Genomic DNA, 57671 nt, shown 5'->3' with positions numbered 1-57671 from the left:
CGGGCCGACAAAAGGCAGATCGGTCAGCCAGGGCAGCTCATAACTGCTGCGCGGGCTCAGCTTCTCTTGGGTGTAGCGCAGGCCGACAAAGGCCGAGAAGCCCGCGCCAAACAGGCTCAGCGCCAGACCGGCCGCATATTGATTGGTGTTGAGCCAGATCACCAACAGGCCGAACAAGGCCGACAAAAGCGCGCCAGCCGCCATGCCGGCCATAAAAGCCAAGGTGTCGCTGCCGGTGTGCACGGCGGTGGCAAAGCCGGCGACGGCCGCCACCAGCATCAGGCCTTCCGCACCCAGGTTGACAATGCCAGCGCGCTCATTGATCAAGAGCCCCAAGGCCGCCAGCGCCAGCAAGGTGCCGGCATTCATCGAGGCCGCAATCAGCGGTGCAATGCTGTCCATGCTCAGACCTCTCTGGCTGCAGCCGCGGGCGTGGCAATGCGCCGCAAGCGGTAGTGAATCAAGGTGTCGCAGGCCAGGAGCGAGAACAGCAGCAAGCCCTGGAACACCCCGGTGATGGACTTGGGAAGCCCTAAGCGCGACTGCGCCAACTCACCGCCGATGTAGAACATGCTCATCAGAATCGAAGACAAGACGATGCCCAGCGGATGCAAGCGCCCGACAAAGGCCACGATGATGGCCGCAAAGCCGTAGCCGGCCGGCACATATGGCGTCAGCTGCCCAAGCGGCCCGGCCACTTCCAACGCGCCCGCCAAGCCGGCCATGGCGCCCGAGAGCAAGAGCGCCGTCCACAAAGCCCGCTCCGACGAAAACCCGGCATAGCGCGCCGCCGCCGGCGCGAGCCCGCCGACTTGCAGCGAAAAGCCCAGGTAGGAGCGAAACAGCAAGACCCAGCAAGCCAGGGCCGAGCCCAGCGCGATCAAAACGCCGATGTTCAGCCGCGAACCGTCAAACAGCCGAGGGATTTTGGTCACCGGCAAAAAGCTGATGCTTTGCGGAAAGTTAAAACCAGCCGGGTCCTTCCAGGGGCCGTAGACCAGATAGGCCAAGAGCAGATCGGCCACATAGACCAGCATCAGGCTGACCAAAATCTCATTGGCATTGAAGCGCGCCCGCAGCAGCGCGGTGATGCCGGCCCAGGCCATGCCACCCAGCACACCGGCGGCCAAAATGGCAGGCACCATCACGGCCGCCGAGCTGCCCGCATCGGCCTGCATGGCCACCCAGCCTGCGGCCAGCGCGCCGACGATGAACTGCCCTTCGGCCCCGATATTCCAGACATTGGCGCGGAAGCAAACAGCCAAACCGAGCGCAATCAAGAGCAGCGGCGTGGCCTTCAGGCCCAACTCGCTCCAGGCCTGCGGGCTGCGAATCGGCTCCCAGAAAAACATCTGCAAGCCGCGCAGCGGGTCTTTGTCCAGCAACAGGAACAAGCCCAGTCCCAGCGCCACCGTCACCACCAGCGCCAGCAGCGGCGACGCCAGACCCATCAGACGCGAGGGTTGCGGACGCGGCTCAAGCTTGAACATCGGCCATTCCTTCTGCACTGTGGGTCGGTGCGGCGCTCGACGAGGTCTGCCACAGGCCACTCATCCACTCGCCAATCAAAGACCGGCTGGCCTCGCTTACCGAGACCGAGGGTGACAAGCGGCCTTGCGCCATCACCACCAGGCGATCACTGATCTCAAACAATTCGTCCAACTCCTCACTCAGCACCAGCACCGCGCAACCGGCCGCGCTGAGTTGCAACAACTCGGCGCGGATCTGCGCCGCCGCGCCCACATCCACACCCCAAGTCGGCTGGGCAATGATCAGCACCTTGGGGCCGGCATCGATCTCGCGGCCGACGATGAATTTCTGCAAATTGCCGCCCGAGAGGCTGCGCGCTGCCGCACCGGCGCCCCCGGCGCGCACCTGAAAGCGCGCGATCAAACGCTCGGCCAGATGCTGAACCCGGCGCTGATGCATCCAGCCGAAAGGCCCGAGCGAGCCTTGCGGGCCGCGCTCGGTGCGGGTCAGCAAGGTGTTTTGCGCCAGCGACAAGCTGGGCACCGCGCCGCGCCCGAGACGCTCTTCCGGCACAAAGTGCAGGCCCAGCTTGCGCCGCCGGCTCGGGCCGCTGCGCGCGATGTCTTGCCCAAACAGCTGCACCACGCCGGCCTGGGCGCGCCGGTCCTCGCCGCTGAGCGCGGCCAGCAACTCTTGCTGACCATTGCCCGAGACACCGGCCACGCCGACGATCTCGCCGCCATGCAGGTCCAGATCGATATCGACCAAGGTCGTGCCAAAGGGCTGGGCCTTGGCCAGGCTGAGGCGGCGCAGGCTCAGCGCCAGCGGGCCGGGCCGGCGCGGCTGGCGTTGCACCGCCGGCGGCTCGGCGCCAATCATCAGGCGCGAGAGTTCGCTGCTGCTTTGGGTGCGCGGGTCCACCTCGCCGCTGACCCGCCCGCTGCGCAAGACGGTGCAGTGATCGCAGAGCGCACGGATCTCATCGAGCTTGTGGCTGATATACAAAATCGAGCAGCCCTGCGCCGCCAACTGGCGCAGGGTGACAAAAAGCTTGTCCACCGCGCGCGGCGTTAGCACCGAGGTGGGTTCGTCCAAGATCAGCAGCTTGGGCTCGGTCATCAAGGCGCGCAGGATCTCGACGCGCTGGCGCTCACCCACCGAGAGGCTGTGCACCGGCCGCTGCGGGTCGACCTCCAGACCATAGGTTTGGGCCAACTCCTCAATGCGACGACTCACCTCGGCCAAGGCCATGCTTTTGTCCAGACCCAGCCAGACGTTCTCGGCCGCGGTCAGCGTGTCAAACAGCGAGAAATGCTGATAGACCATGCTGATGCCCAAGGCGCGAGCCTGAGCCGGCGATCTAATCGTGACCGGCTGGCCCATCCACTGCATGCGGCCGGCATCGGGCTGCACTGCGCCGTAAATGATCTTCATCAACGTGGACTTGCCGGCGCCGTTCTCGCCCAGCACCGCATGGATCTGGCCCGGGGTGACCGTCAGATCGATGGCGTCATTGGCCCGCACCGCGGGGTATTGCTTGCTGATGCCGAAAAGTTGCAGGCGGGCTGGGCTCATGAAGAAGGAAAGAAGGCAGGCGACAAGTTCAAACGCAAGTATCCGGGCAAATCCGCCTGGGCCCTAGCGCTGCGGATCGATGCAGAGGCAGGGCAAACCCGGCAAGCTAGGCAAAAAGCAGGGCAAAACCCAGGGCAAACTCAGGCTGAGTGCTTGCACACCCCAGCCACATAGGCGGCGCGCAGATTGCGGTCATCGGCCAAGCTCATCCAGGCAAACACCCGTTCATGCAGGCCGCGTACCACCGCGTCGCGCGCCTCGGCGACCGGGCCGCGTGCCCAATCCCAAACGCAAACATCAGCCAGGGTGCCCACGCCGAAATGGCCGATCTCAGCGCCCAGGCCCAAGGCCTCGGCGGCACCGCGGGTGGCGGCATGCAAGCCGGCCCAGGCCGTCAGGCGCTGGCCGGCCATGGCCTGCACCTTGTAGGCATCCAGCAGCGTGCGCTGCATGGACAAGCTGGTGCCGCCGCCCACATCGCTGGCCACCGACACCTGCACCTGCCCGGCCCGCGCCGCCGGCCAATCAAACAAGCCGCTGCCCAGGAAGAGGTTGGACGAAGGGCTGAAGGCGACCTGCGCGCCGCTGCCGGCCAGCACACGCCGGTCTTCATCATCCAGCCAGATGCCATGGGCCAGTACCGAGCGCGGGTGCAAGAGGCCCTCCCGGGCATACACATCCAGATAGCTGCGCGCCTGCGGGAACAGCTCGCTGACCCAGCGCACCTCCTCGCGGTTCTCGGCCACATGGGTTTGCATATAGAGCGTGGTGTCGGCCCGGCAAAGCGCGCCGGCCATGGCCAGTTGCTCCGGCGTGCTGGTGGGCGCAAAGCGCGGCGTGACCGCATAACTGAGGCGGCCTACACCATGCCAGCGCGAGATCAGGTCCACGCAGTCGCGCTCGGCCTGGGCCACGCTGAGGTCCAACAAGGCGGCCGGGGCGTGGCGATCCATCAGCACCTTGCCGGTGATCAGGCGCATGCCGCGCTGCTGCGCGGCCTCGAACAAGGCCTCGACCGAAACCTTGTGGACGGTGGGGAAGACCACCGCCGCCGTCGTGCCATGGGCCAGCAAGGCGTCCAAGAAGCGCGCCGCGCCGGCCTGCGCCACGGCGGGGTCGGCATAGCGGCATTCGGCCGGAAAGGTGTAGGTGTTGAGCCAGTCCAGCAGCTCGGCGCCGTAAGAGGCGATCACATCGAGCTGCGGGCAATGCACATGGGTGTCGATGAAGCCGGGCAGGATCAGGCGACCTTGGTGATCGATCTTGTTCCACTGCTGATCCGGCTCTTGCGCCTGCGTGCCCTGGATGCGCCCCTGCTCATCGATCAGCAACCAATGGTCAGGCTGGAAGCGCACCGCGCCACCGCCCTCCAAGTCGCCCCAGACAGGGCTGGCGGTGAAGTCGAGCAAGTCGCCGCGCAGGGCGATTTTCTGTGGCGTTGAAGTGGACAAGGCAGCGTTTTCAAAAGAGGCGGGACAGGATCGTATATCGTCAAGGGCCCAGCAGCTTGGTGAGTTTGGTTTCGATGAGCATGCAGCAGCGTCCGATCCGTTTTTTCCAGCAGGGCCAGATTCGGTCCGTCCAAGGTCTGCCGACCACGACCACGCTACTCAGCTATCTGCGTGAACACCAGGCCGAGCAGGCCTGCACCGGCACCAAAGAAGGCTGCGCCGAAGGCGACTGTGGCGCTTGCACCGTCTTGCTGGGCGAGTTGGATCAGCAAGGCCAACTGCGCCTGCGCAATGTCAACGCCTGCACCCAGCTGCTGCCCACGCTGGACGGCCAGGTCCTGTGGACGGTCGAAGACCTGGGCTCGGCCGCCGAGCCCAGCCCGGTGCAGCAGGCCATGATCGACTGCCACGGCTCGCAGTGCGGCTTTTGCACCCCCGGCTTTGTGATGACGCTGCAAGCTTGTTATGAGCGCCATCAGGAGGCGGGCAGCCAGCCCACACGCCAAGAACTGGCCGATGACTTGGCCGGCAATCTGTGCCGCTGCACCGGCTACCGCCCGATTCTGGACGCCGGCGAGCGCATGTTCGCCCTGCCAGCCCAGACCATTGATCGCGCGCCCATCGTCGCGGCTTTGCGCCAATTGCAGGCCGATGCAGCCCTGCATTACGCAGCCGCGAACCCAGCCTATGCAGGCCGCGTGGACGCCTTTGATGCGCCGCGCACCGTGGCCGATTTGGCGTCGCTTTGCGAGGCCAAATCGCAAGCCCGGCTGCTGGCCGGGGCCACCGACATTGGCCTGTGGCTGAACAAGCAGTTCCGCGATGTAGGCGACCTGATTTTTGTGGGCGCTGTAGCTGAGTTGCGGCAGATTCGCGCGCAAGACTTCCAGGGCCAGCCGGGCCTGTGGATAGGCGCCGCCGCTTCGCTGGAAGAGGCTTGGTCGGCGCTGGCCGCGGCGGTGCCGGCCCTGCGCGAACTGTGGCTGCGCTTTGCCTCACCGCCGGTTCGCCTGGCCGGCACCCTGGGCGGCAATATCGCCAATGGCTCACCGATTGGCGACGGCGCGCCCGCGCTGATCGCCCTGGGCGCCGAGATCGTCTTGCGTCGCGGTGCCCAGCAGCGCCGCATGAAGCTGGAAGACTTCTACCTCGGCTATATGCAAAACGCCCGCCAGCCGGGCGAGTTTGTCGAGGCCTTGCACCTGCCGCTGCCTGGCCCGGACTGGCGCCTCGGCGCCTACAAGGTGGCCAAACGCTACGACAGCGATATCTCCGCCGTCTGCGCCGTGTTGGCGCTACAACTGGAGCCCGGCAGCCAGCGCGTGCTGCAAGCGCGCCTGGCTTATGGCGGCATGGCGGCGGTGGTGAAACGCGCAGCACTTGCCGAAGCGGCCTTGCTGGGCCAGGCCTGGGATGAGACGGCGCTGCAAGCGGCGCAGTCCGCCTTGAGCCAGGACTTCACGCCCCTGAGCGACGCTCGCGCCAGCAGCGGCTACCGATTGCAGGTGGCGCAAAACCTGCTGCGCCGGCTCTGGCTGGAAACACGCGCCGAGCAGCCACTGGCGGCGAGTGAGTTGAGCGTCTGGCAGGCCATCAGCTTTGATAGCCGCAGGGGGAGCGCAGCATGAAGGCGCCCCAACTCCAAAGCGCGGGCGGCAGCGTCGGCCACAGCCACTCGCATGAATCCGCCGCGCTGCACGTCAGCGGCGAAGCGACTTACACCGACGACATCCCCGAGTTGCAAGGCACGCTGCATGCGGCCCTGGGCTTGTCGCCGGTGGCGCATGGGCGCTTGCTGTCCATCGACCTGGCGCTCTTGCGCGCCCAGCCGGGCGTAGTGGCGGTGCTGACTGCGGCCGACATCCCCGGCGAAAACAACTGTGGGCCGCTGGTCCATGATGACCCGATTCTTGCCGGCGAGACTTTGAGTTATCTGGGCCAGCCGGTTTTTGCTGTCATTGCCAGCAGCCGCGAGCTGGCGCGTCGTGCCGCTGCCCTGGCCAAGACGGCTTTGCAAATTGAAGCCCTGCCCGCCGTGCTGACGGCCAAAGACGCCCATGCCCAAGGCCACTATGTGCTGCCGCCCATGCATCTGAGCCGGGGCGATGCGGCGGCCGCCCTGGCAGCGGCGCCCTTGCGGCTCAACGGCGAGTGGTCGGTAGGCGGGCAAGAGCAGTTCTATCTGGAAGGGCAGATCAGCTACGCCGTTCCGCAGGAGAGCCAAGGCCTCTTGGTGCATTGCTCTACCCAACACCCCAGTGAGATGCAGCAACTGCTGGCCCATGCCTTGGGTTGGGCCTCGCATCAGGTGCAGGTGCAATGCCGGCGCATGGGCGGCGGCTTTGGCGGCAAGGAGTCGCAGTCGGCCCTGTTCGCCTGCGTGGCCGCCCTCGCTGCCACAAAGCTGCGCCGCCCGGTCAAGCTGCGCCTGGACCGCGATGACGACTTCATGATCACCGGCCGGCGCCACGGTTTTGACTACCGCTGGGATGTGGGCTTTGACGAGCAAGGCCGCATCCTCGGCGCCGAGGTGGATCTGATCTCCAACTGCGGTCATTCAGCCGATTTGTCGGCGCCGGTGATGGCGCGGGCGCTCTGCCATTTTGACAATGCCTACTTCCTGCCGCATGTGGCACTGCACGGCTTTTGCGCCCGCACCCACACGCAGAGCAACACCGCGTTTCGCGGCTTTGGCGGGCCGCAAGGAGCGCTGGCCATCGAGATGATTCTGGACGCGGTGGCGCGCCGCTTGCAGCGTGACCCGCTGCAGGTGCGGCTGAGCAATCTCTACACCGATGAAGACGGCCGCAATATCACGCCCTACGGCCAACAAGTTGAAGACAACATCCTGGCTCCGCTGATCGATCGCCTGCAGGCCAGCAGCGACTACGCTCAGCGCCGCCAAGCGGTGAGCAACTTCAACGCTCGCAGCCCGGTCTTGAAAAAAGGCCTGGCGCTGACGCCGTTGAAATTCGGCATCAGCTTCAATGTGGTGCACCTGAACCAGGCCGGCGCGCTGGTGCACGTTTACACCGACGGTTCGGTGTTGGTGAACCACGGCGGCACCGAGATGGGCCAGGGCCTGAACACCAAGGTGGCGCAAGTGGTGGCGCATGAGCTGGGACTCAGCCTGGCCCGCGTGCGCTGCAGCGCCACCGACACCCAAAAGGTCGCCAACACCTCGGCCACGGCCGCTTCCACCGGCAGCGACCTGAATGGCAAGGCTGCGCAAGACGCTGCCGCGCGCATCAAGGCCCGGCTGGCCGCGCTGGCGGCGCAGCTGTGGCAGTGCTCGGCAGCTGAGGTGGTTTTTGCGGACGAGAGGGTCAGCGCCGGCGCTCAATCGATGAGTTTTGCCGAGCTGGTGCACAAAGCCTATATGCAGCGGGTGCAGCTCTGGAGCGAGGGCTTTTACGCCACGCCTGGCCTGCACTGGGATCGCAGCAAGCTGCAGGGCAAGCCGTTTTATTACTTCGCTTGCGGCGCCGCCGTTTCCGAAGTCTTGGTCGACACGCTCACCGGCGAAAGCCGCGTCATCCGCGCCGACGTTTTGCACGACGTGGGCCGCTCGCTGAACCCGGCGCTGGACATCGGCCAGATCGAGGGCGCTTTTGTGCAGGGCATGGGCTGGCTGACGATGGAAGAACTGGTCTGGCACCCCAGCAGCGGCGCCCTGCTCACCCACGCGCCCAGCACCTACAAAATCCCTACGGCGAACGACAGCCCGCCAGACTTCCGCGTGGCCTTGTACGACCAGCCGAATGCAGCCGACAGCATCCATCGCTCCAAAGCGGTGGGCGAGCCGCCGCTGCTCTTGCCGATCTCGGTGCTGCTGGCCATCAAGGACGCTGTCGCCGCGACCGGCCCAGCCGCTTGCGACCCCGATCTGCGCGCCCCGGCCACGGCCGAATCGGTCTTGCGGGCGCTGCATTCGGTGCAAGGCTTGGCTGCGCTTTGACCTCAAGGGGTCCGGGGCTGATGGGTCTTGCATAAACGCTGAGCGCGGGCCTGAGGGCCTGACGCGTGGGACACGGCAGCCCGGGTGGTTGCTGGGCTGATCGCGTGGCGTTCGCCCCTGAAGGGACGACGGCCTTGCCCTGATGACAGTTTGGGGCCGGCGCCGAACTCGCGGGCGGCTCAATGAACCCGCTGCACCTCAAACTGCTGTCGGTTTTGAGCTAGCTGAATCGACACCTCATCGCCCTCGCATTTGCCCAGCATGGCCCTGCCCAAGGGGGCTTCGCAGCTGATGACTTGAACGGACTGCTCGCCGCTGAGCAACTTCATGCTGCCCCCAGCCGGACCGAGAAAGAGCTGATGCTGCTGCTCGTCGGCGTCCACCAGGCAGACCAGCGCGCCGAGCTGAATGCCTTTGCTGGCGTCGTAAGGGAGGGGTCGGAACTGGCGCCAATGGGCTATCGCCTGACGGATGGCTTCGGCGCGGCGGGCTTGGCCGGTCGCCAAGTAGGCAGCTTCGAGGCCCAAGGTGTCGTATTTGTTTTCGGCGATGTTTTCTTCGTGCGTCGCCGTCTCATGGGCCGCCCGCGCTGCCTGCTCAACTTGCTGCAAGTCGTCGGCGAGCCGTTCCAGCACCTGCTGCTGCAGCAAGAATTTATCCATGATCAAAAGCAAGCATCTCAAGAAGCGACGGGGAGAGGCGGGGAGAGGCGGCATTATGAAGGTGCGCCCGCCCCACCCCAAGCTCGGTCAGAGACTGCGCTCCCACAGGAGGCGCGCGTTCACACCGCTTTGCAGCCGCTCTTCCAGGCGATGGTCCAGTCCCTCGGCCAGCACGCGGCGAGTGCTGACTCGGTCGGGATGCAATAGATTGCTGAAGGAAAGCCGCCATGCGCTTTGCTTGTCTTGCTTCCACAAGGCATAGACATCCAAAACCCGGGTGGAGGACAAGCTCGCCCAGCGACCTTCGGCCAAGCGCTGGGTGGCGCCGCGGCTCAAGCTCAGATTGCCGCCCCAGCTGAAGCTGCCGCTCAGGGCCTCCAGCGGGGGCGCCGCCAGACGGTGGTCAAAGCCCAGATTCAGGCTCATCGGAATCTGCTGAGCCAGGCGGTTGTCTGTCCCCGGCACCGCCAGCACCCGTGAGCGATGCATCGCCCAGTTGCCACGCAGCTCCAAGGCAGGCGTGCCCGCTTTGAGCAGCTCTGGCAAGCTCAGGCGGGCTTCCAACTCCAGGCCCTCGACCCAGGCCGCGCCCTGGTTGCTGCGGCGCTCCACCCAATGCTTGTTCTGAAAAATCAGCTCGCTGACGATGACTTGCTCGATGCGCTTCAGATAAGCGCTGGCGCTCAGCAGGCTGGACTTGCTCAGCGGGTGCGTCCAGCTGGCATCCATGCCCCAGGCCAGCTCCGGCAGCAAGTCCGGATTGCCTTGCAGGTCAGGCGTGGTCGGGCTGTTGTTGTTGGCGACAAAGCGGCGCGGCGTCAGCTCGCGCGGCGTGGGCGCTTTGTAGCTGCGCGCCAGCCCTAAGCGCAGCTGATCCTTGCTGTCCGGCAGGCGCCAAAGCAACTGCATCACCGGGCTGAACACACCAGAGCGCTTGGCCACGCTGTCAAACACATTGCCTGAGCTGACCGTGTGCAAGCCCTCCCAGCGCAGACCCAGCGTGGTTTGCCAGGCTTGGCTGAGATCGATCTCGTCTTGCACAAAGAAAGCCAGGCGGCGAATCCGCGCGTCATAGACCTCGTCGAGATTCTCCACCGGCAAGCCGCCGGGCAAAGGCTGTTCGCGCTGCAGGCGGTCTTCGCTGCGGCGGTTTTCTTCCAGGTCAAAGCCGGTGCTCAGGCTGTGCGCTTCACCCAAGCCGCGGCGATGCCGGCCGGACATGCTCCAACCCTGATCGATGGCCAGCGAGTCCACATGCGCATCGCGAATCCACCGCCCGCTGAAGTCATAACCCTCGAATTGCGCGTCTGAATCACGCTGCAAGCGGGTGTAGCCGAGCTTGAGCTCCGACTTGGCTCCGTCCGCCTCATTGAGCGTCCAGTTCAGGCGGCTGCGCAGCTGCAGGCCGCGGATATTGATGTCCAGGTCGTTGTGCGCTTGCTCGGGTTTTTCTCCCACCAGGCTCTGGCGATCATCCACCGCCCCACCCCTGGAGCGCGAAACGCGCAGCAAATGGTCAGTACTGATGGTTTGCTGAGGCGAGAGCAGCCAAGTTGCGCGCGGGCTCAAAGTCATGCGCTGGCTGCGGTCGTACTCCAGTTTTTCGGTGCGATAGGCTTGCTGCACTTGGCCCTGGGAATCCAGCGCCTGCTGATCCAGCTTCATCGGCCAGCGCTGTTGCTCATGAGCCAGCCCCAGACCTAGGCCCCAAGAGAGGGCACCGTCCCGGTCGCCCAGATTCAAATCCAATGTGGCACTGGGCCGTTGCAGCTGCGAACTCAGGCCCAATTTCAGGTCGCGCTGTGCTTGTCCAACACTTGCTTTGCTGCTGCGCCGCGTGACGATATTGATGCTGCCCGCAATCGCCTGGCTGCTTTGCTCCACGCTGGCGCTGCGCGAGACCTCGATGCGCTCGATCAATTCAGGCGACAGGCTCTCCAGCGAGAAGCCCGGCGGCACCGGTTCGCCATTGAGCAAGATTTGCGTGTAGCCCCCACCCAAGCCCGACATGCGGATCTCCACACCCCGCGGCCCTTGCTCATGCACGCTGACGCCCGGCACGCGCCGCAAGGCATCGCTCAGCCGGGTGTCGCCCTGACGCAGCAACTCTTCGCGGCTGAGCACCTGCAGAGCGCCCACCGAGGCTCGCCGGGCGTTCAGCGCCTGAGCCGCGCCTTCCGCTTGCACCTCCACGCGCTGCAGCTTGGCCGGTGGCTCGGCCCCTTGCGCCACGACTTGCGCCACCGCCTTTGTTGGCATCAGAAAAATCGCGAAGCCGAACGCCGCCATACCCACCTGCAAGGACGATGCCCTCTCAAACCTTTTGCTCGCCTTCGAGCCTGCAACTGCGCCAATCACCACGTCATCTCGTCCCACAAAAAAAACCCACCCCTCAACAAGCCCGCGATTAGACTGGCCGGCGATCAAATCATCAATCTTGATCAAGTTCATCAATATATGAATTCACAACAGCCCAAGAAAGGCCGCCAAGCCAAGGCCAAGCCTGCGGAGCCCAAGCTCGCCCGGAACCTGCCCGTCACCGGCACCTACACCTTGTTGGACTCCAGCGAGGCGGCGGCGCGCCTGGGCATCAGCAAGGCCACGCTCTATGCTTATGTGAGCCGCGGCCTGCTGAGTGCGTCGAACGACCCCAGCGATCCGCGGGTGCGGCGCTACTCCAGCTTTGAGGTCGAGCTGCTGCAGCGGCGCAAGCAAGGCGGTCGGCAACGCGAACAGCAAGCGCGGGCCGCGCTCAACGAAGGACTGCCGGTACTGGATACCGCTTTGTCCTGCGTGCGCGAGGGCGAGCCCATCTATCGCGGCCGCCCCGCCCTGGCCATGGTGGAAGCCGACTGCAGCGCCGAAGATGTGGCCCGGCACCTCTGGCAGTTCGCCCCGGAACTCGACCCTTTTGCCAGCCCGGCGCCGACCTTGGGTGCAAGCTGGCAGATGCTGCGAGCGCAGTTGCCGCTGGGCCCAAACAGCCGTCCCTTGGCCTTGTTCGCCACGGCACTGAGCGATCTGCATGGGCCGGCCTGGCTACCCGATGGCGAGGCCCTGGCCTTGGCCTGCGCAGCCCATTTGCGCGCCCTGGTCGCCAGCTTCTTGAACCGCCCGCCCAGCCATGAGGCGCTTCACACGCAGTTCCGCCGCGCCTGGCGGCTGCCCGCCTCAAGCGATGCGGCCTTGCGCCGGGCCTTGGTGTTGGTGGCCGATCACGAGATGAATATGGTCAGCTTCAGCGCCCGCTGCTTGGCCTCGGTGGAGGCCAGTCTGGGCGCCGCCATGCTGGCGGCCATGTGCAATCTAACGGCCACCTTCAACGGCGGCGCCTGCGCGCAGGTGGAGGCTCTTTGGGATGAGATTGCCGCAGCGCCCGATATGAAGGCGGCATTGAGGCGCCGGCTGGACCGCGGCGAAGGCTTGCCGGGTTTTAATCATCTGTCCTACCCCGGCGGCGACCCCCGCGCGCGCCGCCTGCTGGAGGAATGCGCACTGCTGGCGACCGGCGAAGCCCCATCCCTGCAGCAGACCCTGCCGCAAACCCTGGCACCGGCCGTGGCCCGCCTGACCGGCTGGAAGCCTTCGCTGGACTTTGGACTGGTGGCGCTGCGCCGCGCGCTCGGCGCCCCAGCCGACGCCGCACTCAGCCTGCAAATGGCCGGCCGCGGCATCGGCGTGATGGCCCATATCCTGGAGCAAAAACGAAGTGGCCAGCGGCTTTGGGTGCGGGCGCGCTATGTGGGGCCATGACGTCGAGTCCGGAGCGAGCGATGCGGCCTTTTGCCCCGCCGGCGCCATGCAAATTCAGTGCAGCAACTGCTCCACATCGCTGGCCACATCGCCGGCGGCTTCGATCTTGGCCGCCAGAAAGTCCAGGTCCAAATGCAGATGCTCGACCAACTCGGGCACCGCCACTTGCAGGGCATGGCTTGGATTGTCATGGTGTTCGGCAGCATCGGCCAAAACCTCAGCCAGATGCAGCACGGCGGCCATCAAGGAGAAGGGGCGAATCTCCATCGGGGTGTTGGCGTCTTTGAAGGCTTCCACCATGGCGGCCGGAAAGTGCCAGTGCGAAGCCAAGGAAGCCGTCACGTCCGCATGCGTGCAGCCAAAACGATGCTCTTCGAGCGAGAAGCGGCTGCCCGGTTCGTCGGCATGGGCCTCCACGTCGGCCACCAGGTCGGGCTCGCTCATGGCCATCATGATTTGGCCGGTGCGCAGCATCAGGCCAGACAGATAAGCCGTGTCGGCATCCAGGTGCAGCATTTTGCTGAGGATGCGGGCATAGGCGGCGGTGCTGACGCTGTGGCGCCAGAAAAGCGCGCGATCCAGGCCCTTGACGACCGGAAAGGCGCCTGACAGACAAGCGGCCAAAGAGAGATTGCGTAGGGTTTCCATGCCCAGCGCCGCAGCCGCGTCGCTCAAGCTAGAGATTTGGTGCGAAGGACTGTAGCGGGCCGAATTGGCAAGCCGCAAGACTTTGGCCGAGAGGCTGGCGTCTTTGCCAATCAGGTCGGCAATCGCGCCCAGGCTGATGTTGTCGTCATCAAAACTGCGCATCAGGCGGTTGGCCACCTCAGGCATGGTGGGCAAGGCGTTGTTGTTTTGGAAGAACTTCTCGGCGGCAGCGGTCACATTGGTCTCCTCTGGCTCTGGCTCGGAACGAGCATTAGGAAAGGCTCGCACCTGCGAAGCCCCTCGACTGCAGTCTAAGGGGCCTCAGCCCGGCTGCACCAGCAAGAAGGACCAGAAAAACAGAGAAATTCCGAGCACTCCGCCTCAATGTCAGGGGCAGGGGCAAGGTCAGGGCGACAGATCAAGCGCCGAGGACGGACGCTCAATCGTGGGCCATGGTTTGCAAGGCCCCCAGATTCAGCAGACGGATGGTGTAACCCTTCACCTCGATGAGCCCGGCGCTCATCAGTTGCCTCAGCAGACGAGACAAGGTTTCCGGCGTGATGGCGAGTTGAGCCGCCACCTCACGCTTGCGTTCTTTCAAAGCCACATCAGCGCCGCTGCTCGGCGAGCGCTGCGTCAGCAGCCAGCTGGCCAAGCGTTTCTGCGCGTCTTTGGCCATCAAGTCATGGGTGGTGCCGGTGAGGTTTTGCACCGCGCGGGCCATGGCCTGCATCATTCGTTCGCGCAGATCAGGAAAGCGCCCCAGCAGCTGGCGCAAGCCGTCCACGGGCAGCTCCAGCACCGTCGCAGCAAGCAGCACCCGAGCATCTTGCCCATGGCCGCCACCCAACCAGGCACTGCTGATGTCCAGCCAGGCTGGGCCATGAATATTGCGTTCCAGATGGAAGGCTGGGCCTTCACCGGCCACCCCTAGGCCCACGGCCCCGTCCACCACCGCCACCAGATGCGTGGCGCTTTGTCCCCGTCGGAATACCGCCTCTCCCACCATCACCCGCCGAGAGCGCAAGAGCAGGGCCAAGGCCTGCCGCTCGGCCTCACTCAGGCGCGGAGGGCCGAAAACGGCGTCCCATCCCGGCACCCAGACTTCGGCCGCGCGGTGATGGCTGCTGCTAATGCCACTGCTGCTGCGGGCGATTGATTTGGCGCTTGTGGTGTCCACGATGGCTTGGATCCAATCAAGTGAGGGTTGGCGAGGCGCGGCACAAGGTCAATCAAAGTACCGGCGTATGAGCGGCAATGTCGGTCATGCTCGCCGTCCTGTCTTTGCGCCATGTCAAGACTCGCGACCGCCGCACAATGGCGAATCCAGGGTTTTTGATCCAAGACATATGGCGTCCTCGATTCCCATCCCGCGCGGCACCGGCAAGAAGCCCGAGGCCGGCGTTCCGCATGGCTTGCAGCCTGGCAGCAGCTACGAAGCGCCGTTTGAGCTGCTGGCGGCTTGCCACGATCGCCTGCGCGCCAGCTTGAACTTGCTGGACAGGCTGGCCCAGCATCTGCAAGCGCAGGGTGCCGACGCTGCAGCCGCTCATGCCGCACAAGACCTGCTGCGTTACTTCGACGTGGCCGCGCCGCTGCATCACCAAGATGAGGAGTTGCATGTATTTCCTGCGCTGGAGCGTCAGGGGGAAGCGCAGCTGCTGTCGCTGTGCCAAAGCTTGCGGCAGCAGCATGAAGAAATGCGCGAGCAATGGCTGCAGCTGCGACTGCAGTTGCTCGTGCTGCAATCCGCGCAGGCGCTGCCGCCAACAAATCCAGACTGGGCCGCATTCAGTGCCGCCGCGCAGCGCTTCATTGAACTGCAGCAAGCCCATCTTGAGAGCGAAGACGGCCTGATCTTTCCTGCCGCCTCAAGGGCCCTTGAGCCACAGCAGCAAGCCGAGATTGGCCGCGAGATGGCCGCCCGGCGCGGGCTGCAGCTGCCCTGAGAACGGCAAAACTACAGCACGAGCACGGCTCGGAAATCGTTCACATTGGTGAAGGTGGGCCCGGTGATCAGCAGATCGCCCAAGGGCGCGAAGAAGCCGCGCGCATTGTGCGCGTCCAGCTCTGCGCGGGCATTCAGGCCCAAGGCGCGGGCCCGCGCCAAGCTGCTGGGTGTCAGCAAGGCACCGGCGTTATCGCAGACGCCGTCGATGCCGTCGGTATCCGCCGCCAGCGCGTAAACGCCCGGCTCGCCATCCAAGGCCAAGGCACAGCCGAGCAAGAACTCGGTGGCCCGGCCACCTTGGCCCGACTTGGCACTTTCTTTGCCGGCCAGCGTCACTGTGGTCTCGCCGCCCGACAAGATCACACAAGGCTTGGTAAACGGTTGGCCCCGGCGCGCCACTTCTCGCGCCAGCGCCGCATGCATACGGCCCAACTCGCGGGATTCGCCTTCCATCGCATCGCTGAGCACATGGGCTTGCAAGCCCAGCGCACGCGCCGCCTCAGCAGCGGCTTGCAGGCTTTGCTGCGGCGTCGCCATGAAGCGCAGCGCTTGTTGCGCGAACACGGGGTCATCGGGCTTGGGCGTTTCGAAGGCACCCGAGCGCAGACCGGCCCGCGCCGCATCCGGCAAATTGATGGCATAGCGCTGACAAATGGCCAGAGCGTCAGCACATGTGCTGGCATCCCCCACCGTTGGGCCTGAGGCAATGACCGCCGGCTCATCGCCCGGCACATCGCTGATCAAAAGGGTCAGGACTTGCGCCGGTGCACAGGCCGCCGCCAATCGGCCGCCTTTGATGGCTGAGAGATGCTTGCGCGCACAGTTCATTTCATCGATGGAAGCGCCGCTGCGCAGCAAGGCGCGATTGACCGCCTGCTTGTCGGCCAGGCTCAAGCCCGGCGCGGGCAAGCACAGCAAGGACGAGCCGCCGCCCGAGATCAGGCAAATGACCAGATCGTCCGCGCTCAAGCCTTGCGCCAGTTGCAGCAGCCGGGCCGAGGCCGCCAGGTCTGCCGCATCAGGCACCGGGTGCGCCGCCTCGACCAACTCCAGGCGCTGCGCTTTGTAGTCCGGCGGGCAATGGCCGTAAGGGGTGATCACCAAGCCACTGAGGGCGAGGTCCTTGGGCCAGGCCGCCTCCAGCGCCTGCGCCATCGCGCCACCGGCCTTGCCGGCGCCCAGCACCAGGGTGCGCCCTTGGCCCGCCTTGGGCGCAAGCCGCCGCAACTCGGGCAGATGCGCCGCCATGCGCTCTGCAGGCAAGGCGCGCCGGACCGCCGCATCAAACAAGTGACGCAAGATCTCGCCAGGCGGCATCTGAATTGCACTCAACACGGTCTCCCCGATCAATGCTCAATGCGGCTTTACTTGCTGAGCGGCATACCAACGCCCAAGCAAGGCTCGCTCCTCCTCAGTAATGCCGGTGGCATTGTTCAGCGGCATGGTTTTTTGCAGCACGGCTTGCTGATAGAGCGCTTGCGCGTTCTTCTCAATCAACTCGGCGCTGTGCAGCTGCACCCCTTTTTGCGCCAATTCGGCGTTGTGGCAAACGACACAGCGTTGCGCCACCACGGCTTGCACCTCGGCCATGCTCGGGGCGGCGGATCCGTTCACTGCTGCGCTAGGCGGCGTGCTCCTGGGCGCCGTTCCGATGATCAAACCCGCCAGCAAGACGAATGCCGCCAGCAGCAAGCCCCAGGCGTTGACGCCTTTGTGGCGCTTCACAAAATAGCTGCGCACCAACACGCCCACCGTCATCAGCACGATCAGCAGCAGCCAGTTCTGCGCATGGCTGTAAAGCATGCCGTAGTGGTTGCTCAGCATGGCCACCAGCACCGGCAGGGTGAAGTAGGTGTTGTGCACGCTGCGTTGTTTGCCGCGCTGGCCAAAGACCGGGTTCACCGGCCGGCCCGCGCGCATATCGGCAATCACCTGCTTCTGGCCCGGAATGATCCAGAACAGCACATTGGCGCTCATCATCGTGGCCATCATGGCGCCGATCAGCAAAAAGGCGGCGCGGCCCGCGAAGAGCTGGCAGGCCAACCAGGTGGCGGCGGCGATGAAGACGCCGATCAAGCCCAGCACGCGGCCATCGTGGCCGATGCTGCCATCGGCGTTGTGGCCCAAGCGGCGGCAGATTTGGTCATACACCAGCCAGCCCGCCGCCAAAAATCCCAAGGCCGCGCTGATGGCCGCAGGCGCGCTCCAATCGAGCACACGCCGGTCGATCAAATAGCTGTCGGCATTGAACAGGTACAGGGTCACGAAAAGCGCAAAGCCGCTGATCCAGGTCCAGTAGCTCTCCCAGTAAAACCAGTGCAAGTGCTCCGGCAGATTGGGCGGCGCCACCATGTACTTCTGCGGGTTGTAAAAGCCCCCGCCATGCACGGCCCAAAGCTCGCCGTCCACGCCCTTGGCGCGCAAGTCCTCGGCCATCGGCTTGCGTAAATGGTTGTCCAACCAGACAAAGTAGAAAGAGGCACCGATCCAGGCAATGCCAACAATCACATGCAGCCAGCGCAATAAAAGGCCGGCCCAATCGAGCAGATAGGCGCTGTTCATCCAAACCCCGAAGCGGCTCACCACAGGCGGGCGCTGTGAGCTGCGTTAGGTCGCGTCACTCAAAGCCGCTGCGACACCATTCCTTTGTGCGGCAAAGTGTAGCGAGCTTCAGCGGATGCTACGGCGAAGGCTCCCGAGCACTCAGGACTTGGCATTCTTCTTGGCTTGCTGCTTCCCTTTCGGCTTTGCCCGCGGGGCCTTGGCCTTTGTGCGGGCACTGAGCTTGGGCGGTCTGTCGCTGCGCGCGGCGTGGCCGGGCATGAGGCTTTGCGCCAAGGCGATCAGGCGGTCCGCCGTGCGGCTCAGCGCCTCGTCGTCATGCTGCGCCAGCGCCGAAGCATCGACAAAGCGGGACAGTCGCTCCAATCGGTCCACCATGGCCTGCAGCTGCAGTGGCCGCACCGTCACGCAGCCCAGTGCTTCGGCATAGCTGGACGACAAGTCCTCGAAGCAGCGCCGCCCTTCTTCGTCAGCCCGCCCCAGCTGACCATCAATCAAGCGCTCGACCAACAAGGCCTCGGGCTGGATCAGCAAGTCCCAGGGGCTGGGCTGCATGGCGAAGTTCTGCGCAGCCGCGCGCCGGCATTGCTGGGCCAGCTCGAGGGCGGCGTCTTTTTCGGCCGGGCTGGGCCAATCGGTCAAGGCATCCAGGGCCAGCCGGTACAAGGCATGGCAGGGGCTGAAATGCTCGGACCCTGGCTGCCCTTCGCCGGCACGGTAAGCCTCCACGCTGGTTTGCAGGCAAGTCGCCATCGCTTTGGCGGCCAAGTCCTGTGCCGCCGTGTCCAGCTGACCACTCAACATTCGCCGCGCCTGCAAATTGGCCTTGCGTTGCCAAGCAGCGCCGCGCAAGGCGGTGCGTTCACTGTGCATCGAGGTTTGGGGCAGCAGCGGCTCGCCATCAGGGCCGCAATCGCCATTGACCACCAAAGCGTCCAGCCCATCCAAGCGACGCAGGGCCAAATCGATCAAGGCCTCGGCAGCCCGCAATTGCTGCTGTGCCGCTCGGTCGCCGGCCAAGGCCGGCCCCAGCGCCTGAACCGCGCGAGCCTCGCCCCAACGGGACTCCACATCGACCAGCTTTTCAAGATCAGAGATAGGCACACCACCGATGCGGTCCACCGCTTGCGCGGCACTCAAAAAGGCGGCCCGCGCGCGCTCCCACTGGCCCAGATCAAACCAAGTCTGGCCCAGCGCATATTGCAGCTGCGGGTTTTGTTGCCAGCCCGCCGGGCAGCGACGCGCCAAGGCATCGGCAACCCGATCAACCTGCGCTTGCAAGGCTCGCGAGCCCAGATCGTCGCCACGCCGGGCCAGGTCAGAGCGCAAGCGGGCCAACTCATCCAACATCTCGTCGGGTGACACATAGCGGCTGGCTGCACCGCCGCCGAGGCCGCCTTCCGCCGCCGGCTCGGCCAACCAGACAGGGTCCCCATAGGCTTGGAAAGCGCCCCAGGTGATGTCCTCGGGATGGTGCTTCCACACCTCTTTGCGGGCACTGAACACCGCGTCGCCAAAGGAATGGCGGCGCAACAGGAGCTGTGCATAAAAGACCTCGCCGAACAGGCGGGCCGACTCATCATTGACCGCCCAACCCGCCACCACCACACAGCGCACGCCAATGGCGATGAGCTCGCGCGCCACGCTGGCCGCCAACTTGTTGCTGCCAGGGCCTTGCGCGCCGCTGTCGACCTGACCCAGATGGCAGCAGTTCAAGAACACCAGCTCAGGCACCGTCTCCATGGCCATGATTTCTGCCGCCGTGATCAGCAAACCATCGGACAGCAGCACGCCGCTGCGGCGGCGCCCATCGGCATGCGGCAAGTCAAACAGGCCGTGGGCCGAGATATGCAGGATGCGCCAGGGCTTGGCGTAGAGTTTGGCCAGCACATCGCTGGCTTTGTTGAAGCTGCCGATCACCGCTTCGACTTGGTAGCCCATGCTGGTCAAGAGTTCTTGGCAGGCCTCGCCCTCGGCCTGAGCGCCCGGCAGATCCGGCGGGTCTTGAGTCGGCTGGCCATTCAAGACCGGGAAGCCTTTGGCGAAACCTGCCACCGAGGGATTGGCGATCACCAGGGCCTGCCGCAAGACACTTTGGTGCACCGTGGCCCGGAAGGTCTGCGCCGACAACTGGCGCACCACCGCCGTGCGCAAGGCCAGCGGCTGCTTTTCTTCGGAGGGGCGATCCGGGTCATCGGCCAACATCAGCTCCCAGGGCAGATTGGCGGTGTAGCCATCCACCACCAACACCACGCGGTCGAGCTGACGCGCAGCATCCTTGAAGTCATGCGGCACCATCAGCTGGAACAGCATGCGGCCGAAGTCTTCGTTCCAGATTGGATTGCCGATTTGCTGCGCCACCATCTGCTCGATCAAGCCAGGCTGCCGCTGCAGGGCTACCGACTCGGCGCGAGCCCGCTGCCCCACGAACACAAAGCGCAGCTTGTCGGCCAAGGGGGCAGCCCCCGGAACCACCGGGTTCTGCGATTCGCTGCGCTCGGCATCGGTGATGATCAAACGCGGCCAATAGCTGGAATTGCCATCGTCAAAGAGTCGCTGCCGGAAGCCTTCTCCTTGCTGCAGTTCGCTTTGACAGAGCAGCGCCGTGCCCTGTTTTTCGGCCTGCGCCGCCAGCTGCCCACTGAGGGCACGCAAGGCATAGGTGGCGCCGATGGCGGTGTCCAGATAGAGCTCGATGATGTCCAGCCGGGCGATGCGGATGTTCAAACGGGTGGCGGCATAAAAACGCGCATTCGCCTCCATCACGCCGCGCACCAAAGCCTCCACCGAGGCCGCCACGGTCAGATTGGCCGAGGAGTTATAGCCCAGAAGCAAGCTGGACAGCGGCACCTCGCGGTCGGCCTTGCCCAAGACATCAATGACTTGCAGCAAGTAGCGCAAGGCGCCGGTGCGCACCGCCTCGGTCAAATCGGCCGGGCTCAAGGCCCGGTCATAAGAGCCCAGGCCGGTGACCACAGCGCCACTCAGGCTTCCAAACCTGCGCTCAAAGTCACCGCGCACCCGCAGCACCACGGCCGCCGTGCCGCGCGCGCCGGCGTAAAGGCCAAGGCTGTGGCGCTCACTGAGCTCTCGGTTCAAGAGCTCGCGGTCGATCAAAGCCTCGGCGCCGGCGATGGGGTCCCGCTCGTAGTGCCCGACCATGATGGGGTCGCTGACAAAGCGCAGGTCCATGGCGCGCACGGCCACTTCGAGCCGCCGCTGCGTGCGCGCAGGCACCCGGTTGCGCGCTGAGCTGCCCATCAGCCCGCGCATCAGGGCATCGGGGTCATCGGCATTGGGCGGGCCGGCGTCGTAGATGAGCGGCTGGGCTTGCTCAATCGCTCGGCTGCTAGGCGGCTGCGCGCTCAGACCCGAAGTGGCGCCCGAGTTCAGCAGCTCGGTGATGGCGACGAAGTGAGCGCTGGTCGACAAGAGATCGCCATGCGCCGCCGGCATGTAGTACTGCCGCCCGATGCCACCAATGCGCCCGGAGGCCCAGGTCACCGTGCCATCGCCCCGCGAGGTGCCCACCATCTTCAAGCGTCCACCTTCTTCGCACAGACCACAAGGGGTGTTGGGCGCCTGGCCGAAGATATAGATGCTCTTGGTTTCGTAGGCGGCGGGCAGAGCCGGCTGGGCGGAGCCGTCTTGCGCCCACAACCAGCTGGCTGAGTCCAGCACCGATTGAGCGGGCGTGCCGGCCAATTGGTCGCCGAACCAGAAATCGCTGACCTTCTCTTTCAGCGTCAACCAGGTTTGCGCCTGCTGATAGGCATAACTGGCTCCGCCCCCGGGTTGGCCCTGGAACTGATCTTGAAAGCCCGGCTTGGGCAGCAGCTGCAATGCACCGCGGAAGCCGGCAATGATGTCCAGCACCTGCTGCATATCGTGTGTCAGGTCCAAGCGCACCAGGGTGCGCAAGGTGGCGCCCTTGCCAATCAAGTTCTCCACCATCGAGTGCGCGCCCTGGTGAGGTGTGCCCAGCATCAGCAAGCGCGAGCCTTCGCGCGCCATCAGTTGATCCATCACCGCGCGGCGCTTGTAAATGCAGGCCCGCACCACCAAGCCGCCCATGCTGTGCGCCAGCAAGCGAACCGGTTGCTGGGTCTGTTGCATCAGTCGATCCAGGAACTCCCCCAAGCGCTCGGCCAAGACATCCAGCGGCTGGCGCCAGTCATAAGGGAAGGGTTCGACCCGGTGGCTGTCGGCCAAGTGCTTGCAGACCCGGCCATAGAACATGGCGAACAGCTCATCCGCCTCCACCGTGGGCTTCGACCACTCGATCTTGGCCAAGCCGCCGGTGGCGATATCGCCCGGGTCGAACCAAACCCGGTCTTTTGCGCCAACACGCAGATGCGAACCCATGATGCCCGGCAGCACCACCACCACCGGCCGGTCGGCCGCGCCGACACTGCGGCTGGCCCCGGCTGCAGCGAGCGCCGCCTCGTAATCGGCCGGATCGGGCAAGGGCCGGAAGCTGCTCAGCTCCAGCGGCTGCGCTACCACCAGCCAGTCGCGCAGGGCGGCGCGGGTGTCGATATTGACGAAGTAGCGGAAGTGCGAAACATCCGCCCCGCGATCAAACAAAACTCGTGCCGCAGACTTGGGCGCAATGCCGGCCAGCATGGCGGTGGTGTTGACCACCAGATCGTTGTCGTCATTGTCGAAGAGCAGAAAGTCCGTCAGCATGACGCCAAGCCGGCGCAACAGATGGCCGCCCTGAATATCGCCGGCAATCACCGACATCGCCGTGCCCGGCCGCACCGGTGCATCGCGCAGCAGGCGCGCCATCGGCGAGTCGGGCAGCATGGCCTCGATGCCCGGCACCAAATGGGCATTGGTGCGGTTCTTGGCGATCTCGATCACCACCCGCTTGAAGGCCGAATACCAAGGGCTGCCGAAGAAGAAAGGCACCGTGCCAATCAAGCTCAGCAGGCCAGACAAAAAGACATCGAAATTGCCACTGGCCAACTTGGTGCCGCTGGCCGGCGAAGCGGCGCGCACATAGCGCTGCACCACGATCTGGCGCTCGCGCAACAAACCGGCCAGGGTGCGCAGCTGCGCGCGTTGTTCCGCATGGGCCGTTTCCAACTCCTTGATGACGCGTTTGGCCTCCTCGGCATCGGCATCGCCCGTGCCTTTGAAGGCATAGGCATAACGGTCAATCAAGGCGTCAAAGTCTCCCAAGCACAGCAGATCGGCCACCAGGCCTCCGCGCGAATGAGAGACCAGACAGACCTGGGCACCCATCGGAAGAGCGCGGACCAGATCAATGGCGTTCTCGATTGGGCTTTGCGACAGGGTGCGATGCTCAAAGCCGTAAATGCCACCGCTGAAGCGAGCCTGCAGCGTGCCCCACAAGTCACGGTCGCCACTGCGCAGCTCGCCAAAGCTGCCCAGGGTGCTGGAGCCTGTGCCGTGCACAAAGACCAGCATCGCCCCCGCAGGCGGCTGGCGTTCGAAATCAACCGGTTCCAAATCTTGCGGCTTGCCGGTGGCCGAGACCCAGCGGTACAGACCCGGTGCTTGCGAGAGCTGCTTTTCAATGGCCCACATCAAGGCCTTGGTGCCGGCCCAGCTGACGCCAAGCTCGGCCTTGTTCTTCAGCTCGCCCAGCGCCGCGTCGATGATGGCATCGGGCGCCGCCCCCACCGCGAAGCTGAAGACCTTGCTGATCAGCCCGCCCACCGCCTCGCCCAAGCCGCGACCCGGCGCTGCGCCTTGGGCACGCAAGGCCTCCAGCAAGATTTCGCCGTCTTCCCCGATCAGCTCGGGATGAGTTTGCTGCAAGGTCGCCCGCAAACGCGCCGCGCTGGTAATCAGGCAGCTGCCATCGGCCAACTCCAGCACCAAGACCTCATTGGGCGCGGCGGCATGGCTTTGCGCCAAGGGCAGGCCTTCCGCGCTGCGCGCCGCCGGGCTCATGTCAAACGCGCTGAGTGGCTGCAAATAGCCTTCGGGCAGGAAAGCATCATCGCGCCGCTCGGCGGAGCGCGCCGCCGGGGTCAGCAAGGCGGGCAGTTGCAGCCGCGCGGTAGGGCGACCGTTCAGTTTGAGGGTGATCTGCGGCTCGGCCATAACTTGGGTCTCCTAGGGGCTCTTTTTGATGGAGGCGGGGTAGTCGCAGCAATGAGTGCCGCGGCGCTGCTGGCACGCACGGCCCTTGGGTCACTCGGGTCAATTCAAACCGTGAAGGGCTTCTGTTTCATGAAGCTCGCCAAAGCCGCCTGATCACCAAGCAGGAATAAGTTGGGCGACTGGCTGGGCGGCATGCCAGCGCGAATGCGGCTGTGGAAGCTGCTGTAGTTGCCACTGAAGGCGCCGCTATTCCAGATCTTCAAGAGCTGGCCGGTAAAGGCGCCGTTGTGCTCGCCATCCATCGAGGTCTGGTTGTCTTGGCAACCTGAGATCAAGACCACAGATGGCTTGAATTTGCCCACCAAGGCGGTGGCCTGCGAAGCGCCGCCGACCAGGGCCAAAGCGGCATCGGGGTCGACGACGGTCTTGGCGGCCTCCGCCAAGACCTTGCGCTGCAGATCGTCATAGAACTTCTTGTGCGTCTCATAGACGCGACGCGCCACCTCGGCTGGCATCAAACGCGGGCGTTGGCCGGCCGGAGGCGGGGGCGGCGGGAAGTCACGCGTGACCGTACCGCTGTGGCAACTGTCGGACAAGACCAGAACCCGCACCCCGGCAGCGAACTTGCTCAGCTCAAAGTAAAGCTCGTCATCGATCAGCTGACCATCGTACAAGCACAGGGTTTCGTCTTTGTGGTCGGGCTCGTCGCCGTTCACATCCCCCACCTGGCCGCCATGGCCTGAATAAGTCATCAGGAACAAGTCCCCTGCTTTCAAGCTCTTGGCGGCGCTGCGCATGGCGGCCAGCGTGGCCGCGCGCGTGCCTTTTTTGGTCAGCAAGACCGTGGGCTTCATGCCTTGTGACTTGGCCAACGCCGCCATGTCTTTGGCATCAAACTCGCAAGCCGCGAGTGGCCCGTCCCAGCCCCCATAAGCGGCCGGGTCCACGGCATTCAGGCCAATGTGCAGCGAGAGTGCATTCGCCTTGGCCGCGCTGGTTTTAACGGGGGCCTTGCTGGCCGGGGTGACTTTGCTTGCCATGGTGCGGGTCTCCTGGCCGAATTGCGCGCGGCCTTCGGCTTGTTGTGAATGATTGAGAAAGAAAAAAGAAGGGTGCGCCGCCGACGACGGCCGCCTGCGATCTTGGGCGTAGCCCCGAGAATGCGAAACCCCTAGGATCATTCGACTTATCAGGAGCTTTTGCCATGACGAAAGACCAGCCGCTGAGCCAGCACCTGCTGCGCATGGCCTACAACAACGCCTGGGCCAACTATCGGCTCTTGGGCGCTTGCATGCAGCTCAGCCCCGCCGACTTCGAAGCTACGCGCTGCAGCTTCTTCCCCTCCATCAAGGCCACGCTGAATCACACCCTGTGCGTGGATTGGTTCTACTTGGATGCGATGGAGCGCGAGTTGCAGGGCCAAACGCCGCACCCCGATTGCTATGTCTTTTTTGCGCAAGAGCAGCCCTATGCGCAGTGCGCCGACTTGCGTGCCGAGCAGATGCGCGTCGACGAGCGCCTGATCCGCTACTGCCAAGCGCAGACCGACACGGACTTGCAGCGGCCCGTCACCATTGCCCGGCCGGGCCGGCCGCAGATCGACACGCGCAGCCGCTTGCTGGCGCATCTGTTTCAACACCAGATCCACCACCGGGGTCAGGTGCACGCCATGTTGGCAGGCACGTCGGTGGCGCCGCCGCAGCTTGATGAATTCTTTTGCGCTGGCGAAGCTGGGGAGCGCGCCGCTGACTTTGCGGCGCTGGGCTGGACCGAAGCCCAGGTGTTTGCCGAGCCCGCGAGCGGGGCATAAAAAAACCGGCCCAGGGCCGGTTCTCTTGAACTGCACTCAGCAGCGAGTCGCCGCTGAGTGTGAGTGCGATCTGAGCAATCTGAGCAATCAGATGCTCTTGCGACGACGCACCAGCGCCAGTGCGCCCAGGCCAGCCAGCAACATGGCATAGCTCTCAGGTTCCGGCACGGCGGAGGCCGCCACGGCGTTCACCGCGGCCACACCGGTGTCGGTGAAGTCGGTGAAGATGCCATCCACACCCATCTTCAGATAGGCTTCCATTTCCTTTTGTGGATCGGCAAAACCCAGCATCGAGGCGTCGTTGCGGAAAGTCCAGGTGTGCACGAAGAGGCCATTGGCGTGAGCGTTCTCGATCACGCCGGTCGAGCCGTCAACACGGCGGTCTTTGCCAGTCAGTGCGCCGTCGCCGTCACGGTCCACGCCGTCCGCCACGGTCTTCATCAGATAGGGCTTCCAGGGGCCGATGCCGTCGGCATAAGTGGCCACGAAGGACAGGCCGACCGAGCTCACCAGATCGGCAAAAGTCAGCTTGCCGCCACGGTTGGCCACGTCGAAAGGCTTGTCATACGGTGCCACCAGCGACATCGAGCCGTCTGGATTGACATCATCGGCGTCCACCAATTGCACCAACTTGATGTCGGTCTTGGTGTTCAGGTACTGCAGGTTCGAGACTTCAAAGCTCTGAATGAACACCGGCGCATTCGCCACATTGCCGTAAGCGCTGTGCAGCGTGGACACCAGCTTGTCTTCAAAGTAGGTCTTGCTGCGGCCCTGGGCCAGCGACACGCCCTGCATATAGGTCGAGTGCTTCAGCTCTGGATAGATGCCGATGGTGCGACCGGTCTCGATGCTCTTGGCCTTGGCCAGGGCGATCACTTCGTCCAGGGTCGGCACCTTGAATTGGCCGTCATAGGTGGTCGGGCGGCCGGCGCGGGTTTGCATCGCGCCCAAGGTCTTCAGCTCGGCCAAGGTGAAGTCTTCGACGAAGTACTGGTCCTTGTAGACGACGCCGTCGATGGTCTTGGTCGTCATGCGGTTGGCGAACTGGGACAGCTGACGCACATTGGTGGAGTCACCGATGACGGGCTCGTGGCGAGCCACCAGCACGCCGTCCTTGGTCATGACCAGGTCGGGTTCGATGTAGTTGGCGCCCAGCTCGATGGCCTTGGTGTAGCCCTCGATGGTGTGCTCGGGCATATAGCCGGAAGCACCGCGATGGGCGATCACCAGCGGCGCATTGCCGTCCAGCGTGCTCCAGGCCAGGGCTGGGGCGGCGGCCAGCACCAGGGCGGCGGCGAGGGAGGAAAGTACGAATTTGGGCTGCATCTCAGGCTCCTTGGATAGCCGCACATACTGACAGCGCTCTGTGAAATCCCTGTGGCAAGCAAGATCCAAATGGACTAATCAAGCCTCCTCTGTGACAGTTTTCGATCTAGGGGGAGTACCTTCCCAGCACCAAAGCGGCGCCACACAATCGGCTGCCGTTTGGGCTGCCGTTTTGGCTACCCGTTTGGCAGCCATTTCGGCCGCGGTTTCGTCCGCTACAGACCCGAAGCCGCCTATTTCCACTTCTTTCTGCATCTTTCTTCATCGACAAACAGGGAGTCGAGCCATGTCAGAGCAAGGAAACCTCAGGTCTCAACATCGCATGGCAATGGCTGTCATGGCTGTGGCCGGCCTCGCCAGCAGCGCCCAAGCCGACGTCATGCGCGCCACCGAGTTGCAGCTGTTCCGCGACGGCACAGTGGCCAGTTGGCTGAATGGCGAGAACCTCTATCTTCGCGACGACTTCAGCAACGGCAATGCCTTCCAAGGGCCGAACTTCCCGAGCGGCAATCCCTCGAACTATTCCTTGATCGATCTGGCTGCAGGCGCCGACCCGAACCTGGCGGCGCGCGAAGAAGGCAACGCGTTGATGCTGGATTCCAGCTACGCCACGCCGAGCACTGGCGCCACCGGCGGTGTCGGCAAGTCATTGAGACTGCGCCTTTCCACCAACGTGATCGACTCGGGCAGCGGCCTGGACCAATCCCGGAGCTTTGCCGTGGCACTGTCGCTTTCGCTGAGCGCCCTGCCTCAGCCGGGGTCCACCTGGGGGCTTCGCCTCAGTGACAACTTCAGCAATAACAACGATGTCTTGGAGCTGTCGGTCTATACCAGTGCTAACGGCGGCCCCAGCGGCATCTCATTTCGCAAGCAAGATTTCCCGAACCAAAGCATCACGGTTTACGGCAACACAGCACTGACACTGCCCAACGGCGCAGAAGGCATTGTGCTGGTACTCAGCCACAACGAAGCCGGCAGCGACCAAATCTTTGGCAACTACGGCTATCTGGATGATCAAGGCAATTTGATCAGCGCCCTGCAAACCTTTGATACCAGCGGCACCGCTTTCCGAGGCGAAACCCACACCCGGGTCGAGCTGCGCGCGGTGCAAGCCGTACCCGAGCCCTCGACCTGGGCTTTGTGGTTCGCTGGCGCAGGCTTGATGCTGGCGCGCCGCCGGCTCAGCGCTGCGGCTCGCTCGCGCTAACTCAAGACGCCTCTGGCATTGACGGTGGCGCGGCGCTGGCTTGCAGCAGCAGCTGCGCCGCCACCGCCACCGCAATCACCTCGGGTTGCTTGCCGGCAATGCCGGGCAAACCAATCGGGCAACAAACGCCGTCCAGCTCGGCTTCGCTAAAGCCTCGTTCGCGCAGCCGGGCGCGGAAGCTGGCCCATTTGCTCTTGCTGCCGATCAGGCCGATGAAGGGCAGGTCATTGCGTTCGCGCCGCCGCTCCAGGCAAGCACGCACGATGGCCAGGTCCTCCGCATGACTGAAGCTCATGATCAAGACGCTGGAGCCCGGCAACAAATCACGCGCCGCACCTTGCACTGGCTCGGAATGCTCGGCTTTGATGGATTCAGGCAAGCCGCTGGGGAAGACTTCGTCGCGGCTGTCGATCCAGTGCAGCTGCACCGGCAGCCTCGCCAAGACCCTCGCCAGGGCCTGCCCCACATGGCCGCCACCGAACAAAGCCACCGACATGGGCGGAGGCTCCGCTGAACCCAGACGTTCGGCCAAGCCGGCGCTGTCGCTGACTTCCAGCCATTCATAACGCAGCGCCACAGTGCCACCACAGCATTGACCCAAGCTGGGACCCAAAGCATGTTCGCTGAGCACAGCGTCAGCGAAGCGCCCCGCTTGTAGAAGCTGCCGCGCTTTCGCAATCGCCTCGAACTCCAACTGGCCGCCGCCGATGGTCGCAATCAAGGGCGCCACTGAGCCCTCGCCCCCCACGGCCATCCAAGTCCCCGGCCCGCGCGGCACGCTGCCCTTCACCAGCATCACCGTGACCAAAACCAAGCTGTGTTGCTGCAGCGCCGACTGCAGCCGATCCAGATCGCTGTGCAAGGCGAAGAAGGATGAAGCTCCCATATCGACTCTCAAGCTCCGCTCAGCTGCCACGGTAGGTCGAATAGCTCCAGGGGCTGGTCAGCAGCGGCACATGGTAGTGAGCGGCGGCATCCGCCAGCCCAAAGTCCAGCGGCACCTCATCCAGAAAAGGCGGCTCGGGCAAGACCACCCCAGGCTGGCGCCTGAAGTACTCGGCCACAGCAAACACCAGGCGGTAGCGGCCAGGCAAGAACTCCGCGCCCGCCAGCAAAGGCGCATCAGCGCGGCCATCGGCGTTCAGCACAAGCGACTTCAAGAGCAAGACCTGACCCTCGCCCTGCAGTCGATACAGGCGCACCCCCATGCCTGCGGCGGGCTGGCCTTGCATGGTGTCCAGCACATGGGTGCTGAGCCAACCTGGGGCGCTGGCCGTATCGGTGTTTGCTGCTGTGCTCATGGCTTGCTTGCTCTCAATGTCAAAGGGGTCAAGATTTGAGGCAAAGTGTAGGCAAGAAAACTCTCGCCACTGTTTGCTGCCCGCCATGCGACAAAGCCCGACCCCACATCGCTACCCGCGCGACCTGATTGGCTATGGGGAGCATCCGCCTCATGCCCAGTGGCCGGGCCAGGCCCGCATCGCACTGCAGTTTGTGCTGAACTATGAAGAAGGCGGCGAAAACTCGGTGCTGCATGGCGACGCCGGCTCGGAGCAGTTCCTCTCGGAGATGGCCAACCCGCCAGCCTTTGCCGCGCGGCATCTGAGCATGGAGAGCATTTACGAGTACGGCTCGCGGGCCGGCGTCTGGCGCTTGCTGCGCGAGTTCGAAGGGCGCGGTCTGCCGCTCACCGTGTTTGGTGTGGCCATGGCCTTGCAACGCCACCCCGAGCTCTGCCAGGCTCTGGTGCAGATGAACCATGAAATCGCCTGCCACGGTTGGCGCTGGATCAGCTACCAGGGCGTGGACGAAGCCACCGAGCGCCAGCATATGAACGAGGGCATGGATGTGCTGCAGCGCCTGACGGGTGAGCGCCCCTCCGGCTGGTACACCGGCCGCGACAGCCCCAACACCCGCCGCCTGGTGGCCGACTACGGCGGCTTTGAGTACGACAGCGACTACTACGGCGACGACCTGCCCTTCTGGCTGCAGGTGCGCAAGACCGATGGCGCGCTCAGCCCCCATCTGGTCGTGCCCTACACGCTGGACTGCAATGACATGCGCTTTGCCCTGCCGCAAGGCTTTTCGCAGGGCGACGAGTTTTTTGAGTACCTGCGCGACAGCTTTGATGTGCTCTACAAAGAAGGCGATGAGGCGCCCAAGATGATGAGCGTGGGCATGCATTGCCGCCTGCTGGGCCGACCCGGGCGCATGCGCGCGCTGCAGCGCTTTCTTGATCATGTCGAGAAGCACGAGCGAGTTTGGATTTGCCGCCGGGTGGACATCGCGCGCCACTGGCGCAGCGTTCATCCCTTTGACGCTTCACGCGCCTTCATCTGGGAATGAGCATGACGATGACTTTGAGTTTGAGTGCCTTGAATGCGGCCACGCCCGCGCAGTTCACCGAGCTGCTGGCCGGCACCTATGAGCATTCACCCTGGATCGCCGAGCGCGCCGCTGCCGCGCGGCCGTTTCAAAGCCTGGCCCAGCTCAAGCATGGCTTGGCTCAGGTGGTGCGAGAGGCCAGCCGAGAGGAGCAACTGCAGCTGATACGCGCCCACCCCGAGCTGGCCGGCAAGGCCATGGTGGCCCAGGCCTTGACGGCCGAGTCCAGCGACGAGCAAGGCCGCGCCGGGCTGACCCACTGCACGCCCGAAGAGTTCGCCCGGCTGCAGCAGCTCAATGCCGACTACAGCGCGCATTTCGGCTGGCCCTTCATCCTGGCGGTGCGCGGCCCGCGCGGCCTGGGCTTGAGCCGTAGCCAAATCATCGAAGCCTTTGCGCGCCGCCTGCAAGACAGCCCCGAGCAAGAGTTGGGCGAATGCCTGCGCCAGATTCACCGCATTGCCGAGATCCGCTTGAATGACAAGTTTGGCGTCTCGCCCGATCTGGGAAATTTAGTCTGGGATTGGGCCGAAGCCCTGGCCCAGCATTCCGACCCCGGCTATCAAGAGCAGGGCGAACTCACCGTCACCTATCTGACGCCCGCCCACCAAGCTTGCGCCGCCCAGCTGCGCGAATGGATGCTCAAGGACTGCGGCTTTGACGAGGTGTCTATCGATGCGGTGGGCAATGTGGTGGGACGTTTTGAGGGCCACTCCGACAAGGCGCCCAGTTTGCTGACCGGCTCGCACTACGACACCGTGCGCCACGCCGGCAAGTATGACGGGCGCCTGGGCGTGCTGGTGCCCATGGCCTGCGTGCGCGAGCTGAGCTTGGCCGGGCAGCGCCTGCCCTTTGCGATTGAGGTGGTGGCTTTTGCCGAGGAAGAAGGCCAGCGCTACAAAGCCACTTTCTTGGGCTCCAGCGCCTTGACCGGCAGCTTCGACCCGGCCTGGCTGGACGAAATGGATGAGCAAGGCATCGCCATGCGGGAGGCGATGCGAAGCGCCGGCCTGCCGGGCGAGATGGCGGCCATCCAGGCGCTGGCGCGTGACCCGGCCCACTATCTCGGCTTTGTTGAAGTGCATATCGAACAAGGCCCGGTGCTGCAGGCTCTGGACCTGCCGCTGGGCATCGTCACCTCCATCAATGGCAGCGTGCGCTATCTGGGCGAGGTGATCGGCCAGGCCGCCCACGCCGGCACCACGCCCATGGGCCAGCGCCAAGACGCGGCGGCCGCCGTGGCCGAGCTGCTGCTCTACGTGGAACAGCGGGCAGCCGAGCAAGACAGCACAGGCGCGGTGACCGTAGGCACGGTGGGCCAATTGCAGGTGCCGCAAGGCTCCATCAATGTGATCCCCGGCCGCTGCCAGTTCAGCCTGGATCTGCGCGCCAGCAGCAACGCGGCCCGCGATGCGCTGGACGGCGATGTGCGCGCCGAGCTGGCCCGCATCTGCCAGCGCCGCGGCCTGCGTTGGAGCCTCACCCCCACCATGGCCGCCAAGGCCGCGCCCAGCGATGCGCGCTGGCAAGCGCGCTGGGAGGCCGCCGTGGCCAGCCTCGGCCTGCCCCTGCACCAACTGCCTTCCGGCGCCGGCCATGATGCGATGAAGCTGCATGATCTGATGACGCAAGCCATGCTTTTTGTGCGCGGCGGCAATAGCGGCATCAGTCACAACCCGCTGGAAAGCATCAGCAACGATGACGCTGATTTGAGCGTGCGCGCCTTTCAAGCCCTGTTGAACCATTTGGCGGAGGAACTCTCTTCATGACCGACTCATTCGAAAAACTAGACGCCTGGATCGACGCACACTTTGATGAAGAAGTGCGCTATTTGCAGGCGCTGGTGCAGGTGCCCACCGACACCCCGCCTGGCAATAACGCACCGCACGCCGAGCGCACCGCCGAGCTCTTGACCGCCATGGGCCTGCCCGTCGAGCGCCACCCGGTTCCTGCCGAGCAAGTGCAGGCCTTTGGTCTGGCCTCCATCACCAATTTGATCGTGCGCCGGCATTACTCAGACACCGGGCCGGTGATTGCGCTGAACGCGCATGGCGATGTGGTGCCACCCGGCGAGGGCTGGACCCATGGCCCCTACAGCGGCCATATCGAGGGCGGTCTACAAAGCGGCAAGCTTTACGGCCGCGCTGCCGCCGTCAGCAAGAGTGATTTCGCCAGCTACACCTTTGCGCTGCGCGCGCTCGAAGCCCTGGGCCTGCCGCTGCGCGGCGGGGTGGAGTTGCACTTCACTTATGACGAAGAATTTGGCGGCGAACTCGGCCCCGGCTGGCTGCTCAAACAGGGCCTGACCCGACCCGACCTCTTGATCGCCGCCGGCTTCAGCTACCAGGTCGTCACCGCTCACAACGGCTGTTTGCAGATGGAAGTGACGGTGCATGGCCGCGCCGCGCACGCCGCCATTCCCGACACCGGCGTGGACGCCTTGCAGGGCGCGGTGGCGATTCTGAACGCGCTCTATGCGCAGAACACGCTGTACAAAAAAGTGAGCTCCCAGGTCGAGGGCATCACCCACCCCTATCTGAATGTGGGCCGCATCGAAGGCGGCAGCAACACCAATGTGGTGCCGGGCAAGGTCAGCTTCAAACTGGACCGCCGCATGATCCCCGAGGAAGACCCGGTCGCGGTGGAAGCCAATCTGCGCAAGCTGATCCGCGACACCGCAGCCCTGGTGCCGGGCTTGAGCGTGGACATCAAACGCCTGCTGCTGGCCCATGCGTTGCAGCCTCTGCCCGGCAACCAGGCCTTGGTGCAAGCCTTGCAGCGCCATGGCGAGGCGGTGTTGGGCGAGCCCATCCCAACCTCAGGCACACCGCTCTACACCGATGTGCGCCTCTACGGCGAGCACGGCATCCCCGCCGCCATCTACGGCGCCGGCCCGCGCACCGTGCTGGAGAGCAATGCCAAGCGCGCTGACGAGCATCTGAACCTGGCCGATTTGCGAGGTGCCACCAAGGTGGTGGCGCGCACGCTGCTGGAGCTGCTGAGTCCAAGCGCCAAACCATGAGCACCCGACGCCAGTTCGCGCTCGCGCTGACTCTTGGCGCCGCTTGCGGCAAGCCTCAGGCGAGCTCGGTGGTCCGGGAGCCGATGCCCGCCCAGGAGTTTCTGAAAGCTGGACTGCTGTTCAGTCACTACGACTACCCACCTTTTGTGACCTCGCCTGGCCAGGGGCTGACGCAAGACTGGGCGCAATGGATGAGCGCGAGGCTGCCGCCTGGCATGGGGCCGTTTCGCGTCCAGTTGCTGCCCCGAAAACGACTCGATCTTGAAATGAGTCACCCGGGCTGGATAGGTCTGGTGCCCTGGGTCAGCCCGAGCTTTTTTGGCGACGTCTCCATGCAGCGTTATGTCTGGAGCGCTCCCGTGATGGAAGACGGCGATCTGGTGCTCTCATTGAAAAAGAAGCCCGTGCTGTATCAAGGCACCAGCTCCCTCAAAGGCTTCAAGCTCGGAGGTGTCGCGGGCCATGTCTACGCAGAAGTCGAGCCCATGATCGCGGCCGATTTGATGCAAAGAGAAGATGCCCCGACGACCCAAAGCAACTTGCAAAAGCTGCTGCGCGGCCGCGTGGATGTGGTGTTTCTTTCTCGCAGTGGCCTGCCTTGGTGGCGCCAACAGATCGAGTCTTTTGACGAGCAGGTCTATGTTGCGGAGCAGCCTCGCAACAACTTCCAGCGGCGCTTTTTGATCTCGCCTGACTTGCCCCAAGCTTGGCGCGACTTGGTGCTCACGGCAGCCCGAGACATGCCGCAAGACGCTGACTGGCAATTGGCGCTGAGTCGCTACGGACTGCAAGCCCTGGCGTCAAAGAAACATAGCGAGGCGGGTGCTGCAACTTGGGCTTGAAAAGCGCTCCCCTAGAATCTTCGGCCAAAGCGCCTCCATGCTGTCACTGAGCCGCTCAACAAGTGTTTTCTAAGAGGGATCCCATGAACAAAGCTCTCATCTGCAGCGCCCTGCTGTTTGCAGCCTTCCAAGCCTCGGCCCAGGTCGAAGTGACTCAGCCCTGGGTGCGTGCCACCGTCGCCCAGCAAAAAGCCACCGGCGCTTTTCTGCAGCTGAAGTCCAAGAGCGATGCCCGCTTGGTAGAAGTGCGCGCTAGCGTCGCGAACGTGACCGAGGTGCATGAGATGGCGATGGAAGGCTCGGTCATGAAGATGCGCGCCATTCAAGGTCTGGACCTGCCGGCCGGCCAAACCGTGGAGCTCAAGCCCGGCGGCTTTCATGTCATGCTGATGGACCTGAAGGCCCCCATCAAGGCCGGCGACAAGGTGGCGCTGACTTTGGTGTTTGAAGACAAGTCCGGCAAGAAGCTGCCGGCCGTCGAGGTGCAAGCCGAGGCTCGCCAACTCGGCTCTCCTGCAGCCGACACGGGCGCACACAAGCACTGAGCCAATTCAAATTAAGGCAGATCAAGGGCGTTTGCAAAACGCCTCGCTAGAATCGCCGCCGTGCAAAGCTCAGCGCTCCATCCCTTTCGTCCCTCTGCTGCAAGCCGCTGGCTGGTCCTCGTGACCTTCCTGCTGGCCGCGCTCGCCCCTGCCTTGTCGCAGGCGCTGGCGCATGCGCGTGGCGATGTGGTGGCCTGGAGCCAGGTGTGCCGCAGCAGTGTGGTGTCGCCTCGCGCGGCGCAATCGGTGCTGGCCACTCAAGCGGCTGAGCAAGACTCAGAAGCGGCCGTTCACGGTTTGTTTTCGACTTGCCCCTATTGCGCGCTGCATGCGCAAGACCTGGCCCCTCCACCGCCCGCAGCGCAAACGCCCTTGCTGCTGAGCGGCCTGCAGTTTGCGATGCCCGAGCGCTTCTACAGCGCCCCGCGAACCGGCCATGCCTGGGCCCCGGCGCAATCTCGCGCGCCCCCTCACTCGGTCTGACAAGCCCGCCTGGGCGACGCTGCATCGCGGCGCCGCCCCTCTCTCCCTTTTGAATGCCGCGACCCTCGCCGTGCACGCTTGTTTGCGCGCACCGATGCGGCCGCCGCACTGCTTGTTCGACCATGTATTCAATCTCTCGCTCCACCAATTCGTTTCCTGCCCTTCGCCTCAAGCGCCAGAGCTTGGCCACGCTGACCCTCGCCACGCTCTGCCTGACCAGCCTTCAACAAAAAGCCCAGGCCCAGGGCGTCGCCACCGAGGGCCAACTCGCCCCGGTCTTGGTCAATGGCGTCGCCCTGCGTTCGGGCTTGGCCGCCAACCTGCCCAGCAATAGCGTCAGCAAGACCGCCGAAGACCTGCGCGACCAGAACCTCTTCAACCCTGAAGACGCGCTGAAGTACATGCCCAACACCAGCATTCGCAAGCGCTATATCGGCGACCGCAACTCAATGATCGGCGGCCGCAGCTTTGGCACCTTGCAGCCGGGCCGCGGCCTGGCCTATGTGGACGGCTACCTGATCAGCAACTTCCTGGGCCGCTTTGACGGCCCGCGCTGGAACATGATCACCCCCGAAGCCATCGCTCGGGTAGACATGCTCTACGGTCCCTTCTCGGCCATTTACCCGGGCAACTCGATCGGCACCACCGTGGTTACCACCGAGCGTGAGCCCACAAAACTTGAAGCCTCGGCACGCTTGACCGGCTACAGCCAGAGCTTCTCGCAATACGGCTTGTCTGAGCGCTACGCGGGCGGCCAGGCCTCGGCCTATGTGGGCAACCGGCTGGATTCGGGCCTGTGGTTCAGCGCCACGCTGAACCATCAAGACTCGACCTCGCAGCCGATGAATTACTACACCGCCGGCGTCAATGCCAAGACCGGCAGCTTCGACCCGGCCAAGCCCGGCGACAAGCGCGTCACCGGCATTCAGTACGACCTCGACCCCAAGGGCCAGGCCCGCGCCATCTTTGGCGCCAGCGGCGGCGCCATCGATCACACGGTGCAAGACACCCTCAAGCTGAAGGCCGGCTATGCCTTCACACCCGAACTGCTGGGCAGTGCCATGCTGGGCTTTTGGACCAATGACACGCAAAACAGCAATCGCCCCTTTTTGCGTGACTCGGCAGGCAACACCGTATGGTCCGGCACGGTCAGCGACGGCACGAACCGCTTTGTCATCCCCGACACGGCCTTTGCCCCCTCCAATCGCGAAGAGCTGCACCGCCATGCCGGCCTGACGCTCAAAAGCAAGCGCCCGACCGGATGGAACGCCTCGGTCGTTTACTCCAACTACCGCATCCTGAAAGACATTGCGCGCCAGGCCAACATGCCCGAGCCGCAAGCGCAAGTTGGCGGCGCCGGCAGCTGGACGCGCCGCGACGGCACCGGCTGGGACACTTTTGAAGTGCAAGCCGCTTACACGCCGGTGGCCGGCGACTGGGGTCAGGGCCGCCACAGCCTGGTGCTGGGTCTGCATCACAACAGCTACCAGCTGGACAGCCCCAGCACCTCGGCCAGCGACTGGCGCAATACCGAAACCGTGCTGACTCAGCGCTACCGAGGCCGCACCGAGGTCTTTGCCGCCTATGTGCAAGACGCCTGGAAGCTGCAAGACGAGCTCACCCTGACCCTGGGTCTGCGCCAAGAGCAGTTCCGCAGCATGGACGGCGAGCAATTGCTGCGCATTAGCAGCTGCAAGCCGGCCGCCGGTTTCAGCTGTGAATCCACAGGCGATGGCAGCTTCAACAAGATCGTGCCCTACGACAGCCGCAAACTCAGCGGCAGCTCGCCCAAGGCCTCGCTGGCCTGGCAAGCCCTGCCCGATACGCTGCTGAAAGCCAGCTACGGGCGCGGTGTGCGTTTCCCCAATGTGGAAGAGCTGTACAACGGCACGGTCACCGCCACCGCGCAAACCCAGAGCGACCCGAACCTGAAGCCCGAACGCTCAGACGCACTGGAGTTCAGCCTGGAGCAAGACTGGGAGCTGCAGCGCCTGCGTGTCTCTTTATTCCACGACGAGGTCAGCGACAGCATCTTGCGCCAGACCGACATCTCGGTGCTGCCGAACGTGACCCGTGTGTCTAACGTTGATCGTGTGCGCACCTATGGCGTGGAATTCGTCTGGCAAACCCAAGACTTGTTCCTCAAGGGCCTGAGCCTGGACGCCAACGCCGCCTTCGCGCACTCCAAGGTCGTGGCCAACGCTCGCGACCCGCAAAGCGTGGGCCAATGGTGGCTGCGCGTGCCCAAGGTGCGAGCCAATGTGCTGGCAGCCTACCGGCCCGACGGACATTGGATGGGCAGCGTGGGGGTGCGCTACTCCGGGCGGGCTTATAACGACGCCTATAACCTCGATGTGAACCCGAACGTCTATGGCGGCGTGTCTTCCTTCACCTTTGTGGACCTGCGTACCAGCTACAAGTTCAGCCCCAAGCTGGAATTGGCGCTGGGCCTGGACAATGCCTTCGACAGCCGCGGCTACCAAGCCCACCCCTACCCTGGCCGCACGGTGTTCACCGAACTGCGCGCCAGCTACTGAGAGAAAGGCCCAGCCCATGCGAAGACTTCAACTGCTCCGAAACTGGCTGACGGCTGCGCTGATGGGCCTGGGCCTGTCCGCAGCGCAGGCCCAGCACGCCATGCACGCCAGCACGACGGCTTCGGCCGCAGCGCCTCAAGCGGCCGCCGAGAAGCCGGCCGAGTCCAAGCCCATTCCCAAGCCTAAGAAAATCGCTCTGGGCACCGGCGCGGCCTTCGCACCGAATGGCGATCTTTGGATCACCGGGCTGGACGCACAGGGTCGCTTGTTCGTTCAAAGCAGCGCAGACCTGGGGCAAAGCTGGGGCGCGCTTCGCCTCTTGGACATCGGCGCCGACACGGTGTCTGCGGACGGAGAAAACCGCCCCAAGCTGGCTTTTTACGGCCCCAAAAACTGGGGGGTGATCAGCTACACCAAGCCGCTCAGCAAGCCCTATACCGGCGAGATCCGCTTGCTGCGCTCCATTGACGGCGGCCAGACTTTTGCGGCGCCCGTCACCGTGCATGCTGACCGGCAACTGATCACGCACCGTTTCGAAAGCATCGCCTTTGATGCCCAGGGCCTGCTGCACACGGTCTGGATCGACAAGCGTGATATCGAAAGCAGCAAGGCTCGCAAACAAGCCTACCGGGGCGCGGCCCTTTATCGCAACGAATCCAAGGACGGCGGAGCCAGCTTCGGGCCAGACCTGAAGCTGGCCGACCACAGCTGCGAGTGCTGCCGCATCGCCCTGAGCCCCACGCCCGAGGGCGGCATGGCAGCGCTCTGGCGCCATGTGTTTGAGCCGAACCAGCGCGACCATGCTTTTGCCCTGTTGCAAGGCGAAGCGCCAACGCTGCAGCGCGCCACCCAAGACCAATGGGCGGTCGATGGCTGCCCGCACCACGGGCCTGGGCTGGTGCCTGACGAGCCCCGAGGCGGCTACCACGCGGTTTGGTTTGGGCTGCGCGATGGCGTGGGCGCAGTGCGTTACGGACGTTTGGATCCGGACGGCCGTCCCCAGGGCGTGGTGCGCGCCTTGCCGGACGAAGCCGCCGAGCATGCCGACCTCGCGGCTCACGGCGAAGAACTGGCCATCGTTTGGCGCAGCTTTGATGGCCGACTCCACCGCTTGCGCGCTTGGCTCTCCAAGGATGGCGGCAAAAGTTTTGAGCTGAAGGAGCTGGCCAGCAGTGCCTCCGACAACGACCACCCTCGCTTGCTGCAGCGCCGTGAGGCGGGCGGCAGCGGAATCTACGCGCTGTGGCGCACGGCGGAGAAGACCCATGTCATTTCATTGCATCACTGATAAGCATTGGCAAGCGCGGGCTTCGGGCCAAAGAGTTTGGGCTCGCCGGCTTGGGGCCGCAGTCGCGGCCAGCCTGTTCTCGCTGGCCGCCCAGGCCGCGCCCAAGCAAGTGGAAGCTTTTCGCGCCGAGGAATGGCAGCAACTGCAAGCCCAGTTGAAGCAGCCCGCCATCGTGGTCTTCTCCAGCACCGATTGCGTTCATTGCCCGGGCGTTCTGCAAGATTTGGCGGCAAACCGGCAAAGGCAGCGCTTGAAAGTCCCCGTCATTGCGGTCGTGATCGATCAAGAGCCGGGAACTGATGACGCGGCGCTGCTGAGCAATCCGCACTACCGCAAAGCTGATCGTCTGATGGCTTTTGAGGGTCAATCGGCCGCGCTGCGTTATGCCGTCAACCCGCAGTGGCGCGGCATGACTCCTTATATCGCCCTGCTGAAGCCCGGTTCCGCGGCGCGATTCGTCGTCGGGCCGCCGGATGCCACTGAGTTGCGCGCCTGGTTGGACAGCAAGCCTCGCTGAAGCCAACTCCCGGACATATTGCTCAGAAAAGGCGGCGAAAACCGGCCAACAATCAGGCGCGATTTGCCCCCGGTTCTTGAGGAATTTGAGACGCCGCGGCCTGCGAAGATGTGAAACATGAACTCACGGCCTCAGACCTCTCTCGACTGCCACCCCGCCCGACTGGCGCAAGCGCGAATGCCTTGTCCGGGCTCTGCACCAGCAGCCTGAGGCCTCACCAGAGTTCAGCAGCGCTTTTGCTTCTGCCTCCCTCTGTCTTTGTCTGTCTCTGTCTATCTGTCTCTTCCCCAGGTTTCACAGCGCCCAGGCTGCCTGCCCTCACCGGCAAGCCTCGCCACGCACTGCCAGCGCAAGTCAGTTTTTGCTACGTCTTCCACGCTGCAGCCCTACAAGTCAGCCCTGATCATTGAGCATCGAGCTGGCCATGTCCTCAGGGCAGCGTCACGCGCTTTTCACAGCCCCCGGCCGACTTCGTTCCGCCGGGGGCTTTTTTTCAAACCCAGACCAAGCCCGCCTTAAGAGGCATCCTTCGCCATGACATGGGCGACGATGGCATTGGCGTGGCCATGCCCGAGGCCATGCTCGGACTTCAGCCAAGCCACGCGCTCCATATGCTTCATGCCCTGCAAACCCGCGACCAAGCTCAACCAATGCTCGATCGGTTGGCCATACTTTTTCTCGATCGACGGGAAATAGGATGCGGGCCCTTTGACGGGGGCTGAGTCGGACATGCGGGGCTCCTCCAAACAGGTGTTGAGAACTCACTGAATTGAATCACGGGCCTGATCAGGCCTGCAGCAGCACCTTGAAGCCGCCGAAGATCATGCGCTTGCCATCGAAAGGCAGCTGACTCGGATCGACGCCGCTCAGGCGTGGGTCTTGCATCGCGGCCGGCATGCCGCGGTCTCGCACCTCTTTGGACGGCCAAGTGATCCAAGAGAACACCACCGCCTCATCGGGCTTGCGTTGAACTGCCATCGTGAACGAGGTCAGCGTGCCCTCAGGCACATCATCGCTCCAACATTCCACAACGCTGAGCGCCCCATGGTCCTTGAAGACAGGCGCGGCCAAGGAAGCAAAAGCGCGATAGCGCTCTTTGTTTGCCTCGGGCACGGCGATCACGAATCCGTCCACATAGTCCATATCAGCGACTCCACCACTCAGAGGCCTCAGCTCAGGCGCAGCCACTGGTAGCGCACGATCTTGCCTGGCGGCAGATCCGAGGAGCGCGCCCCCGAGAGTTTGAATGAAGCGCCAAAGGGCACGGTGGCCGGCGCATCAATGACGGCGGTGGGCTTTTTGTCGTCGATGACGACGATCTCGACGGTCGCCGGTTCCGATTGATTGCCGGAGTCGTCCACCACCACCAGCTGAAACTTATGTCGCCCCGGCGGCAGCGGACTGCTGGGGGTCACGGTGACTTCAACATTGGACTCCGAAGTCGAAATTTCCTGTCCGGTGACAAAGTTAGGCATGGCGGCTCCTCGTGCTTTTTGCAGGTGCAAGGAAAAGACGCGCTAGCTTCTTCGACTTGCTCGCCTTTTGCAAGTGCGGGCAAGTGCGGAGTGAAAAAGTACCCCTCAATACAAGCGAATCGCCGTATCAAAGCCCCAGCTGCGGCGGATCTCGATGACGTCGAATTCACGCGCTAGGGCCGGCGAGAAGGGCGGATACGGCGCCTGACTCTGGATGATGCGACGAATGGACTCATCGATCTCGGCCACACCGCTGGACAGCACAAAAGTGACCGACTCCACCGAGCCATCGCTGCGCACCGCCACCGTCACCAGCGGCGTGCGGTGCGGCTTCTTGGCGGCCTCGCGGACCATGTCAAAGGTCTGATTCAGTTGGAGCTTCCGGCTCCAGAGCTCGGCGTACTGGATCAACTCGGCATTCGGGTCGCTGCGGCCAAACAAGCGACCGCGGCGCAGGCTGCTGGCCGAAGGAAGTGGCGGCCTTGTGTCCTGGGACGCCAAGGGCCGTGTCGGCGCCTGTTGAGCTGCTGCGGCCGCTGCGGCATCACGGCGGGCCGCTTCTTCGTCCAATTGCCGCCCCATGGCACGGCGGGCCGCTTCGCGACGCGCGTCTTGCTCCGCGCGCTCGGCGTCCAGCTGCGCACGGGCTGCGTCATGCTTGGCCTTTTCTTGGCGGGCAGCCTCCTGACGGGCGGCCTCTTGCCGAGCGGCTTCTTGTCGGGCGGCCTCCTGCCTTGCCGCTTCCTGTCGCACCGCCTCTTGGCGAGCGGCTGCTTGTTTTGCCGCTTCTTGTCGGGCGGCCTCTTGCCGCGCAGCCTCTTGTTGCTGTTGCTGCTGCACGGCGGCCAAGCGGGCCGCCTCGACTTTGGCCGCTTCCGCACGGGCAGCTTCCAAACGTGCCGCCTCTTGCTTGGCGGCAGCCAGGCGAGCTGCCTCGGCGCGTTCCAGCTCCTGCTTGGCCGCCGCTTGGCGAGCCAAGTCCAAACGCTCGGCTTGAGCGCGGGCCTCTTCCACGCGGGCAGCCTCCAGACGCGCCAACTCCTGCTTGGCCGCCGCCTGCCGTTCCAGCTCTTGCCGCAGCGCGGCTTGCTTGGCGGCTTCCTGACGCTGCAGCGCTTCGAGACGGGCCGCCTCCAATCGAGCAGCTTCGGCACGTGCAGCTTCCCTACGCGCGGCCTCTAACTGGGCCGCCTCTTGGCGCGCCAATTCCAGCTTCTGTTCCGCCGCTGCCCGCAAGGCTTGCTGAAGCGCTTGCTCTCGCCGCTCGGCCTCGGCGCGCTCTTGTTTGAGTTGCAAGGCCAGGCGTTCGGCTTGTTCACGCTGTTCCCGCGCGAGCTTTTGAGCTTCCTCCTGCGCTTTCTCCTCGGCTCGCTGCTGCGCCTCTTTCTCGGCCTTCAAAGCCTGCGCATAAGCTGCGCTGAGGTCTGGCATCGAGGCGCTCGGGCTGCTGGCTGTGGCGGCCAGTGCCGGGGCGGAAGTGATGGGCGGGCTGGGCACACGCCAGCGATTCAGATCCGGCTGATCCAGGGCCAGCAAGGCCGGGGCGGCGGGCGCCACAGGCGCCTCAGGCTGTGCGTCAGACTGGGCTTCAGGCAATGGATCTGCAGACGGCGAGACCAAAACATCGTCGGTCTTGCCGAGCGCCGCACGCGCGGGAACCACGCGGGGCAATGCCTTGGCAACACTCAGTTCGACAACTTGCAACTCGCCCGCTGCGCTGGCGGGCGGCTCGGGCGGCGCAGCAGACTCCGGGGCAGTTGGCGAAGGGTCTGCCTCCTCTTGCGCTTTGGGCGGCGCCGGCTGCAGCCGAACCTGGATGTCATCGGCCGCCAAGCGGCGCTTTTGCCAGGGCAAATCCAGGCCCGGCAAGCCCATGCCTTGGCCGCCAAAACTCAGGCTCAAGAGCAAGGCATGCGCGAGCAAGGAGACCAGCAACGACGTACTGACCCGCCGTGTTTGCCCCTGCAGCCCGGCTTCGAGCCGCACCTCAACGCCCGCCGGTCTCATCAGGACTGGATTTCCAGCAATTTCTGCAGCAGTTGCACAAGCGCTTGAGGCGCAGATCCATCCATCACTTCGCTCGCATGAAGAAAGGGCCTTAACTAGGGCTTTGAGTTTGTGCCGCGCGGAAGTGCGCAGGCCGGCAGACCGTTGCGCCGCATTGTGCCTTGCCGGGCCCCAGGCACTCAGCCGACTAGGCCGCCAACAAGGCTTGCAGTGCCTGTTCCTGAATGCCGTAAAAGCGCTTGATCTCGTCGATCTGCGCCAGCAGCTCGGCCCGGCGCGCTGCCGACACCGCTTGGCTGCGCTTGACGGCCAGAATCATCTTGTTCTTGCTGGTGTGCTCCAGGGCCACGAACTCGAAGACCTGGGTGTCATAGCCCTCGGCTTCCAGCAAGAGCGCGCGCAGGCCGTCGGTCACCATTTCGGCCTCTTGGCCCAAGTGGATGCCGTGTTGCAGCAAGGGGCGCAAGAGCGTGGGCGTTTGCATCTGCGGCCGCAACTGCTTGTGGCAGCAAGGCGAGCACATGATGACCTTGGCACCCGCGCGCAGACCAAAGTGAATGGCGTAGTCGGTGGCGATGTCGCAAGCATGCAGGGCGATCATGACGTCCAGCCTCAACGGCGTGTAGCTGCGCACATCGCCTTGGTCAAAGCGCAAGCCCGTCATCTGGTGCTTGGCGGCGGCGGCGCCGCAGAGCTTGACCATATCGTCACGCAGCTCCACGCCGGTGACCTGCGCATCTTTGCCCTGGCTGCGCAGCCAGTCATGCATGGCAAAGGTCAGATAGCCCTTGCCGGAGCCGAAATCGGCCACATGCACATCGGGGCTGTCGACCAGGCCAGAACTCTTCATCGCCGCGGCAAAGATCTCGATGAACTTGTTGATCTGCTTCCACTTGCGCGACATGGCCGGCACCAGCTGGGGCCGCTCTTCGCCAGCGCTGCGCACCTGATGCGTCACGCCCAGGTCCAGCCAGAAGGGCCGACTCAGCTCCAAGTAACGATGCTTTTCTTTGTCATGGCCCACTTCGGCAACCACCGGCTGCGCGGCCGGCGCCACCTTGCCCATGCGCAGGCTGGGGCGGCCCTTGCGGCTGAACACCAGCTGCACTTCTTCGCCCTGCTGGGTTTGCAAATGCGCGCTGTGGAACTGCGTGCCCAGCAAGCCACCGACCTGCTGCAAAGCCTCAGCAAAGGGCAAGTTCTTGGTGATGTCGCGGGTTTGATAACGCCACAAAAAGCTCAGGTGCCGCTCGCCGCGCAAGCTCACCTCGCGCAGCGTCAGCCGCTCCAGCTGCGCCTCGGCCCCGACGTATTTGCTCAGCAGCAGCCGGCTGAATGTGCCATTGGCCAGCGCCGTCTCCAGCAGGCGCAAAAAGCGCACGCTGGCATCGGCCTTGGCGACCGGCGGGGCGGCATCGGGAATCAGATCGGTGAACATGGGGCGGGCCAAACTTGGGGTGAGCAATCGGCGATTTTCTCACCCCTGGCCTTTCAGTCCGGCCCACGGCGCCAGACGGCAGCAAAAGCGCGCAGCTTGGTCCAGGCGGAGACGCGTTCATCGGACAAGATGTCCAAGAAGTCCGACAGGCGTTTGGACTTGACCATGGTGTAGACCGTCAGCGCCACCGTGACCGCAAACACCGCCACAAAATAGAGCAGGCGCTGGCTCAAGGGCGCGTCCGCCTCGGCCAGCAAGTTCATGCCCAGAAAACCGGTGGTGATGGTGCCCACCAGGCCAAAAATAGTCACCACCGTCAGGCGCACCACGGTATTGGCCTGACGGCGGATGCTATCGGTCTCCAAGTAGTTGCTCATATCGCTGATGCGTTCTTTGACCTCGGCATACAAGCCGTCCAGCTCCAGATGCTTGGCACACATGCGAAACAGCGCGCGCGATTGCGCTTGCTCGGCCACCTCGTGAAACCAGTAGCGGTGCGAGAAGCGCAAAAAGCCCTCGAAGCTGGAGCGTATGGCGCGTTTGAAGCGGCGCACGTTCTCGGCGTCTTGCACATTCAGCCGGCGCAGCGCCTCGACCAAGCGGTCAGAGAACATCAGAAGCGCCGCCTTTTGAAAATGCGCGATCAAAAAGATCAGGAAATGCTGATGCCGAAACTGCGCCAGCACGCCACGGTCGCGGCAGCTGAAGTAGGTGGCCTCGGCACGACCTACCACCACCAGCGAGTGGCCGCTGCACAGATAACGCGTATTTGGTGCGGGGCCGACATCGCTCCAGAAACGGTCATAGCAAAACTTGGCCTCGAAGTCCTGCAAATGCTGATCACCAAACGGCAGGCCGCCGCTGTCAGAAACACCGGCCGGTGCAGTCACCAAGCCCAGGCGCACAAAGTCGCTGCGTGACAAGGCCTTGGGCTCGTCCAGCGCCAGAAAAGCCATCACCGGCATGCGGTAGTACTCGATCTGCCGATAGCGCAAAGGGCCAGGCTCGTCGGAATAGTCCACCACCAAGGGCCGCAGCACAAAGGCCCAGTGTTCGGCAATACGCGGCGCGCGGTGCTCATGCACATGGGCGATGTAGCGCTCACGCTCCAGCGAATCGGAGGCGGCCAAAACCCGCCCTTCGCCGTCCAGCCACTCAGCACTGGCCAGGCTGTGCAGGGGCAGGCCGGCGGCGTCCCAGCCCGAGGGATAGGCGCGGCCCAACCGGTACAGCAGGTCTTGGGCTTGGTGCAGGCTCAGATCACTGGCGCTGACTTCGACATTCAGCAGCACCACATCGATGTCGAAAAAGAAGTACAGATCGACATGCATGACGTCTAAAACCAGCGGCACATCGCCGGCTCGGCAGCAGACGCGCAGCTGCTTCAGGTCATGGCGGCGAAACACCTTCATGCCCGACTCCGCGCTGGCATCGCCCTTGGCCCCGGAGCGCCGCCCATCGCCATAAAGAAATCGCTGCACAAAGGGCAAGAAGGTGACGAACTCTTGGTAGTGGCGCTCGTGGAAACGAGCGGCATCGCCGGTGTACTCATCCACCAATTCGGCCCAGGGGCTGGCCTCGCCTTGTGGAGGCAGCAACTCCCAAGGCCGCCTGGGCGCACCCGGCGCATCGCCCACCGGCATCAGCCGAAGCGGCCACAGCAAGGACTGGTGCAAGCGCCGGACTTGGGGCTCGGCAGCCGCTGCTGCGAAGGGTGCAGGGCTTGAGGGCTGAGAGCTGGGCATAGAGGGCATCCACCAAGAACTCAAGATCGATGCTTGGCATCATGCCCGCAGCTCTGAAGAGGTCAAGCCTTCTTGCAAGCCCTGGGCGATGGACTATGAAGGAATCGGCGTTTCCACGCTGAAACAAGCCTCGGCGCCCTTGCAGTCGCTGTGCAGCAGCGCCAAGACCCGGCCATCGGCCGAAGTCTGGACATGGCTGAGGCGCAGCACCGCCTCGCCGGAGCGCAAACCCAGGTAATGGGCTTGCTGCGCATTGGCCGCCAAGGCTTCAATGCGAATCAGCCGGGGTGGCTGGGCTTGGCCTTGCAGGGTTTCGGCCAACACCTGGGGCCAAACCTCCCCAGCCGTATCCACTGGCTGGATGCGGCTGCGCAACTCCGGAGCGCCTGCGGGCGAGCAGTCCATGCACAAGGCTTGCCAGACTTCGGCCTCTGCAGCGAGGCCAAAGAGCCGACGCTCTTGCGCATCGGCGAGGCGCCGCCTGCGGCCCAATTGCTGAATACTCGGGGCCGGCAGCAAAGCCGGCTCGGGCACAGCCGCCAGCACAGCCGCCACAGGCAAAGCCGAGAACGGCTGCTGAAGCACCGTGGCAAAAGTACCGGACCCCTGCACCCGCTGCAGCCACCCGCGTTCGCACAGCAAATCCATCGCCTTGCGGGCGGTTTCACGCGAGACCAGCAAGAGGTCCGCCAACTCGCGCTCCGAGGGCAAGGCATGGCTTGCGGGCCAGTGCCCCTGGCGCAAGCCCTCGCGCAGCTGCTGCGCCAGGTTCATGTACAGCGGCTGGCGCGCACGCCGCCACGCCGGGCCGGAACCTCGCCCCTCGTCTTTTAAATAGGCCTTCGTCAGCCCAAGATCAGGGCCGCCTTGATGCGCAAATGTGTCCATGGCTTGGGAGTCTCTGGAGGGCCACAAGGCCGTGTGTCGCCTTGACCCGCCTGCGTGGTGCAGGCCAGGGTCTTTGGGTCCCGCCACTATCGCCGCCCATGCCTCAGCGTTTGCGCAAGATTGGCTTAAGCCTGTCTCAAGATCGGCTCTAGCCCGGCTCTAAACCGAAGCGTCGCTACACGCCAGCAAATTGCGCTTGGCGTTCAATGCATGCCATGCGAATATGACCAAATGATGACAATCAGCGTAGCCACCTGGTGGTCGCTGCTGTGCGCAGTGGCCGTCTTCAATATCAGCGCGTGGTTGCTGTCCTCGGCCGCCCTGTACCGAAGACAGGCGCAGTTGCCGGCAGAAGCTTTTGCCCTGCGCCGCTGGCAGTTGCTGCTATCGGCCGGCTATGTGTTTGGCTGCGCCTTTCGCTCCGCGCTGCCGGTGTTTGATGTGCCGCGCCTGGTCATGCTGGACAGCTGGTTGTCCAGCGTGGTGGTGGGACGCTCGGTAGCCACCTTTGCGGAACTCTGCTTCGTCGCCCAATGGGCGCTGATGTTGCGCGAGATCTCGCACAGCACCGGCAGCCAGGTCGGGCGCAAGGCCGCCGTGTTGATCGTGCCGATGATTGCGGTGGCCGAGACTTTTTCTTGGTACTCGGTGCTGACCACCTCGAACATCGGCCATGTGGTGGAAGAGTCACTGTGGGGCTTGTGCGCCGCGCTGCTGGTGGCCAGCCTGATCGCCATCTGGCCGCGCTTGAGCCCCAGGCAGCGCCCGCTGCTGGCGGCTTGGTGCGCGTGCGGCGTGGTTTATGTGCTCTTTATGTTCATGGTGGATGTGCCCATGTACTGGGGCCGCTGGCTGGCCGATGAAGCCGCCGGACGCAACTACCTGAGCCTGCAACAAGGCTTGATGGATGTGTCGGGCCGTTGGACCGTGTCACATCGCCTGCAAGATTGGCAAAGCGAGATGACCTGGATGACGGCCTACTTCAGCGTGGCCGTCTGGCTGAGTATTGCGCTGATGCATGCGCCGGTTCCGGCGCCACTGACGACCGCTGCAGCAGAGCCGCGTCGCTGAGCCCTTCAGTTCGACTTCGGCTCGACTTCAGCTCGCGAAGCAGATCGCCACCGGGCTGCCCACCGCGACCCATTGCCCGGTGAAGACCAAACCGCCGTCCTCGCGCAACTCAAAAATGGCAATGTGGTCACTGCGCTGATTGCACACATAAAGATAGCGGCCCCTCGGGTCGAAGGCCGCGCTGCGCGGGTAGGAGCCGCGTACCCATTCCTGGCCGCGCCACTGCGGCAGCCCATCGGCCCCAATCTCAAACACGGCAATCGAATCGCAAAGCCGGTTCAAGCAGTAGAGGTGTTTCCCGCCGGGGCCAAACATCAGGCCGGACGCAAAGCTGGTGCCCACAAAGCCGGGCGGCAAGCTGCTGACTTCGCCGAGCGGCTGCAAACGCCCGGTCTGGGCGTCGAAATGAAAACTCGCCAGCGTCGAGGCCTCTTCATTCAAGACATAGCAAAGCTCAGGACGCTGGGGGTGAAACACAAAGTGGCGTGGGCCCGCACCGGGTGAGACGCTGCTGCAGCGCGGCGACTGCAAACGGCCGGTCTCAGCGTCAAAAGCCCAGACGGCGAGCAGATCGAGGCCCAGATCGGTGCTGATCAGGTGGTGGCCTGTCGGATCCAAAGCCGCCATATGGGCATGCGAGCCATCATGGTCGCTGACCGCAAAGCTGCCCGGCGGCGCGTGGGCGGCGGGCTGAGGGCCCAAGCTGGTGCTGCCAAACTGTGCGGCCGTTTGCACGTCACGGATCTGCGTCAAACAGCCTTGCTCATCAAGACCCACCACCGCCACCGAGGCCGCGCCGTAGTTGGCCACGAACAAGTGCTTTTCATCCGGGGACAAGCTCAGATAGACCGGGCGGCCGCCGCCGCTGTCCATCGTCTTCAGGCAATGCAGATCGCCGGTGGCGGGGTCTCGGGCATAGCAGCTCAGCGCCCCTTGGCCCTCAGACCCCAACTCATGCTCATGGGCGACATAGAGCCGGCGCTGATCGGCGCTGAGCGTCAACCAACTCGGATTGCGCTCAGAGGTGGCCAGACCCAGCAGGCTCAGGCCGCCGCCCTCCCCTCGCTGCTCCATGCGATAGAGGCCTTGCCCGTTGGGCGCATAAGTTCCCACATACGCGTGGACGGGCAAAAGAGCAGAGGAGTGAGTCGTCATGGGCGAGTTCTTAAAACAGAGAAGCCGACCCCAGGCAAGCGCGGGTCGGCCAAGACTTTATTCATTCATTCATCAATCAAAGCTGCGATCAAATGCTCAGCCGCAAACCTCGACCGGCCACTTGCTTCACCAGCAGGGCAACAAACACCGAATAAGCGGCCCCAAACAGAAGACCGACACCGCCGCCGCGCAAGAGCTCAGGCCAATGCCAGCCGGCCAGTTGCATCACCGCTTCGATCACAAACGGGATCAGATAGGCCAGCAAAGGATTGGCCGCCACCGGCGCCAGCAGCGCGGGCCAGAGCTGGCGCCCCATCACATCGACCCACTGATAGAGCATGGCAAAAATCAGCACGCTGGCCGCTGCGCTGTAGAGCGCCCAGCTTGGCGTGGCGTGGATCTTGGAGATCTTGAAGTCCGGCCGCAAGCCCGTGGCCGCCAGCGCCAGCAGCAAGGCCACAAGCAGGGCCAAGCCAAAGCGGGCCTGGCGTGACCATGACCGGCTCTCGTCAAAGAAGATCATCGTGGTCAAGACCCCGCACAGTGCAATCGAGCCGTGCACGAAGTTGCCGTCTTGGCTGAACAACAAGCTCAAGCCCGGGCTGGCCGCCACCACCGGCAGACGCAAGGCTACAAAATAAGCCGTGCACAGCGCCACGCAAGCCAGCAAACCCAGTACGCTGCCGCGCACCGCCTGGTAGGCCCAGCTGGCGATCAAATAGGCCCAGCCGATCAGGCCCAAGATGCCCCACCATTGCGGTGTCATCCACCCCTGCCCACCGCTCGAAGTGGGTGCGCCGCGGTAAACCCAGGCCAGCAGCGCAAACAGCAGCAAGCCACCGACTCGCCAAGGCTGGGCCAAATTCTTGCCGCCACTGACCGAACCCCAGAGCAAAAACGCCGCGCCGTAGCAAAGCAGATTCCACAGCGGAATAGGCAGCGGCATGGCGGAGGCATCGAATCCGTCTTCGCCATTGACCATGAAAAAGCCGATCAAGACCAGGCCAGCGCCGCGCAGCAAGACATGACCCTGCACCTGCCAGAAGCGATCCCCTGCCTTGAAACGCTGCTGCAAGGCAAAGGGAATCGACATGCCGACGATGAAGAGGAAGGAGGGGAACACCGCGTCGACAAAGCTCATCGCGTCCACATCGGCCGGCATATGGCTCATCCACTGCGGCAGACCGACGACGGAATGCCACTCGTTGACCATCACCATCACCAGCACCGTCAGGGCGCGCATCGCGTCGATCGACAAGATGCGCCCTCCTCGCACCTGTGGCAAACGCCAGCCGGAGGCCGACACAGTTCTTGGGGCTGCGCTCAAATCACGCTCAGTAGTCGATGCCAATGCGAACTCCGTACATGCGGGGGTCGTTCCAGGTCCCGCGAATAAAACCGTTGGCAGCTTGCGCCGAATTCATGCTCTTGGTATTGCTCAGGTTGTAGACATAGGCCTCGGCGTACCAATTCTTGGGCGCCACCAACTTGATCGAGGCATCGATCTTGGAATAGGCCTTTTGCGCATCCGAGATATGCGCGTTGTCCAGGTTGCGCAGGGTGAAGTACATCTTGTCCTGCCACTTCCAAGAAATCCAAGGGGTCAGACTGTAGCCCTCGCCAAAGTTGAAAGTCTGCGAGAAGTTCAGGCCCAGGCTGAACTTGGGCGAGAAAGGCAGATGGTGGCCGGTGACGTTCAAAACGCGCAGGCCGGCCAGGGTGGGGTCGGAGCCGCTGTAGAAGTCGGGGCAAGCGACGGCCCCCATCTCGGTGCGGAAGTCGCACATCCAGCCATCGCTGTAGTTCGGGTAATTCTTGACCTTGGAGTCGATGTAGGTGAAGAAGCCCCCCAAGCGCGCGCCGGACCAGGGCTTGTAATCAAACTCCAGCTCCAAACCCGGAATATCGACGGTGCCCACATTGATGGTTTGGTAGGGGCTGTAGGTGCTGCAGCTGACGTCGTGGCAACCCTCCGGCGGCACGATATTGGCCGCGAAGAAGTTGCCGGTGACCTGCATGTCTTGGTAGCGGCTGAAGAAGGCCGTCGCCGACAGGCTCAGGCGGTTGTTCAGCATCAAGCCCTTGTAGCCCAGCTCCAGATTGGTGACCGTCTCGGGCTTGTAAGGAAAGAAGGAGCGCTGGTTCGTGCTGCCATCGGCGCAGGTGTAGCCGCCACAGCGGTCGTCGTTGTCACCGAAGCCGCCGGCCTTGTAGCCGGTGGACAGGGAGCCGTAAACCATGTCCTTGGGCGTGATCTGGTTCATCAGGCCGAGTCGGTAGGTGAACTTACCCCAGGACTCAGAATGATCGTTGCTGACCCCATCACCCCAGAGTTTGTAAGCTGAGGGGCCGACAAATGCGCCCATGCCATTCGTCAATTGGCTGCTGTTGTGCGGGCGGAATTCGGGCGTGCCCGGCGTGCCGGGGTCATACAGGCCGTTGTAGTAATTGGCTGTGCTGCTATCCCATCCGCCGTAGTTGCGGCCGCCCTTGTCGGTCTTGCTGTCCCAGCTGTAGCGACCACCCACCGTCAGGGTCCAGGTCGGTGCGAACTTCCAATCGGCCTGGGCGAACAAGGCCTTGGATTCAATTTGCCGATCCGGCTGGTCATAGAACTGGCTCATGGGCAAGCCATAGCCGTCATTGCTGAGCATTTCTTGCGAGTACTGGATGGCGTTCTTCTCGCGCATCAAAAAGCCACCCACCACGTATTGCAAGGTGTCGGTCTTTTGCTTGTATTGCAGCTCTTGCACCAAAGACAGGTACTTGGAGTTCAGCGTGATGGAGCTGTTGTCCGCCACCGGCCACTTGCCCGGCTGCAAGCCATGCACCGGATCCCAGAAGGCATCGACATCGCTGCTGATGCGGTGATAGCCGGCATCATCATCGGTCTGTTGCGAGCGGCGCTGGTCGGCGTAGGCAAAGTTGTATTCCAGACTGCTGGTGTTGGAGAGGTTCCAGTTCAGGCCACCGCGCACCGTGTCGATGGACATATCGATCTTGCCGGGCAGATTGATCTTCACATCCCACTGACTGCCGGGGCAGGCAAAGCGAGTGCCGGCCGCTTGCTCGCAGTCCTTGATGGCCAAGTCACCGGCGCTGTTGTTCTTGAACTTTTCATAGCTCAACGACGCCTCCAACTCAGGCGTCACCTTCCAGCGCGCCCCCAGACGCGCCGCCCATTGATCCTTGTTGTTGTAGGCATTGGCCTGGCTCACCGGGCTGTTGTGGCGCTGGTCTACATCGGGAATGCCGTCCTTGATGAAGCCATGCTCGGGCATGTCGATATCGGTTTTGTCCTGCGACTGGTTCAACCAGCTGTCACGGCTCAGCTTGGAGATGGTGGCGCGCAGGGCAAAGTTCTGACCGAGGCCGATGTTCTGGATCACATTCAGCTGGCGCTTGTTCAGATTGCCCAAGTCCAGTTCGGCGCTGCCATAGGTGGCGCCGAACTCCGGCTTGGCGGGGATGATGTTGATGGTGCCGGCCGTCGAATTGCGGCCGAACAGCGTGCCTTGGGGTCCGCGCAAGACTTCCACTTGCTCCAGGTCGAACATCAGCGCCATCGCACCTTGCGGGCGCGGCGAGTACAAGCCGCCCACATGCAGGCCCACGGCAGGGTCGCCAATCTCGGTGAAGTTGTTGGAGCTGATGCCGCGAATGGCGATTTGCACGCCTGAGTCCGCCCCGGTGGAGATCTGCAGATTGGGCACCGTGCCGCTGAGCGCGCGCACATCGGTCACCCCTTGACGGGTCAGCGAGTCTTGGGTGATGGCCGACACCGCCACCGGGGTTTGCAAGAGGCCCGTCGCATTGCGGGTGGCGGTCACCATCACGGTGGGCAATTCTTCTTTCTCGCTGGCACTCTGAGCCGGCTTGCTCGCCGCTTTTTCATTCGTCCCCTGCTGCGCGGTTGCGGGCAAGCTCAGTGCGCTCAAAAAAGCGCAGATCGCTAGGCCAATGGCGCTGGGTTGCAAGACGGTCTTCCCAATACTCTTGTTCATAAAGATCTCAATCGGTGGGTTCTCAGACGTGCATCGCTATCGCTTGGGCGCAGGGACGCATTGAAGGGGTCAAAGGCCGGTGAGCCACATGGGCAGCACGACTCATTCGACGCCGACAACTATCCCTTTGATCACCTCAGCAGCACATGAAGAACGCATCAAGATTCCATTAAGAGGTCCGTGCAACTAACTTTCAAATCAAGCGCACAAAAAAGGGCACCCGCCGGCCAAAGCCGAGGGTGCCCGAACGGAGGAGATGAAAAATTCCCCGGCTATCAATAGTTCAGCGTGGCCCGCAGACCCACCATGCGCGGAGGGTTGTAGCTGTTGAAGGTGTAGCCGCCGGCATTGCCTTGGCCCATCCAGTTCTTCACCACGTTATTGCTCAGATTGGTGCCCCAAACTTCGACGTCCCACTTGTCATTGGCGCCGGCCAGCTTCAGCGACGCGTTCCAGTTGGTGTAGGCATCTTGGTAGTCGCCGATGTGCGGGTTGTCGAGGTTGCGTACCGAGAAGTACATGCGGCTTTGGTAGCGCATACCGACCGAGGGCGACAAGCGCAGTCCGCCGCCAATTTCGAAGTCATGGCCGTAGTTCAGCGCGAACGAATACTTGGGCGCATTCGGCAATTGATTGCCGGTCACATCGCGGATGGCGCGGCCGCGTTTGGCCGGATCGTCACCCAGGTACAGCGGTGCGCAAGGTTCCGCCTTGAACTCTTCCCGGTAGCCGCAGATCCAGTTGTCGTCATAGGTGGGATAGGACTTGACCTTGGAATCCAACACCGACAAATAGCCCGACAGATTGCCGCCCGCCCAAGGCTTGGACTTGAACTCCAGCTCCAGACCTTGAATCAGCGCGGTGCCGATGTTCTCGGTCTTCCAGGCCGTCACCACATCGCAGGCCGGGTTCCAGTCTGGGCAGGTCTCGCCGGCGCGCAGCTTGCGCTGGCCGACCGCATTCATGCCGGTGGCATGCATGTCTTTGTAGTCGGTGTGGAAGTAGACCGCGCTGACCTCCAACTTGTTGCCGAAGTGCCGGCCCTTGTAGCCCAGCTCGATATTGCTGGTCAGCTCAGGCTTGTACTCCAGGAAGCTGTACTTCTGCGTGCTGCCATCGGTACAGGTGCCGCCGCCGCAGACGTCGAACTTGTCGCCAAAACCACCGGGTCGGTAGCCAGTGGCCCAGGAGCCAAACACCATTTGCGTAGACGAGAGGTCGTACTGCAGACCGAGGCGGTAGGTGGTCTTTTGCCAGTTCGCACTGTGCGAGTTGACCACCGGCGAGGGGTAGACGCCCACGCCTGCGAACGGCCCCATCTCCTTGGTCAGATCGGTGCCGTTGTGCGGCGTGCCGGTGCCGGGGGTGATAGGCGTGAACTTGCCGTTGTAGTACCAGGGCGTGCTGGCATCCCAGAGGCCGGCGCTGATGCCGCCGTTGTCGGTGCGGCTGTCGCGGCTGTAGCGAATGCCGGCGGTGGCGGTCAGCTTGTCGGCCAAGGCGATATCGGCCTGCGCGAAGATGGCTTTGGAGTCCACCTGGCGGTCGCCCTGGTTGTAGAACTGCCCTTGCGGCATGGCGTAGGGCGCGGCAATCAGATTGTCTTGGGCGAAGTCAATCGCGTTCTTTTCACCCAAAGCAAACACGCCCGCCACATAGCGCCAGTTGCTGAAGCTCTGCTTGATCTGCAGCTCATTGACCAAGGACTTGTAGGTGGAACTGAGCGTGTAGCTGGCCCAGTCCAAAGCATGCTGGTTGCCCCAGTTGCCCCACTCCTCCATCTTGCCCACGTCGTCGGCCAACCAGTTCTGGCCGCCGTCGTCGTCATGCTGCTGGTAGCGCTTTTGCACCGCGTAAGCCACTTTGTAGCCCAGCTCGGTGGTGTCGCTGAGCTTCCAGGTAAAGCTATTGCGGAAGGTATCGATCGTCATGTCGATCTTGCCCGGCACATTGATCTTGGCGTACCACTGGCCTTCTGCGCCGCAAGCAAAGCGGGTGCCGGCGGCCATCTTGCAGTCCTTCAAGCCCACTTCGCCCGCGCCCTCGTTTTTGTAATGCTCAAACGCTCCGGTCCACTCCAGATCTTTGGTCGCGGCCCAGCGCGCGGTCAGGCGGCCGCCCCATTGATTCGAGTTGCTGTAGTACTCAGACGGGCTGAGTTTGCGGTTCAGGCGCTGGTCCACATCGGGCTTGCCATCGGGCGAGAAGGTCCCGTCGGGCTTTTTGACGCCGCGGTCGGTCAGGTCTTGATCCTGCTTGATATAGCCGTCACGTTTGTCCACCATCACCGCCGCACGCAGAGCAAAGTTGTTGCCAAGTGCCAGGTTGTAGACGCTACGCACCTGCTTGGCGTTGTAGTTGCCCAGTTGCAGCGAGATCCAACCATAGTTGTCTTTGAAGTCCGGCTTGGCCGTCAGGATGTTGATGACGCCAGCGGTGGAGTTGCGGCCAAACAGCGTGCCCTGCGCGCCGCGCAAGACTTCCAATTGGTCCAAGTCAAACATCAGCGCCAGCGAACCTTGGGGCCGCGGCGAGTACATGCCGTCGATGTGAATGCCCACGGCCGGGTCACCGATCTCGGTGAAGTTGGTCGAGGTCACGCCGCGAATCGAGACCTGCACGCCCGAGTCGCCATTCGACAAACCAAACTGCACATTGGGGATGCTGCCGCTCAAGTCCAGCAGTTCCTTGACGTTGTCGCGCACCAGATCCTCGCCCTTCAGCGCCGACACCGCCACCGGCGTCTTCAGCAAGGTGGTGTTGACGCGCGTGGCGGTCACAGTAACGGTGGGCAGCTCGCTCTTGTCAACCGGCTTGTCCGCCGCTGCAGTTGCCTGCTGCGCCCAAGCCGGCAGGCTCAGGCCTAGCGATGCGCACACGGCCAGTCGAACCGCCGTGGGCAAAAATTTCTTTGAATCTGTCCTCATATCGTTTGTCTCTCTTTTTGTGGAAATCGATGGTGGGGGAACACAAAGCTTGGATCGAAAAGAACTCGCGCGGTTCAGCAGGCCAGCTTCTCTCCTGGGGGCACGCCGAAGAGCTGAACGGCTCGGCGGTAAAACATGGCGCGGCGCGCGATTTGCTCGGCCGCATGCACATTGCTGGCGGGTTGGTCACATTCCAGTGCGCCGTTGATCGAGCGGATAGTGCCGCCCAGGCCGTGACCCTCCAGCATGGCCTGGTGGGCCGGCATGGTGTTGGGTCCGTTTTGATTCATCCAGTACCAGATGGCGGTTTGCCAAGCCACTTTGGGGTCACGCGCCACCAAGTCTGGGTTGCCCCACAGGTCCAAGCCGATCGCTTGGCCAGCCGCCAGGTATTGGTAGTTCCAGGACAGCTGAATTGGCCCGCGCCCGTAGTACTGCTGGCCCGGCGCGCAGTGCTGGCCCTTCTCGGTGCTGCAGTACTTGTCGTGATTGGCCGGGTTGTATTCGCGCACCGCCTTCAACTCATCGGACTCATGCGCGATATTGGCCAAGAAGGCGGCCATCTCCTGGCGCCTCAGCGTCGCATCACCGCTGGCCGCGAAGGCCGGAAAGGCCGACACCGCGCGGACAAAACCCTCGTAGGTATAAAAGGGCAAGCGATCCGGAAACAAGGCATCAAACTGCGCCGGGCTGGGCAGGAACTGCACAGGGTCGGCCTGGCGCTTTTCGGCATGGGCGCTGCTGACCAGCAAGCCCGCTTGCAAGCCACCCAGCAGCCCGGACACCAGCAGCGCCGCTCGGATCATCGGACGGGAAATCTTGCCTGCCTTCATCGAATGCACTTTCTGCCTTGAAGTTCGTCCAGCAAGCGTTCTTTAAGCTCACTGGTAC

General features: G+C 63.7%; 43 protein-coding genes (1 of these 43 cut by a window edge). 16 read left to right on the top strand and 27 right to left on the bottom strand.

All coding sequences use genetic code 11. The features are described 5' to 3' along the window. From LNV06_RS21485 to guaD, 4 genes are all read right to left on the bottom strand, one after another. Window positions 1–402, bottom strand: partial view of an ABC transporter permease gene (locus tag LNV06_RS21485; RefSeq protein ID WP_263540356.1) — the 5' end (the start) only. The gene continues 519 nt to the left of window position 1, outside the view; only the first 402 of its 921 coding nucleotides appear in the window; it begins with the start codon at window positions 400–402; its stop codon lies off the left edge, out of view. Window positions 403–404: 2 nt separating this feature from the next. Further along, window positions 405–1490 carry an ABC transporter permease gene (locus LNV06_RS21480; protein ID WP_263540355.1) on the bottom strand — a complete coding sequence of 362 codons (1086 nt, stop codon included), beginning with the start codon at window positions 1488–1490 and terminating at the stop codon, window positions 405–407. Next, entirely contained in the window at window positions 1477–3045 is a 1569-nt protein-coding gene (locus tag LNV06_RS21475) for an ABC transporter ATP-binding protein (protein WP_263540354.1), read from the bottom strand. Before LNV06_RS21475 ends, LNV06_RS21480 begins: the two co-directional genes overlap by 14 nt. A 140-nt stretch (window positions 3046–3185) precedes the next feature. Further along, window positions 3186–4496 carry a guanine deaminase gene (guaD, locus tag LNV06_RS21470; RefSeq protein ID WP_263540353.1) on the bottom strand — a complete coding sequence of 437 codons (1311 nt, stop codon included), beginning with the start codon at window positions 4494–4496 and terminating at the stop codon, window positions 3186–3188. A gap of 74 nt (window positions 4497–4570) precedes the next feature. Here guaD and xdhA point away from each other — a divergent pair, with 74 nt between their 5' ends. Both xdhA and xdhB read left to right on the top strand, forming a co-directional pair. Then, window positions 4571–6124 carry a xanthine dehydrogenase small subunit gene (gene xdhA / locus LNV06_RS21465; protein ID WP_263540352.1) on the top strand — a complete coding sequence of 518 codons (1554 nt, stop codon included), beginning with the start codon at window positions 4571–4573 and terminating at the stop codon, window positions 6122–6124. Further along, window positions 6121–8454, top strand: a complete 2334-nt coding sequence (gene xdhB, locus LNV06_RS21460; RefSeq protein ID WP_263540351.1) for a xanthine dehydrogenase molybdopterin binding subunit — start codon at window positions 6121–6123, stop codon at window positions 8452–8454. The genes xdhA and xdhB overlap by 4 nt, the downstream gene beginning before the upstream one ends. 179 nt (window positions 8455–8633) lie before the next feature. Here the strand turns inward: xdhB and LNV06_RS21455 are convergent, their stop codons facing one another. After that, window positions 8634–9116 (bottom strand): GreA/GreB family elongation factor, encoded by a 483-nt coding sequence (locus LNV06_RS21455; protein WP_263540350.1) that lies wholly within the window; start codon window positions 9114–9116, stop codon window positions 8634–8636. Between the two features lie 87 nt (window positions 9117–9203). After that, a complete protein-coding gene (locus LNV06_RS21450) occupies window positions 9204–11375 on the bottom strand; it encodes a TonB-dependent receptor plug domain-containing protein (protein ID WP_263540349.1) in 2172 nt (723 codons plus the stop codon). Between the two features lie 198 nt (window positions 11376–11573). Here LNV06_RS21450 and LNV06_RS21445 point away from each other — a divergent pair, with 198 nt between their 5' ends. Next, complete coding sequence (locus LNV06_RS21445; RefSeq protein ID WP_263540348.1) at window positions 11574–12869, top strand: citrate synthase; 1296 nt, start codon at window positions 11574–11576, stop codon at window positions 12867–12869. 54 nt (window positions 12870–12923) lie between these two features. Here the strand turns inward: LNV06_RS21445 and LNV06_RS21440 are convergent, their stop codons facing one another. Both LNV06_RS21440 and LNV06_RS21435 read right to left on the bottom strand, forming a co-directional pair. Then, on the bottom strand, window positions 12924–13754 hold the full coding sequence (locus tag LNV06_RS21440) for an HDOD domain-containing protein (protein WP_263540347.1): 831 nt from the start codon (window positions 13752–13754) through the stop codon (window positions 12924–12926). 202 nt (window positions 13755–13956) lie between these two features. Next, window positions 13957–14697: a Crp/Fnr family transcriptional regulator gene (locus LNV06_RS21435; protein ID WP_263540346.1), complete on the bottom strand. Its 741-nt coding sequence runs from the start codon at window positions 14695–14697 to the stop codon at window positions 13957–13959. A gap of 169 nt (window positions 14698–14866) precedes the next feature. On the opposite strand from LNV06_RS21435, the gene LNV06_RS21430 reads away from it, so the two are divergent. Continuing rightward, window positions 14867–15466, top strand: a complete 600-nt coding sequence (locus tag LNV06_RS21430) for a hemerythrin domain-containing protein (RefSeq protein WP_263540345.1) — start codon at window positions 14867–14869, stop codon at window positions 15464–15466. Window positions 15467–15477: 11 nt separating this feature from the next. On the opposite strand, the gene LNV06_RS21425 is transcribed toward LNV06_RS21430, so the two are convergent. From LNV06_RS21425 to LNV06_RS21410, 4 genes are all read right to left on the bottom strand, one after another. Next, window positions 15478–16785: a glycerate kinase type-2 family protein gene (locus LNV06_RS21425; RefSeq protein ID WP_263540547.1), complete on the bottom strand. Its 1308-nt coding sequence runs from the start codon at window positions 16783–16785 to the stop codon at window positions 15478–15480. Window positions 16786–16821: 36 nt separating this feature from the next. Continuing rightward, window positions 16822–18030 carry a urate hydroxylase PuuD gene (locus LNV06_RS21420; RefSeq protein WP_263540546.1) on the bottom strand — a complete coding sequence of 403 codons (1209 nt, stop codon included), beginning with the start codon at window positions 18028–18030 and terminating at the stop codon, window positions 16822–16824. Between the two features lie 141 nt (window positions 18031–18171). Then, window positions 18172–24108: a DUF7379 domain-containing protein gene (locus LNV06_RS21415; RefSeq protein ID WP_263540344.1), complete on the bottom strand. Its 5937-nt coding sequence runs from the start codon at window positions 24106–24108 to the stop codon at window positions 18172–18174. 104 nt (window positions 24109–24212) lie between these two features. Then, entirely contained in the window at window positions 24213–25148 is a 936-nt protein-coding gene (locus LNV06_RS21410; protein WP_263540343.1) for a caspase family protein, read from the bottom strand. Between the two features lie 164 nt (window positions 25149–25312). Here LNV06_RS21410 and LNV06_RS21405 point away from each other — a divergent pair, with 164 nt between their 5' ends. Beyond that, window positions 25313–25918 carry a DinB family protein gene (locus LNV06_RS21405; protein WP_263540342.1) on the top strand — a complete coding sequence of 202 codons (606 nt, stop codon included), beginning with the start codon at window positions 25313–25315 and terminating at the stop codon, window positions 25916–25918. 87 nt (window positions 25919–26005) lie between these two features. Here LNV06_RS21405 and LNV06_RS21400 read toward each other — a convergent pair whose 3' ends face one another. Further along, window positions 26006–27244, bottom strand: coding sequence for a glycerophosphodiester phosphodiesterase (locus tag LNV06_RS21400; protein WP_263540341.1), 1239 nt, complete (start codon window positions 27242–27244; stop codon window positions 26006–26008). Between the two features lie 322 nt (window positions 27245–27566). Between LNV06_RS21400 and LNV06_RS21395 the strand changes: the two genes are divergently transcribed. Further along, window positions 27567–28451 (top strand): PEP-CTERM sorting domain-containing protein, encoded by an 885-nt coding sequence (locus LNV06_RS21395; protein ID WP_263540340.1) that lies wholly within the window; start codon window positions 27567–27569, stop codon window positions 28449–28451. 1 nt (window position 28452) lies between these two features. Here LNV06_RS21395 and xdhC read toward each other — a convergent pair whose 3' ends face one another. Further along, window positions 28453–29337: a xanthine dehydrogenase accessory protein XdhC gene (xdhC, locus tag LNV06_RS21390; RefSeq protein ID WP_263540339.1), complete on the bottom strand. Its 885-nt coding sequence runs from the start codon at window positions 29335–29337 to the stop codon at window positions 28453–28455. Between the two features lie 19 nt (window positions 29338–29356). Continuing rightward, the gene (gene uraH / locus LNV06_RS21385) at window positions 29357–29752 is read right to left on the bottom strand and encodes a hydroxyisourate hydrolase (RefSeq protein WP_263540338.1); all 396 of its coding nucleotides are present in this window, start codon (window positions 29750–29752) and stop codon (window positions 29357–29359) included. A gap of 85 nt (window positions 29753–29837) precedes the next feature. On the opposite strand from uraH, the gene puuE reads away from it, so the two are divergent. The 9 genes from puuE (at window position 29838) to LNV06_RS21340 (ending at window position 40070) form a co-directional block, all read left to right on the top strand. Continuing rightward, the gene (gene puuE, locus LNV06_RS21380; RefSeq protein ID WP_263540337.1) at window positions 29838–30797 is read left to right on the top strand and encodes an allantoinase PuuE; all 960 of its coding nucleotides are present in this window, start codon (window positions 29838–29840) and stop codon (window positions 30795–30797) included. Window positions 30798–30805: 8 nt separating this feature from the next. Then, on the top strand, window positions 30806–32605 hold the full coding sequence (uraD, locus tag LNV06_RS21375) for a 2-oxo-4-hydroxy-4-carboxy-5-ureidoimidazoline decarboxylase (RefSeq protein WP_263540545.1): 1800 nt from the start codon (window positions 30806–30808) through the stop codon (window positions 32603–32605). Further along, a complete protein-coding gene (locus LNV06_RS21370) occupies window positions 32602–33858 on the top strand; it encodes a M20 family metallopeptidase (protein WP_263540336.1) in 1257 nt (418 codons plus the stop codon). The genes uraD and LNV06_RS21370 overlap by 4 nt, the downstream gene beginning before the upstream one ends. After that, complete coding sequence (locus tag LNV06_RS21365; RefSeq protein ID WP_263540335.1) at window positions 33855–34700, top strand: transporter substrate-binding domain-containing protein; 846 nt, start codon at window positions 33855–33857, stop codon at window positions 34698–34700. The genes LNV06_RS21370 and LNV06_RS21365 overlap by 4 nt, the downstream gene beginning before the upstream one ends. An 83-nt stretch (window positions 34701–34783) precedes the next feature. Then, window positions 34784–35245: a copper chaperone PCu(A)C gene (locus tag LNV06_RS21360; protein ID WP_263540334.1), complete on the top strand. Its 462-nt coding sequence runs from the start codon at window positions 34784–34786 to the stop codon at window positions 35243–35245. 60 nt (window positions 35246–35305) lie between these two features. Beyond that, entirely contained in the window at window positions 35306–35728 is a 423-nt protein-coding gene (locus tag LNV06_RS21355; protein WP_411970146.1) for a DUF2946 family protein, read from the top strand. Window positions 35729–35850: 122 nt separating this feature from the next. Beyond that, entirely contained in the window at window positions 35851–38265 is a 2415-nt protein-coding gene (locus tag LNV06_RS21350; protein ID WP_263540332.1) for a TonB-dependent receptor, read from the top strand. 16 nt (window positions 38266–38281) lie between these two features. Continuing rightward, the gene (locus tag LNV06_RS21345; protein WP_263540331.1) at window positions 38282–39553 is read left to right on the top strand and encodes a hypothetical protein; all 1272 of its coding nucleotides are present in this window, start codon (window positions 38282–38284) and stop codon (window positions 39551–39553) included. Continuing rightward, window positions 39531–40070 (top strand): thioredoxin family protein, encoded by a 540-nt coding sequence (locus LNV06_RS21340; protein WP_263540330.1) that lies wholly within the window; start codon window positions 39531–39533, stop codon window positions 40068–40070. Before LNV06_RS21345 ends, LNV06_RS21340 begins: the two co-directional genes overlap by 23 nt. A 515-nt stretch (window positions 40071–40585) precedes the next feature. On the opposite strand, the gene LNV06_RS21335 is transcribed toward LNV06_RS21340, so the two are convergent. The 7 genes from LNV06_RS21335 to LNV06_RS21305 form a co-directional block, all read right to left on the bottom strand. Next, a complete protein-coding gene (locus LNV06_RS21335) occupies window positions 40586–40801 on the bottom strand; it encodes a DUF4287 domain-containing protein (protein WP_263540329.1) in 216 nt (71 codons plus the stop codon). A gap of 55 nt (window positions 40802–40856) precedes the next feature. Next, on the bottom strand, window positions 40857–41213 hold the full coding sequence (locus LNV06_RS21330) for a DUF1428 domain-containing protein (protein ID WP_263540328.1): 357 nt from the start codon (window positions 41211–41213) through the stop codon (window positions 40857–40859). A gap of 26 nt (window positions 41214–41239) precedes the next feature. Then, window positions 41240–41545, bottom strand: a complete 306-nt coding sequence (locus tag LNV06_RS21325; RefSeq protein ID WP_263540327.1) for a hypothetical protein — start codon at window positions 41543–41545, stop codon at window positions 41240–41242. A gap of 105 nt (window positions 41546–41650) precedes the next feature. After that, the gene (locus LNV06_RS21320; RefSeq protein ID WP_263540326.1) at window positions 41651–43552 is read right to left on the bottom strand and encodes a TonB C-terminal domain-containing protein; all 1902 of its coding nucleotides are present in this window, start codon (window positions 43550–43552) and stop codon (window positions 41651–41653) included. Between the two features lie 187 nt (window positions 43553–43739). Further along, complete coding sequence (locus LNV06_RS21315) at window positions 43740–44990, bottom strand: class I SAM-dependent methyltransferase (RefSeq protein WP_263540325.1); 1251 nt, start codon at window positions 44988–44990, stop codon at window positions 43740–43742. A gap of 53 nt (window positions 44991–45043) precedes the next feature. Next, window positions 45044–46735: a magnesium transporter CorA family protein gene (locus LNV06_RS21310; RefSeq protein ID WP_263540324.1), complete on the bottom strand. Its 1692-nt coding sequence runs from the start codon at window positions 46733–46735 to the stop codon at window positions 45044–45046. Between the two features lie 93 nt (window positions 46736–46828). Further along, a complete protein-coding gene (locus LNV06_RS21305) occupies window positions 46829–47623 on the bottom strand; it encodes a GntR family transcriptional regulator (RefSeq protein ID WP_263540323.1) in 795 nt (264 codons plus the stop codon). A 234-nt stretch (window positions 47624–47857) separates the two neighbouring features. Here LNV06_RS21305 and LNV06_RS21300 point away from each other — a divergent pair, with 234 nt between their 5' ends. Continuing rightward, window positions 47858–48694 (top strand): hypothetical protein, encoded by an 837-nt coding sequence (locus LNV06_RS21300; protein WP_263540322.1) that lies wholly within the window; start codon window positions 47858–47860, stop codon window positions 48692–48694. Between the two features lie 27 nt (window positions 48695–48721). On the opposite strand, the gene LNV06_RS21295 is transcribed toward LNV06_RS21300, so the two are convergent. From LNV06_RS21295 to LNV06_RS21275, 5 genes are all read right to left on the bottom strand, one after another. Then, window positions 48722–49849 carry a lactonase family protein gene (locus LNV06_RS21295; RefSeq protein WP_263540321.1) on the bottom strand — a complete coding sequence of 376 codons (1128 nt, stop codon included), beginning with the start codon at window positions 49847–49849 and terminating at the stop codon, window positions 48722–48724. Window positions 49850–49937: 88 nt separating this feature from the next. After that, window positions 49938–51200 (bottom strand): DUF5009 domain-containing protein, encoded by a 1263-nt coding sequence (locus LNV06_RS21290; protein ID WP_263540320.1) that lies wholly within the window; start codon window positions 51198–51200, stop codon window positions 49938–49940. Continuing rightward, window positions 51184–53853 (bottom strand): TonB-dependent receptor, encoded by a 2670-nt coding sequence (locus LNV06_RS21285; protein WP_318013547.1) that lies wholly within the window; start codon window positions 53851–53853, stop codon window positions 51184–51186. The genes LNV06_RS21290 and LNV06_RS21285 overlap by 17 nt, the downstream gene beginning before the upstream one ends. A gap of 275 nt (window positions 53854–54128) precedes the next feature. Then, window positions 54129–56780: a TonB-dependent receptor gene (locus tag LNV06_RS21280; RefSeq protein WP_263540319.1), complete on the bottom strand. Its 2652-nt coding sequence runs from the start codon at window positions 56778–56780 to the stop codon at window positions 54129–54131. A 74-nt stretch (window positions 56781–56854) separates the two neighbouring features. Then, window positions 56855–57613, bottom strand: coding sequence for a chitinase (locus LNV06_RS21275; protein WP_263540318.1), 759 nt, complete (start codon window positions 57611–57613; stop codon window positions 56855–56857). Between the last annotated feature and the right edge of the window lie 58 nt (window positions 57614–57671).

The sequence above is a fragment of the Paucibacter sp. Y2R2-4 genome (genome assembly GCF_025717535.1).
Lineage (GTDB): Bacteria > Pseudomonadota > Gammaproteobacteria > Burkholderiales > Burkholderiaceae_C > Paucibacter_A.
This window is presented reverse-complemented; position numbering and strand designations above follow the sequence as displayed.

Coding starts and splice junctions, on each gene's coding strand:
- LNV06_RS21455 (WP_263540350.1), bottom strand. CDS start 9,116: ATGGATAAATTCTTGCTGCAGCAGCAGGTGCTGGAACGGCTCGCCGAC.
- LNV06_RS21320 (WP_263540326.1), bottom strand. CDS start 43,552: ATGAGACCGGCGGGCGTTGAGGTGCGGCTCGAAGCCGGGCTGCAGGGG.
- xdhA (WP_263540352.1), top strand. CDS start 4,571: ATGAGCATGCAGCAGCGTCCGATCCGTTTTTTCCAGCAGGGCCAGATT.
- LNV06_RS21335 (WP_263540329.1), bottom strand. CDS start 40,801: ATGTCCGACTCAGCCCCCGTCAAAGGGCCCGCATCCTATTTCCCGTCG.
- LNV06_RS21370 (WP_263540336.1), top strand. CDS start 32,602: ATGACCGACTCATTCGAAAAACTAGACGCCTGGATCGACGCACACTTT.
- LNV06_RS21450 (WP_263540349.1), bottom strand. CDS start 11,375: ATGCCAACAAAGGCGGTGGCGCAAGTCGTGGCGCAAGGGGCCGAGCCA.
- LNV06_RS21315 (WP_263540325.1), bottom strand. CDS start 44,990: ATGTTCACCGATCTGATTCCCGATGCCGCCCCGCCGGTCGCCAAGGCC.
- LNV06_RS21365 (WP_263540335.1), top strand. CDS start 33,855: ATGAGCACCCGACGCCAGTTCGCGCTCGCGCTGACTCTTGGCGCCGCT.
- uraH (WP_263540338.1), bottom strand. CDS start 29,752: ATGAGCACAGCAGCAAACACCGATACGGCCAGCGCCCCAGGTTGGCTC.
- LNV06_RS21480 (WP_263540355.1), bottom strand. CDS start 1,490: ATGTTCAAGCTTGAGCCGCGTCCGCAACCCTCGCGTCTGATGGGTCTG.
- LNV06_RS21325 (WP_263540327.1), bottom strand. CDS start 41,545: ATGCCTAACTTTGTCACCGGACAGGAAATTTCGACTTCGGAGTCCAAT.
- LNV06_RS21285 (WP_318013547.1), bottom strand. CDS start 53,853: ATGAACAAGAGTATTGGGAAGACCGTCTTGCAACCCAGCGCCATTGGC.
- LNV06_RS21305 (WP_263540323.1), bottom strand. CDS start 47,623: ATGGACACATTTGCGCATCAAGGCGGCCCTGATCTTGGGCTGACGAAG.
- LNV06_RS21340 (WP_263540330.1), top strand. CDS start 39,531: ATGTCATTTCATTGCATCACTGATAAGCATTGGCAAGCGCGGGCTTCG.
- LNV06_RS21475 (WP_263540354.1), bottom strand. CDS start 3,045: ATGAGCCCAGCCCGCCTGCAACTTTTCGGCATCAGCAAGCAATACCCC.
- LNV06_RS21360 (WP_263540334.1), top strand. CDS start 34,784: ATGAACAAAGCTCTCATCTGCAGCGCCCTGCTGTTTGCAGCCTTCCAA.
- LNV06_RS21345 (WP_263540331.1), top strand. CDS start 38,282: ATGCGAAGACTTCAACTGCTCCGAAACTGGCTGACGGCTGCGCTGATG.
- LNV06_RS21350 (WP_263540332.1), top strand. CDS start 35,851: ATGTATTCAATCTCTCGCTCCACCAATTCGTTTCCTGCCCTTCGCCTC.
- LNV06_RS21310 (WP_263540324.1), bottom strand. CDS start 46,735: ATGCCCAGCTCTCAGCCCTCAAGCCCTGCACCCTTCGCAGCAGCGGCT.
- LNV06_RS21295 (WP_263540321.1), bottom strand. CDS start 49,849: ATGACGACTCACTCCTCTGCTCTTTTGCCCGTCCACGCGTATGTGGGA.
- LNV06_RS21420 (WP_263540546.1), bottom strand. CDS start 18,030: ATGAACAGCGCCTATCTGCTCGATTGGGCCGGCCTTTTATTGCGCTGG.
- LNV06_RS21280 (WP_263540319.1), bottom strand. CDS start 56,780: ATGAGGACAGATTCAAAGAAATTTTTGCCCACGGCGGTTCGACTGGCC.
- LNV06_RS21415 (WP_263540344.1), bottom strand. CDS start 24,108: ATGGCCGAGCCGCAGATCACCCTCAAACTGAACGGTCGCCCTACCGCG.
- uraD (WP_263540545.1), top strand. CDS start 30,806: ATGACTTTGAGTTTGAGTGCCTTGAATGCGGCCACGCCCGCGCAGTTC.
- LNV06_RS21405 (WP_263540342.1), top strand. CDS start 25,313: ATGACGAAAGACCAGCCGCTGAGCCAGCACCTGCTGCGCATGGCCTAC.
- xdhC (WP_263540339.1), bottom strand. CDS start 29,337: ATGGGAGCTTCATCCTTCTTCGCCTTGCACAGCGATCTGGATCGGCTG.
- LNV06_RS21395 (WP_263540340.1), top strand. CDS start 27,567: ATGGCAATGGCTGTCATGGCTGTGGCCGGCCTCGCCAGCAGCGCCCAA.
- LNV06_RS21300 (WP_263540322.1), top strand. CDS start 47,858: ATGACAATCAGCGTAGCCACCTGGTGGTCGCTGCTGTGCGCAGTGGCC.
- LNV06_RS21275 (WP_263540318.1), bottom strand. CDS start 57,613: ATGAAGGCAGGCAAGATTTCCCGTCCGATGATCCGAGCGGCGCTGCTG.
- puuE (WP_263540337.1), top strand. CDS start 29,838: ATGCGACAAAGCCCGACCCCACATCGCTACCCGCGCGACCTGATTGGC.
- LNV06_RS21330 (WP_263540328.1), bottom strand. CDS start 41,213: ATGGACTATGTGGACGGATTCGTGATCGCCGTGCCCGAGGCAAACAAA.
- LNV06_RS21430 (WP_263540345.1), top strand. CDS start 14,867: ATGGCGTCCTCGATTCCCATCCCGCGCGGCACCGGCAAGAAGCCCGAG.
- LNV06_RS21410 (WP_263540343.1), bottom strand. CDS start 25,148: ATGGCAAGCAAAGTCACCCCGGCCAGCAAGGCCCCCGTTAAAACCAGC.
- LNV06_RS21425 (WP_263540547.1), bottom strand. CDS start 16,785: ATGCCGCCTGGCGAGATCTTGCGTCACTTGTTTGATGCGGCGGTCCGG.
- xdhB (WP_263540351.1), top strand. CDS start 6,121: ATGAAGGCGCCCCAACTCCAAAGCGCGGGCGGCAGCGTCGGCCACAGC.
- LNV06_RS21400 (WP_263540341.1), bottom strand. CDS start 27,244: ATGCAGCCCAAATTCGTACTTTCCTCCCTCGCCGCCGCCCTGGTGCTG.
- LNV06_RS21445 (WP_263540348.1), top strand. CDS start 11,574: ATGAATTCACAACAGCCCAAGAAAGGCCGCCAAGCCAAGGCCAAGCCT.